General features: G+C 40.7%; 51 protein-coding genes (1 of these 51 running past the window's edge). 19 read left to right on the top strand and 32 right to left on the bottom strand.

The features are described 5' to 3' along the window. The 6 genes from R2S57_RS20935 to R2S57_RS20910 form a co-directional block, all read left to right on the top strand. On the top strand, window positions 1-1060 hold the 3' portion of the coding sequence (locus tag R2S57_RS20935; protein WP_316846890.1) for a hypothetical protein. 689 nt of this gene lie to the left of the window's left edge; the window shows 1060 of its 1749 coding nt (coding positions 690-1749); the start codon falls outside the window, past its left edge; its stop codon occupies window positions 1058-1060. A gap of 353 nt (window positions 1061-1413) precedes the next feature. After that, a complete protein-coding gene (locus R2S57_RS20930) occupies window positions 1414-2151 on the top strand; it encodes an Error-prone repair protein ImuA (protein ID WP_316846889.1) in 738 nt (245 codons plus the stop codon). Between the two features lie 5 nt (window positions 2152-2156). Beyond that, the gene (locus tag R2S57_RS20925) at window positions 2157-3665 is read left to right on the top strand and encodes a DNA polymerase Y family protein (RefSeq protein ID WP_316846888.1); all 1509 of its coding nucleotides are present in this window, start codon (window positions 2157-2159) and stop codon (window positions 3663-3665) included. 12 nt (window positions 3666-3677) lie between these two features. Next, window positions 3678-6917: an error-prone DNA polymerase gene (locus tag R2S57_RS20920; protein ID WP_316846887.1), complete on the top strand. Its 3240-nt coding sequence runs from the start codon at window positions 3678-3680 to the stop codon at window positions 6915-6917. 72 nt (window positions 6918-6989) lie between these two features. Continuing rightward, window positions 6990-7544, top strand: a complete 555-nt coding sequence (locus R2S57_RS20915; RefSeq protein WP_316846886.1) for a hypothetical protein — start codon at window positions 6990-6992, stop codon at window positions 7542-7544. 37 nt (window positions 7545-7581) lie between these two features. Beyond that, complete coding sequence (locus tag R2S57_RS20910; protein ID WP_316846885.1) at window positions 7582-8136, top strand: hypothetical protein; 555 nt, start codon at window positions 7582-7584, stop codon at window positions 8134-8136. A 144-nt stretch (window positions 8137-8280) separates the two neighbouring features. Here R2S57_RS20910 and R2S57_RS20905 read toward each other — a convergent pair whose 3' ends face one another. After that, on the bottom strand, window positions 8281-8553 hold the full coding sequence (locus tag R2S57_RS20905; RefSeq protein WP_316846884.1) for a hypothetical protein: 273 nt from the start codon (window positions 8551-8553) through the stop codon (window positions 8281-8283). A gap of 525 nt (window positions 8554-9078) precedes the next feature. Here R2S57_RS20905 and R2S57_RS20900 point away from each other — a divergent pair. Then, window positions 9079-9393, top strand: a complete 315-nt coding sequence (locus R2S57_RS20900) for a hypothetical protein (protein WP_316846883.1) — start codon at window positions 9079-9081, stop codon at window positions 9391-9393. A 196-nt stretch (window positions 9394-9589) separates the two neighbouring features. Here R2S57_RS20900 and R2S57_RS20895 read toward each other — a convergent pair whose 3' ends face one another. From R2S57_RS20895 to R2S57_RS20820, 16 genes are all read right to left on the bottom strand, one after another. Continuing rightward, a complete protein-coding gene (locus R2S57_RS20895) occupies window positions 9590-9769 on the bottom strand; it encodes a histone H1 (RefSeq protein ID WP_316846882.1) in 180 nt (59 codons plus the stop codon). Between the two features lie 92 nt (window positions 9770-9861). Further along, window positions 9862-11148 (bottom strand): hypothetical protein, encoded by a 1287-nt coding sequence (locus R2S57_RS20890; RefSeq protein WP_316846881.1) that lies wholly within the window; start codon window positions 11146-11148, stop codon window positions 9862-9864. 9 nt (window positions 11149-11157) lie between these two features. Continuing rightward, window positions 11158-12213: a hypothetical protein gene (locus R2S57_RS20885; protein ID WP_316846880.1), complete on the bottom strand. Its 1056-nt coding sequence runs from the start codon at window positions 12211-12213 to the stop codon at window positions 11158-11160. 13 nt (window positions 12214-12226) lie between these two features. Then, entirely contained in the window at window positions 12227-13276 is a 1050-nt protein-coding gene (gene traM / locus R2S57_RS20880) for a conjugative transposon protein TraM (RefSeq protein WP_316846879.1), read from the bottom strand. 20 nt (window positions 13277-13296) lie between these two features. After that, the gene (locus R2S57_RS20875; RefSeq protein WP_316846878.1) at window positions 13297-13497 is read right to left on the bottom strand and encodes a hypothetical protein; all 201 of its coding nucleotides are present in this window, start codon (window positions 13495-13497) and stop codon (window positions 13297-13299) included. A 4-nt stretch (window positions 13498-13501) separates the two neighbouring features. Continuing rightward, entirely contained in the window at window positions 13502-14116 is a 615-nt protein-coding gene (gene traK, locus R2S57_RS20870; RefSeq protein ID WP_316846877.1) for a conjugative transposon protein TraK, read from the bottom strand. Window positions 14117-14127: 11 nt separating this feature from the next. After that, window positions 14128-15339 carry a conjugative transposon protein TraJ gene (gene traJ / locus R2S57_RS20865; RefSeq protein WP_316846876.1) on the bottom strand — a complete coding sequence of 404 codons (1212 nt, stop codon included), beginning with the start codon at window positions 15337-15339 and terminating at the stop codon, window positions 14128-14130. Between the two features lie 9 nt (window positions 15340-15348). After that, window positions 15349-15990, bottom strand: coding sequence for a TerB family tellurite resistance protein (locus R2S57_RS20860; RefSeq protein ID WP_316846875.1), 642 nt, complete (start codon window positions 15988-15990; stop codon window positions 15349-15351). Beyond that, entirely contained in the window at window positions 15980-16600 is a 621-nt protein-coding gene (locus R2S57_RS20855) for a hypothetical protein (protein WP_316846874.1), read from the bottom strand. The genes R2S57_RS20860 and R2S57_RS20855 overlap by 11 nt, the downstream gene beginning before the upstream one ends. A gap of 10 nt (window positions 16601-16610) precedes the next feature. Next, window positions 16611-17291 carry a conjugal transfer protein TraI gene (locus R2S57_RS20850; protein ID WP_316846922.1) on the bottom strand — a complete coding sequence of 227 codons (681 nt, stop codon included), beginning with the start codon at window positions 17289-17291 and terminating at the stop codon, window positions 16611-16613. A gap of 119 nt (window positions 17292-17410) precedes the next feature. Next, a complete protein-coding gene (locus R2S57_RS20845) occupies window positions 17411-17779 on the bottom strand; it encodes a hypothetical protein (RefSeq protein WP_316846873.1) in 369 nt (122 codons plus the stop codon). A 10-nt stretch (window positions 17780-17789) separates the two neighbouring features. Continuing rightward, window positions 17790-20261, bottom strand: coding sequence for a TraG family conjugative transposon ATPase (locus tag R2S57_RS20840; protein ID WP_316846872.1), 2472 nt, complete (start codon window positions 20259-20261; stop codon window positions 17790-17792). A gap of 15 nt (window positions 20262-20276) precedes the next feature. Then, window positions 20277-20609, bottom strand: coding sequence for a DUF4133 domain-containing protein (locus R2S57_RS20835; RefSeq protein WP_316846871.1), 333 nt, complete (start codon window positions 20607-20609; stop codon window positions 20277-20279). A 2-nt stretch (window positions 20610-20611) separates the two neighbouring features. Then, the gene (locus tag R2S57_RS20830; protein ID WP_410479094.1) at window positions 20612-20959 is read right to left on the bottom strand and encodes a DUF4134 domain-containing protein; all 348 of its coding nucleotides are present in this window, start codon (window positions 20957-20959) and stop codon (window positions 20612-20614) included. Window positions 20960-20992: 33 nt separating this feature from the next. Then, a complete protein-coding gene (locus R2S57_RS20825) occupies window positions 20993-21526 on the bottom strand; it encodes a hypothetical protein (protein ID WP_316846870.1) in 534 nt (177 codons plus the stop codon). A 122-nt stretch (window positions 21527-21648) separates the two neighbouring features. Beyond that, entirely contained in the window at window positions 21649-22524 is an 876-nt protein-coding gene (locus R2S57_RS20820) for an RteC domain-containing protein (protein ID WP_316846869.1), read from the bottom strand. A gap of 181 nt (window positions 22525-22705) precedes the next feature. Between R2S57_RS20820 and R2S57_RS20815 the strand changes: the two genes are divergently transcribed. The 3 genes from R2S57_RS20815 to R2S57_RS20805 are packed head-to-tail and all read left to right on the top strand — an operon-like array spanning window position 22706 to window position 25082. Continuing rightward, a complete protein-coding gene (locus R2S57_RS20815; RefSeq protein WP_316846868.1) occupies window positions 22706-23347 on the top strand; it encodes a Crp/Fnr family transcriptional regulator in 642 nt (213 codons plus the stop codon). A 12-nt stretch (window positions 23348-23359) separates the two neighbouring features. Then, window positions 23360-24757, top strand: coding sequence for a hypothetical protein (locus tag R2S57_RS20810; RefSeq protein WP_316846867.1), 1398 nt, complete (start codon window positions 23360-23362; stop codon window positions 24755-24757). 1 nt (window position 24758) lies between these two features. Continuing rightward, window positions 24759-25082, top strand: coding sequence for a hypothetical protein (locus R2S57_RS20805; protein ID WP_316846866.1), 324 nt, complete (start codon window positions 24759-24761; stop codon window positions 25080-25082). A gap of 180 nt (window positions 25083-25262) precedes the next feature. On the opposite strand, the gene R2S57_RS20800 is transcribed toward R2S57_RS20805, so the two are convergent. After that, window positions 25263-27689 (bottom strand): carboxypeptidase regulatory-like domain-containing protein, encoded by a 2427-nt coding sequence (locus tag R2S57_RS20800; protein ID WP_316846865.1) that lies wholly within the window; start codon window positions 27687-27689, stop codon window positions 25263-25265. A 534-nt stretch (window positions 27690-28223) separates the two neighbouring features. On the opposite strand from R2S57_RS20800, the gene R2S57_RS20795 reads away from it, so the two are divergent. Continuing rightward, window positions 28224-29366, top strand: coding sequence for a thioredoxin family protein (locus tag R2S57_RS20795; protein WP_316846864.1), 1143 nt, complete (start codon window positions 28224-28226; stop codon window positions 29364-29366). A gap of 1029 nt (window positions 29367-30395) precedes the next feature. Here the strand turns inward: R2S57_RS20795 and R2S57_RS20790 are convergent. The 5 genes from R2S57_RS20790 to R2S57_RS20770 form a co-directional block, all read right to left on the bottom strand. Then, on the bottom strand, window positions 30396-31268 hold the full coding sequence (locus tag R2S57_RS20790) for a hypothetical protein (protein ID WP_316846863.1): 873 nt from the start codon (window positions 31266-31268) through the stop codon (window positions 30396-30398). A 12-nt stretch (window positions 31269-31280) separates the two neighbouring features. Next, window positions 31281-33107 carry a UvrD-helicase domain-containing protein gene (locus tag R2S57_RS20785; RefSeq protein WP_316846862.1) on the bottom strand — a complete coding sequence of 609 codons (1827 nt, stop codon included), beginning with the start codon at window positions 33105-33107 and terminating at the stop codon, window positions 31281-31283. Next, entirely contained in the window at window positions 33107-35035 is a 1929-nt protein-coding gene (locus R2S57_RS20780) for an ATP-dependent nuclease (RefSeq protein ID WP_316846861.1), read from the bottom strand. Before R2S57_RS20780 ends, R2S57_RS20785 begins: the two co-directional genes overlap by 1 nt. A 371-nt stretch (window positions 35036-35406) precedes the next feature. Beyond that, window positions 35407-35649: a hypothetical protein gene (locus R2S57_RS20775; RefSeq protein ID WP_316846860.1), complete on the bottom strand. Its 243-nt coding sequence runs from the start codon at window positions 35647-35649 to the stop codon at window positions 35407-35409. 865 nt (window positions 35650-36514) lie between these two features. Beyond that, a complete protein-coding gene (locus R2S57_RS20770; protein WP_316846859.1) occupies window positions 36515-36892 on the bottom strand; it encodes a hypothetical protein in 378 nt (125 codons plus the stop codon). 490 nt (window positions 36893-37382) lie between these two features. Between R2S57_RS20770 and R2S57_RS20765 the strand changes: the two genes are divergently transcribed. The 5 genes from R2S57_RS20765 (at window position 37383) to R2S57_RS20745 (ending at window position 45765) form a co-directional block, all read left to right on the top strand. Next, window positions 37383-37952, top strand: coding sequence for an RNA polymerase sigma-70 factor (locus R2S57_RS20765; RefSeq protein WP_316846858.1), 570 nt, complete (start codon window positions 37383-37385; stop codon window positions 37950-37952). Between the two features lie 67 nt (window positions 37953-38019). Next, window positions 38020-39117, top strand: a complete 1098-nt coding sequence (locus tag R2S57_RS20760; RefSeq protein ID WP_316846857.1) for a FecR family protein — start codon at window positions 38020-38022, stop codon at window positions 39115-39117. A gap of 294 nt (window positions 39118-39411) precedes the next feature. Beyond that, window positions 39412-42828 carry a SusC/RagA family TonB-linked outer membrane protein gene (locus tag R2S57_RS20755; protein ID WP_316846856.1) on the top strand — a complete coding sequence of 1139 codons (3417 nt, stop codon included), beginning with the start codon at window positions 39412-39414 and terminating at the stop codon, window positions 42826-42828. A gap of 16 nt (window positions 42829-42844) precedes the next feature. Continuing rightward, a complete protein-coding gene (locus tag R2S57_RS20750; RefSeq protein ID WP_316846855.1) occupies window positions 42845-44230 on the top strand; it encodes a RagB/SusD family nutrient uptake outer membrane protein in 1386 nt (461 codons plus the stop codon). 14 nt (window positions 44231-44244) lie between these two features. After that, window positions 44245-45765 (top strand): TlpA disulfide reductase family protein, encoded by a 1521-nt coding sequence (locus R2S57_RS20745; protein ID WP_316846854.1) that lies wholly within the window; start codon window positions 44245-44247, stop codon window positions 45763-45765. A gap of 45 nt (window positions 45766-45810) precedes the next feature. Here R2S57_RS20745 and R2S57_RS20740 read toward each other — a convergent pair whose 3' ends face one another. The 3 genes from R2S57_RS20740 to R2S57_RS20730 all read right to left on the bottom strand — a co-directional run bounded on the left by R2S57_RS20740 (window position 45811) and on the right by R2S57_RS20730 (window position 47697). After that, window positions 45811-46134 carry a hypothetical protein gene (locus R2S57_RS20740; RefSeq protein ID WP_316846853.1) on the bottom strand — a complete coding sequence of 108 codons (324 nt, stop codon included), beginning with the start codon at window positions 46132-46134 and terminating at the stop codon, window positions 45811-45813. Beyond that, on the bottom strand, window positions 46131-46607 hold the full coding sequence (locus R2S57_RS20735; RefSeq protein ID WP_316846852.1) for a MauE/DoxX family redox-associated membrane protein: 477 nt from the start codon (window positions 46605-46607) through the stop codon (window positions 46131-46133). The genes R2S57_RS20740 and R2S57_RS20735 overlap by 4 nt, the downstream gene beginning before the upstream one ends. Before the next feature lie 505 nt (window positions 46608-47112). Then, a complete protein-coding gene (locus R2S57_RS20730; protein WP_316846851.1) occupies window positions 47113-47697 on the bottom strand; it encodes a hypothetical protein in 585 nt (194 codons plus the stop codon). 304 nt (window positions 47698-48001) lie between these two features. On the opposite strand from R2S57_RS20730, the gene R2S57_RS20725 reads away from it, so the two are divergent. From R2S57_RS20725 to R2S57_RS20715, 3 genes are all read left to right on the top strand, one after another. Continuing rightward, on the top strand, window positions 48002-48736 hold the full coding sequence (locus R2S57_RS20725; RefSeq protein ID WP_316846850.1) for a LytTR family DNA-binding domain-containing protein: 735 nt from the start codon (window positions 48002-48004) through the stop codon (window positions 48734-48736). 192 nt (window positions 48737-48928) lie between these two features. After that, window positions 48929-49993 carry a sensor histidine kinase gene (locus R2S57_RS20720; RefSeq protein WP_316846849.1) on the top strand — a complete coding sequence of 355 codons (1065 nt, stop codon included), beginning with the start codon at window positions 48929-48931 and terminating at the stop codon, window positions 49991-49993. Between the two features lie 122 nt (window positions 49994-50115). Next, window positions 50116-50475, top strand: a complete 360-nt coding sequence (locus R2S57_RS20715) for a hypothetical protein (RefSeq protein WP_316846848.1) — start codon at window positions 50116-50118, stop codon at window positions 50473-50475. Between the two features lie 6 nt (window positions 50476-50481). Here R2S57_RS20715 and mobC read toward each other — a convergent pair whose 3' ends face one another. The 6 genes from mobC to R2S57_RS20685 all read right to left on the bottom strand — a co-directional run. Further along, window positions 50482-52542 carry a conjugal transfer protein MobC gene (gene mobC, locus R2S57_RS20710; protein WP_316846847.1) on the bottom strand — a complete coding sequence of 687 codons (2061 nt, stop codon included), beginning with the start codon at window positions 52540-52542 and terminating at the stop codon, window positions 50482-50484. Between the two features lie 9 nt (window positions 52543-52551). Next, on the bottom strand, window positions 52552-53820 hold the full coding sequence (locus R2S57_RS20705; RefSeq protein WP_316846846.1) for a relaxase/mobilization nuclease domain-containing protein: 1269 nt from the start codon (window positions 53818-53820) through the stop codon (window positions 52552-52554). Continuing rightward, window positions 53802-54212, bottom strand: a complete 411-nt coding sequence (locus R2S57_RS20700) for a mobilization protein (RefSeq protein WP_316846845.1) — start codon at window positions 54210-54212, stop codon at window positions 53802-53804. Before R2S57_RS20700 ends, R2S57_RS20705 begins: the two co-directional genes overlap by 19 nt. Window positions 54213-54368: 156 nt before the next feature. Then, entirely contained in the window at window positions 54369-54530 is a 162-nt protein-coding gene (locus R2S57_RS20695) for a hypothetical protein (protein ID WP_316846844.1), read from the bottom strand. A 140-nt stretch (window positions 54531-54670) separates the two neighbouring features. Beyond that, on the bottom strand, window positions 54671-55273 hold the full coding sequence (locus R2S57_RS20690; RefSeq protein WP_316846843.1) for a hypothetical protein: 603 nt from the start codon (window positions 55271-55273) through the stop codon (window positions 54671-54673). An 854-nt stretch (window positions 55274-56127) separates the two neighbouring features. Next, window positions 56128-57671 (bottom strand): hypothetical protein (locus R2S57_RS20685; protein WP_316846842.1); only part of this gene is annotated, 1544 nt, incomplete at its 5' end.

Raw genomic sequence — 57671 nt, 5'->3', positions numbered from 1 at the left:
AGGCCCGTTCTATCAAAAGTTGTCTTTTTTAATTTTCACATTATATTCTTTCTTTTCATTAGCAACTCTTAATTCTGTTTTTACAGCAATAAAAAACAAATACAGGGATGATATCAAACACGTTTATATCCTGGCAATATCTTTATTTCTATTTTGGACGGCAAACTCAATTGTCAGCGTCAGGGTTGGAAATGATATATTGTTAAATTTACTGTACAGCATATCTTTCTTGTTAATATTGAAGTGGTGGAAATCAGCAAGCACATTTTATTTTCTAATGGCAATCCTTTTATGTTCACTTTCTGTGTGGACAAAGACCAATGGATTCATCATCTTCTTCACATTTGGTATTCTGATTTTTATCAGATTCTATCAACTTTTCTCAAAGAGAGCATTAACGGATCTTTATAGACAAATGATATTTACTTTCATCGTTATCGGTTCACTAACTGCTTATCTTTCTTTTTACCAAAAATTATCTCCGGATGTTGCAGGAACAAATACCAGATTGATCGTTGGAAATACCGATGGGCTAGGTGATAGATTTATTGTAGATAACTCTATCAAAAGCTTTCTGGTCCTGAATCCCGTAGAATTTGTTAAAATACCCTTTACAAATCCTGTTGATGACCACAAGGGGCGTAATCACTTTTGGTTTTACCTATTGAAGTCAAGCCTATTTGGTGAATATGGTCATGATCCGTTAATCATTCAGACCGTTTCTAAAGTCTTGAGTTTTCTCTATCTTATATTGATGATGGCATTCCCTGTGGGAGCATTTGCTTTGTTTAAATACTTAAAACACGATGCGGTTCCGATAATAGTAAGTTTTTCGATGCTGATTCTGTTAATGATAATTTTTAGGATATATTATCCCTATTCAACTTCCGGGGATTTCAGATACATCTATCCAGCAACGCTCCCATTTATTGTTTGTGTCAGCTGCACACTACTATGGTTAAAAAAAAGAAAATTTCTGGCTTTTGTTTTTGAAATATCAGCATTCGGTTTTGTATTAACATCAATTTTATTTCAGATGCTGGTAATATTTAACTTATGATCAATTATTTTTAATAATCTAGACATTTTTTCAACTTACGCCAAAATTAGATCTTTAAAACCATTTTCACTATAATCATAAGCTCGAAAGTAGTGATTCTCCTGAAAATCGACATACGCTATCTGATACTATTACAATATAATGCAGAATGCTCTTGCACTCATATTGGAAATGCAGATTATAAATTAGAAAAACCTTAAAATAATCGGCGCGACGTAGTTCTTCTCCAAAATGAGTTCTCCACCAAAAACACAATCTTATCCACAATTCATTTTTTACTAATATTTTTAGTATTATATTTGCTGTTAAATTATAGTGGCTAATTAAAATAGCTAATAATTTTAGCAATCAATATGGGATCAAAAAGTGAATTGGTACACAAACTGCAACAGGATATCCTGATGTGGCAGGGCTTTAAGCCTGCTTCTGCGGCATGCGCGGAGCGGATAGGCCTTGGTGCTATTGAAGATGCTTTTCCCGGCGGCGTGTTTCCAAAACGTGCCATTCATGAGTTTATCACTGTTTTCCCTGAAGATGCTGCTGCCAGTGATGGTTTCATTGCAGGAGTACTTTCCAATTTGATGAAGGACGGAGCTGCCTGCATGTGGATCAGTACAGCAAGGCGTTTGTTCCCAGCATCCCTTAGCGCTTTCAATGTAGAACCTGAACGGATCATTTTCATGGATGTCGCTACAGAGAAAGATGCGCTTTGGATTATGGAGGAGGCCTTACGATGTGAGGGGTTGGCGGCTGTAGTGGCGGAAGTCGATGGTTTGAGTCTGATCGAATCCAGGAGGTTACAGCTTGCTGTGGAAGAAAGCGGGGTTACGGGTTTCATTTTACGCAAAGATGCGAGAAGGATGGCCAGTACGATTGCCACTGCGCGCTGGCAGATCAGCCCATTACCGAGTGTTTTGGAAAATGGTATGCCAGGCCTTGGTTTTCCGCGCTGGCAGGTCGAACTGTTAAAGGTGAGAAACGGAATTCCGGGAAACTGGATAATGGAATGGGCCGGTGAGGGCTTTTTAGAAGTTAAACGGGTATTGCAGCAAGATGGCTGGAGGGAAGATGAGAAGAGGAAGATTGGGTAAAAGATATGCAAAGGCGTTTTGTTTCGATATGGTTCCGCCAGTTGCTGGCGGATTGGCAGCTTATCCGCCGTCCTGAGCTTAGCTCGGTCCCCTTTGTGTTTGCGGCACCGGATCATGGGCGGATGGTGATCACTGCGGTAAGTCCTTTGGCAACCGAAGCCGGAATCGAGAGGGGCATGCGTGCAGCAGACGCAAAAGCAATCTGTTCAGGTCTGGAGGTAATGGACGACAAGCCTGGCAGGCCTGAAAAACTATTACGGGGACTTGGAGAATGGTGTATCCGCTACGCTCCTATTGTTGCTGTTGATGAGTTCGGTAAGGATGGATTATTGCTAGAAGTAAGCGGCTGCCCACATCTCTGGGGCGGTGAGCGCGAATATATAAAAGAAATTGTTTCCAGGTTAAAAAGTAAGGGTTATACGGTCCGTATGGCCATTGCGGATACTCCGGGCGCTGCATGGGCAGTATCGAGGTTCGGGAAGGTTACGCCACTCATTCCTAGTGGTGAACAGGCCGAGACTTTACTTTCTTTGGTTCCAGAGGCATTGCGTTTGGAGGAAATAGTTCTGGCTAAATTGCGCAAGCTTGGGTTTTACCAGATCAAGAGTTTTATTGGAATGCCACGATCCGTTTTGCGCAGGCGTTTCGGTGAAGGTTTTCTATTGCGGTTGGCGCAAGCACTTGGAACGGAAAATGAAGTTTTAGTGCCTATGCAGGTGCCAGTAGCTTTTCAGGAAAGACTGCCCTGTCTAGAGCCGATCAGAACACGGACAGCAATTGAAATTGCGATTTCTAAATTACTGGAAAGTCTTTGTGCTAAACTTCAGGCTGAAGGCAAAGGTCTTCGCAAAGGCATCTTAACAGGTTATAGGTTAGATGGGCAATTGGTACAGGTCGCTGTTGGCACCAATGCAGCAAGCCATAGTGTTAGCCATTTACTGAAGCTTTTTAAGTTAAAGATCGACCATATCCGTCCGGGTTTAGGAATTGAGCTGTTTATCTTGGATGTCCCAAAGGTGGATGATGTGGCAATTGAGCAGGAAGCTATCTGGAACGCAAAGCCAGGATTGGATGAAGGGAGCGTGATCAGGTTACTGGACCGTGTGGCTGGAAAGGTTGGCCCGGAAGTGATTCACCGTTATCTGCCAGCTACGCGTTACTGGCCGGAGCGGTCAATCAAAAACACTTATTCGGTTACTGAAAAGCCATCCGCTGATTGGCGTTTAGATATGCCAAGGCCAACCGAACTGCTCCCAACTCCTGTCGCAATTGAAGTAATGGCACTTATCCCCGATCATCCGCCAAGGTTCTTTATTTACAAGGGTGTTCAGCATCAGGTTGTAAAAGCAGATGGACCTGAGCGGATCGAGCGTGAGTGGTGGTTGGATCAGGGCGAACACCGGGATTATTACCAGGTGGAAGATGATAAGGGGCGCAGGTATTGGCTGTTCCGGTCCGGACACTATGGGAGCGAAAAGCAGTTTAAATGGTTCTTGCACGGATTTTTTGCATAAAAGAAAAGAGTTATGGGATATAGTGAATTACAGGTAACTTCTAATTTTAGCTTTTTGCGTGGGGCTTCGCATCCCCATGAGCTGGTGGATCAGGCCGCAGCATTTGGTTATAAAAAAATTGCCATTACAGATAGAAATACGCTCGCCGGGATTGTACGGGCGCACGCCGCAGCCCGTGAAAAAGACATATCAATCATTCCGGCATGTAGATTGGATCTATTGGACGGGCCAAGTTTGCTTGCATACCCAACCGATCGGGATGCTTACGGACGGTTATCTGCCCTACTCACTTTAGGCAATATGCGCGCAGAAAAAGGTTCTTGCCACCTCTCCCGTGCCGATATCTATGCACATTCTACCGGAATGATTTTTACGGCAGTAATGCCGGGCGTTTTGAACAGGCATTTTTCTTTTGAAGATAGTTTTATTGCAGCAATAGCAGAATATCGCGAGGCGCTGGGTAAAGGGCTTTATTTAGGTGCCACAAGAAGTTATTTAGGAAATGATGATAAGCTGATCTTTAGAATTTCCCAGCTTTCTGAATTTTATAGTATCCCTGTAGTGGCAACTGGCGATGTGCATTACCATGACCCTTCGCGCAGGGAACTGCAGGATGTACTGACCTGCGTGCGTGAGAAATGCACAATTGAAGAAGCTGGATTTCGATTGCACCAGAATGCAGAGCGGTACATGAAACCGGTGGATGAAATGAAAAGGCTTTTTAGAAGATATCCTGAGGCGATCAAAAACACCTTGGTCATTTCCGAAGCGTGCACTTTTTCTCTGGACGAACTGAAATATGTCTATCCTGAGGAAATTAATAAGAGCGGAAGACCACCATTGGAGGAACTGGAATACCTGACCTGGAAAGGAGCTCACGCGTTCTATGGCGAGATAATTCCTGAAAAAGTGGTGAATATGGTGCGCTATGAAATGGAATTCGTCAAAAAAATGGATTATGCAAACTATTTTCTTTTTGTGGAGGATATTGTGCGTGAGGCACGTAGCCGGGGTATTTTATGCCAGGGACGTGGCTCTGCGGCCAATTCCGCGATATGCTTCTGTTTGGGCGTTACCTCAGTGAACCCTATGAAATTTGATCTGCTTTTTGAACGCTTTATTTCCCCTGCCCGAAATGAGCCGCCGGATATTGATGTGGATTTTGAACACGAACGCAGAGAAGAAATCATCCAGTATATATACGATAAATATGGGCGTTACCGTGCCGCTATTGTGGCAACAGTTACTCAACAGCATCAAAAGGGCGCCATCCGGGATGTGGGTAAAGCGATGGGATTATCGGTAGATACGATTAACAGGCTTTCCGGCTCGTTATGGGAATATACCGATGAATGGTTTGAGGGTAAGCGGGTTACTAAACAGGGATTAAATCCTAAAGATCCCCACCTAAAAAAAACATTGGAACTTACTGCGCAGATGATGGGATTTCCAAGACAGTTGGGACAACATACCGGGGGATTTGTGGTTACTCAAGGAAAATTAACCGACCTCTGCCCAATTTTAAATGCAAGGATGGAAGACCGCACTAATATCGAATGGAATAAGGATGATATTGACGCACTTGGATTTTTAAAAGTGGATGTACTGGCATTGGGTATGCTGACCTGTATCCGTAAGGCATTTGATCTATGTAGGGATCATTATGGCAGGGAACTTACTTTAGCCAACATCCCTCAGGATGATCCGGATGTTTACAATATGATCAGTGCTGCTGATACTTTAGGGGTATTCCAGATTGAGAGCCGGGCGCAGATGTCGATGCTACCAAGATTGCGCCCGAAATGCTTTTATGATCTGGTGATTGAAGTTGCGATCGTACGCCCAGGCCCGATACAGGGAGATATGGTACATCCATATTTACGCAGGCGTAACGGAGAAGAACCTGTCTCCTACCCTTCACCAGAACTGGAAGAAATTTTAGGCCGGACTTTAGGCGTTCCGTTATTTCAGGAACAGGCGATGAAAATTGCCATTGTTGCTGCTGGCTTTACCCCTGCTGAAGCGGATGGACTTAGACGGAGTATGGCGACATTTAAGTTTAAAGGACTGGTTAATCAATATGAAGAGAAACTCATTAATGGAATGTTGGCCAAGGGCTACTCTTTGGAATTTGCCAAAAGGATCTTCAAACAACTGGAGGGATTTGGAAGCTATGGTTTTCCCGAAAGCCATGCGGCCAGTTTCGCTTTATTGGTTTATGTATCCTGCTGGCTAAAACATTATTATCCTGATGCCTTTGCGGCAGCTTTACTAAACAGTATGCCTATGGGCTTTTACCAGCCTGCTCAGATTGTGATCGATGCGCAAAAACATACTGTTGAAGTTCGGGAGGTGGATGTAAATTATTCTTCCTGGAATAACCTATTGGAAGAAAAATCAGGGAAGTATTTTGCAATCAGGTTGGGTTTCCGGCAGATTAAGGGAATCCGTGAAGAAGAAATGGAAGTATTGGTTTCTTGCCGGGCAAATGGTTACCGCAGTATTACTGCACTTCGGGATGTAGGCGTTTCGCTTGCTACCTTGGAACGTCTGGCCGATGCAGATGCGTTCCGTTCGATGGGGCTTGACCGCAGAAAAGCACTTTGGGAAGTTTCTGCTTTACAGGATATGCCAGTAGAATTGTTTAAAGGCCAGCCATCAGAAACTGTATTGGAAACTCAGGTAGAGCTTCCCTTGATGGGAAAGGGTGAGCATGTTGTGCAAGATTATGCAACGGTAGGATTATCATTAAAAGCGCACCCGGTGAGTTTTGTTAGGGACCAATTGGAGATGTTACGCATCCGCTCATGTCATCAGATCAACAATGGGGCTACCGATGGACAACTGGTAAAAGTAGCAGGATTGGTATTGGTGCGGCAAAGGCCCGGTACAGCAGGCGGGGTATGTTTTATTACGATCGAAGATGAAACAGGTTATTCGAACCTTGTGGTATTTGAAAAACTATTTGAAACTTATAGAAAAGAGATTCTGCATTCCAGACTGCTGATGGTAGAGGGACGTTTGCAGCGTGAAGGACAGGTGGTACATGTGATTGTGAGTAAGTGTTTTGATTTTACCAAGATGCTGGGCAAATTACTGCAAAGACAGGCGGATAATCTGCCGATACTTACGCTATCACGGGCAGATGAAAAATCAGCACCCTATCCTACCCAGGACAAACGTTCACAGGTGCGGGAAGATGTAAACAGAGAAACAAAGCATGCTTTCCATAGCGGAAGAAATTTCAAATAGCTGTAAAGCAATTTGGCCTAAACCACATCACTACAATTTTTATTATATTTGGTAAAAACAACACGTTATTAAATGAGGAAATACATCCGTTTTGCTTTAATCGTATTACTATCTACACTGTTTATTTCTCAGGCCCGGGCTCAAAAAAAAGATAATTGTGATTTTTTTGATACGGTTGTAAACAACCATAACCAAATCTTTCCGTATTCTGGTATTCCATCAGCTATTGAACTGGCGCTAAAGCAATGTAAAGCAGTGGATCTTAATTTTTATAAATTACAAAATGACTGGCAAAACAAAACTGATGGTTCCTTCAGTGACTTTGACAAAAAGAAATTATACGGAGTTACATTTTACCAAAAATTTAAATTGCCCCGGAATGGAAATTTCCCATTGGATAGTCTTTTTCAATCTATAGATAATGAATTGAAGTTGGGTAGAAAAGTAATTATCGCATTGCGCGTGGAAAATGGCTGGCCGATTTTTGTTGTACATAAACGAGCTCCCAATGGAGAATTTGTTTCATACAGTAAATTTGGAAGTAATACATTGATAATCAGAAATACAAAAGAAATCGTGAAAAAGTCTAACGGTACGGAAATCATGACTTATAGCACTGGTCTGTAATTGGAGATAAGCATATCTAACTGTAATAATTTAAATGATGAAAAAGATACTCTTGAGTTTAGTCGTGTTATTATCCACATCCGTTATTTTTCATTCGCGTGCTCAAGCACAAAAAACCGATAGTTGTTTTTTTAATACTGTCGTAAATAACCATGATCAAATCTTTGAACTTTCTTGCATTCCATCAGCTGTTGAAATAATACTAAAGTATTATAAAGTTGTAGATTTTGATTTTTACCAGCTGCAAAATAAATGGAAAAACAAAACCGATGGGTCTTTCCATGATTTTGACAAGAAAAAATTGTACGGCATTACGTTTTTTCAAAAATTTGTTTTGCCGCGGGACGCGAAATTTCCGATAGATAGCCTTTTCAGAACAATAGAAAACGAATTGAAGGCTGAGAAAAAAATAATTATCTCACTTCCGTCAAACGCGGGCTGGCATATGTTTATTATCAGTGAACAAACTCCAGATGGAGAATTTGTTTCATATAGCAAACTCGGAAGCCATACATTAATACTCAGAAACACTAAAGAAATTGTGAGAAATTCTAATGGCACGGAAATTATGACTTACAGCATTCGTTTGTAGCGAAGACCTTTACAAGCTGGTTTTTTGTACTTAATGATATTTTGCCGTGCCGAATAGATTTTTTCCTCTCATAACGGAAGGATCAGATCTGTCATCACTAAGAAAGGAAATATAAGAGCAGTAGAAACAATGACCCTAAAACAATCAAGGATCATCCTGGCCTGAATCGGCCTCAAGAATACACTGGATATTGTATTTCATGTCCTCACTGGCCCAGAGCCACTCGTTTTTAAGGATCACCTCAATCAGTAGTTCTTCAGCTCCATAACCTTCAAGTGGCCTTCTCTCAAGGTCATTAACATAAAACATCATTATACCGTCGCTGTCATCAGTATAGAAGATAAATTGATCTGTAATTAATGATTGATGGAAGATTTCTCCATATTCATTTACGATTGTCTGATCTAAAGTAGCCATATTTTTTTTTGCCGGACGAAGACAGGATCAGTGTAAAATGTACAAGGAACCGTGGAATAAATAGCACAGCGGTTATGCCGCGAAAGTCCTTTTACAGATTAACGGTCCTGTAGATTTGCAATTAAAAAATAAGGCGATCGGCAATCGAAAAATCCGGCAAGAAATCAGGACAGATATTCCGTAACCTGACATCCTCAACTTTATGTACCTGAAGAAAACCGGATAATAGATTTTAACATATAATTGTATTGTAGGGGGTGAGAGCCCTACATCCGGCGAAAGCCAGAGAGCGTTAATTTAGATGGGGGTAATCATGAATTTGATTATCCCTTTTTTATAGTCTTAATACATAAAAGAACCGTTGCCCTATTAAAGATTGTATTGTACATCTAACGCGGCCAGAGAGATATAGATTTGCTCGCTTCAGAATCCATGTTTATAAATTTATTTCAAATAATTTATTTAATATTATACAAAATAGTATAAGCTACATTAAGCTATCAATTAGTAACAAAAGTCACCGATATGATTGAGAATTTAAAACAGATCAAAGCCAAAGATTTAAAGGTTGGAAATTATTTAGCGAATTTGGGAGTGGTGCAGGAAATCGAAATAAAAAATGATAACCATGCTGTTGTACTGAGAATAAATAATGAAAAGCACATTTTTAACTTTTTGCCAGGTCGCGACCTGATAATTATCGAGAATGTTATAGTCGATGAGCCAATGGAACACTTGCTATCTCCCGGAATACGAAGTTCATTGAAAAATCTCTTCGAAACAAAAAGAGTTGAAGTAAAAAAGCCAGAAAAAATAAAAGATCAGAGGGAAGAGGAATGATATTATGAGCGCATGACCTATTGGAGATATGTTCTTATGCTTTGATATTTCTAAATACACATATAAAGCGTTCCTTTCAAAAGATTTTATATCGGTAGTGATATTTCTGGAGCAACAGTTACTGAAAGGATTATATGATAAATAAAAAGTCCCGGCCAACGGCCAGGACTTTTATAATTCCCAAAACAGCTACAAGTTATTTAGCGCTATTTTTCTTTTCTGTTACTTCTTTTCTGATATCAGATGCCAAAACTTTCAGGTCCTGCATTGCTTTTCGCACCCGGGTTCCTGCTGCAGCGTTGTTGCCATCATAAAACTTGGTTACATCCGCTTCAACCGAAGTGATTAATTCTTTAACTTTTTGAAATTTGTCCATAATTGTTGTGTATTGCCGGCCGATAAGGACCGGCTGTTTAAATTAATTGATTTAGTTTTACAAAAAATGAGCCGCTAAATTAGCAAAAGCATCTAAACGCCCAAACCCTGGGTAGCAGAAACCTCTTTTCCCTTTGATTTTGTTACCTCTTTATTAACCGATGGCTCTTTCAGAAACTGCTCTCTTTTTTCTGGCCTGCCGCCCAAAGCAAACATATTAAGCTGTGAATAGCGTGGCACAGCCTCTACATGGAGCTTCACCTGTTCGCCATTTTTCTCCACAGTTATTGTAGGACGGTCTCCATTTTTAAGCTGGGCTTCCAGTTTTTCCCTTTCTTTGGGCGTTTCCAACTCCTTGATGTTAAATTTATCAAGCACTTCTTTCAGATTAAATCCATAAGAAGGGTCGTGATACTGGCTCATGTTATAATTTAAATGCCTGTCACGGGGACCGTCAAGATCGAGCTTCATCCACGCTTTGTACGGCAGGCCGCCCTGGGTAAGCATATCCTCACGGTATACCGCACGTCCTTCAATCAGGTTAACCGACTGGGATGCGGTAAAACCTTTACCGCGTTCGACCCAAATGGTCTGTGGCAGCGGAGGGTTACGGAATATCCTGCTAAAATCTTTTTCGATGTAATTAATTTTGCCCTCTTCCATTGAGGCTAGCTTTTCTTTATGTGCAGCATCCTTACCAACTGCGAGCTCGGCATTTCCGGGCTGTTTTTTGAATATCTCGATCGCCTCGGCCACACTTTCTCTTTTCCAGACGTTATTCTTACCAGCGGTTTCACTTGGGGAGATCACCAGGTATTTCTGACCGGGTTCCAGGGGCTTGCCTTCATTCAGGGCAAGATCATATTTGTTGAGGTAATAGTTTTCACTCTGGCCGGACTGCTTAAAGTAGATGTTAATGTCCACCTGGCCCTTGTGCCCGGCAATCTGGTCCTTTAAGATAAACTCGGGAAGATTGTTTTTCATATTTTCTTCCATCTTTTCCTGTAGCTCCTTACTGAAGCCCAGGTTTTTCATCTCTTTTTTGAGATTTTCTAAATTGTTCAAATTCATACTGTTGTTTTTTATGGTTAATGGATTCGCTTGTTTTAAAGCTTTTAAAAATTCATCAGCGTGCTGATAATAAATGGGACGGTCCGGACCTCTACCTGGCAGATCACGATACCCCACCTTTGCATCCAGATAATCAAAGGCATCATCAATGATGGCAAAAGAATTCACCTGGTCAGGATGGAGACACATTTCTGTAGGTAGCAGTTCTACTATCAGGTGCGGCCGTCCAATGTCCAGGGCGTTTTTCACCAGGGCCATAATCGTTTCTGCGTCCCTGGTTTCCAGCAGCATATTACTGTTTTCCATCATTCCTGTTATCTATAGTTCAATACCCTTGTTCCTATTCTTTTCATTCACAATTTTAAGTTTCTTAATAACCTGGGGCTTTTGAGCAGAAAGGGATCTGCCCAGTGACAACTGCTGTCTTAACTTTTCAAGTGGAATAACCTGTTGGTGCTCATCTCGGTACTGCAATGTCTTTAACCTCGGATCTGCCTGCACATAGAAGCGGCCCGTTGTTTCCAGATTGAAGGCCGCCTGCGCTCCTGTCTTCAGTATCTCTACGACCCCCGGAGTGTTGATCCCGTGATAGCCGATTTCGCTGGCTGCCCGTACGATGATCTTTTCGATTGAATCACGGTCGTCGAGTATCAGCTCACACACTGAAAAGTTGCCTGTCGAATCCATCCGCTCAAAATCTAGCTGCAGCCATTTCTCCCCGCTCTCCACGCTGTTGAATGCTCTTGTATCTACTTTTACGGCTGCACCTTTTAACAGATTGATGATCTGGTCTATCTGCAGCTTATATTCGCCAGCTATGGAGCACTTACGGTCGTTATCTTCTGCGCCCATAAGGGTGGCATCGATCCTGGCAAGTTCATAACCAAAGAAGCCATCCTTTTCAAGTTGCAGCGTTGCTGCCAATACATGCTCCTGCTCAAATCTGGCTGAAAGGGGCAGCTCAATTTTTTCGCGTTCAAAGTCAAGCTGGGATTTCAAATAGCCGGAAAGCCCCTTAATACCCATTTCGTGCATTCTTTTATCGAGCATAGATAAATTCTCCTCTCTTTGGGCGCTGAACATTTTGGTCAACCCGGGCATGATCAGGTAGCGCAATTTCCATTCATTGATTTTTCTCAGGATCAGGTTTGGAAAGAACTCCTTAAGCATTTTTTTCAGCATTGCCCGGATGATAGCCGCATAGATCCGTTCATCTAGGGTAGGTGATATATTGAGTCTGGCCAGCCCTGCCCGCAGGTAAACATATTTTTGCAGCGTTATGCTCCTACCCAGACCGGCATCCGGGCCTGAAAGGTTTTCCAGTTCTTTATGGTGTTCATCCCAGTTTTGAAGGATCACCTTTCCACGGTTCAAAGGGAAAGCCATATTATTTCCTGATCTGGTTAATACGGAGCAGGACAACTGAACCAGCCTTCACTTTCATTTTTATCCGCTTTACCTTTTTGGAAAAAAGTCCTTTTGCGGCATCGATCCCGGCACCTGCCACCTGCACCCCCACCGACTGATCCATGCTCAGCAACTGCAGGCTTCTTACCGCGTCATCGGCTCCACCTGAAAGGGCACTATTGACTATTGCATCGGGTGCCTCAATACCCTTGATACCATCCAGGCTGTAAAGGGACAGGTCGACAGGAATAATATTATTGCCGATACGGATGGTTTTGATATCAACGAGCAATCTTTGGTTGGTAAGATTGCAGAGCCCAAAAACTTCCTGGCCTTTTGAAAAACGGACCCCACTGATAGAGACCGTATCGGTGAGTACCAGTTTAAGTACTGCGCCCTGTAACAATGTCTGCTTTTCAGCTATAACAGCAGGTATTGCGGCAAAACGTTCTCCGGGCGCTGCATTCACTTGATCAAGGTAAGCATCACGGACACGCTGGGGATGCTGGATATCCAGCACTTTTTCCAGCATTCCGCTAAGCTGTTTCATTTCAGGATCTTCACCGGCAGACCCCTGCATGCTGGACATCAGCTGTTCCAGTCTATCTACGTCAGACTTCATTCCGGGTACCTGGATGGATCTATTTTGTTTATCCCTGGTAAACTGGCTTTCTACAGGCGAATTGATCTGTTCATTAAGCTGTTTTAACTTCAGATCGATTTCGGCAGTAGGATCTTTTGAAGGTTCCGCTTTAAAGCCCAGGCGGTCAGCGATCTGATCAAGACCGGAATTTTCAGCATTGACTGAGTCCCGGTCCCCCAGATTATAAATACCCATTTTATCGGTTGGCTTATCTTTTGAAAAAGTGGCATCGGGCAACGTTGTATTGATGCCTGCTTGCCTTTGTAAAACTGGGGTGTCCCCCTTTCCCCCGCCCATGGCATAGAATGCCAGTGCAGCGAAGGGCAGGATGAGTAGTGGCAGAACTAAAAGAACTTTTCTTTTGTCCCTGATTTTTTGTTTTTCCATATTATTTATTTAAAGACTATTTAAATTTTGCCCATGATGAGCATGACGAGCAGACTGGCGCAGCTAGAGCAGAAAATGATCAGGATAACCATTAACGCACTGGCTGGCAGGTTACGGCATTTATTGTTCAACCAGTCAGCCACCTTTTTTTGTACCTGTAATAGCTGAAATTCCAAGGCGGCAAGCGCTTTATTTTTAGTACCCTTTTCTTTGTGTTCCATCTGCTTAGGGTTTTAACGGTTCATCTTTGTTTTCCAGGGTTTCCCAGCGCTGGATGAGAAAGCCATGCGGATTGTTGTCGGATCTGGATACATTTCTCAGATTTCCGGAGGTAATCAGTTTGCGTGTAACCGTAGATGTGGCCCTGATCAGGCGCTGGGTGGCATAACATCTAAATGGATAAGGATATAAATTGAGATCAAGCTGGATGCTATCAACCGAGATCTCCTGAGAGATATTGGCCGATATCAGGTTATTGAAATATCCTTTTTCCTTCAGGTTATCATAGGCCTTTTTGGCGCTCTGATCAGCAAGATTGAGTGCCGATGAAATATTTCCCTGGATGACCTTTTCATCTGGGTCAAGGGTAAAAAAGTAATGATGGAACATTTTGATGTGGTCCCTGATCTCTACGGCAATGTTATCCTTCCGGTCTGCCGAGACTGCTTCAAGGACTTTTCCATTGGCCAGGATATAAACCTGTTTTTGCGCGCGCGCAGCGAGGTCAAATCCCTTATAGATTGCAAAAGCAGCTATGCCAGCACATGCGAGGATGAGAAAAATGCTAAAGCGTTTGATATGGCTGAATGCGGTATCGATATTTTTGAACTGTGTAAACATGATATAAATTTTTAAGTGTTTTTACCGGATATCTTGTCCTTTTGATGGGTGCTCTGATCAGGAAAATAATCCCCCTGGGCAGCACCTGCGTAACTTTGGGTCTGGAGCCTGGCCTTATCGCCGAGGGCATCAGCAACCATTCCGCCAGCCCCCATGCCAGCGCTCATTCCGGCGCGGGGTGCGGCTACAGTCAAAGAATTGATCTTGGTCAGGATGGAATTACCTCCCCCGGCGTTCACTACAAAACTGGCTACATTGGGTACCGAAAAATAGCCGACTATTCCAATGATCAAAAAGACGAGATAGGCGGTATCGGTAGAGGAAAAAAAAGTATCCCCCTGAGCTTCAATCTGCGAGAGGTCCACCTTGATCATATTCTCCTGGATCTTTCCGAGTATACTTCCAAAGATATTGGCAATGGGCAGCCAGAGAAAGATGTTCACGTAACGGGCAAGCCAAACGGTGAGCGTCTGCTGAAAGCCGTCAAATACCGCAAAACCGAATACCAGGGGTCCAAGGATAGCGAGCACGATCAGAAAAAAGGTACGTATGGTATTGATGCAGAGCGATGCCGCAGCATAGAGCACTTCCAAGACCTCTTTTAGCCAGCTTTTTATCGAATTGCGCAGGTTGTAACTCTGTTTTTCCATCCAGAACTGCATGCTGTTACTTAGGCCGTCAAGAAAAGTCTCATATTCCCTATCAGGATCCTTGGGATGAGTATATTTGTACCACTTATCACTATCCCCATTGCCGGAATCCCCGACATACATCTGCCAGTTTTTAGAGCGTTTAATGGCCTCTTCTTTGATCTTGAGCAGCCTTTCAATCGCCCTGTTGCTATCGGATACCATCGCCCCTGTGGCAGAAACCGTGGGTTTCAGCACGCCGTTCATGATCCCGAGCACCGCTGGAAACATCATGATGCACAGTCCAAGGGCGAAGGGCCGCAAAAGCGGATAAAAATCTATGGGCTCTGCTGCCGCAATCTGCTTCCAGACGCGGCTGGCGATATACCATAGAGCTCCGAACCCCGCAATTCCCCTGGCCACATCGATCAGCCTTGAACATAAGGGAAGCATATCATCATAAACTTTATCCAGGACCGGCTGCATACCGGTCAGCTCTCCTGCTAACCCTTGCGCAAAGAGCAGGCTGGGCAGCAGAAAAAAAGCAAGGGCGAGCCCTGTTCCCTTGAAAAAGGGAGTTGATAAATATTTCATAAAAAAAAATTAATTGTTGATCAGTAAACCTTTTATGCCTTTCACATCAGTCTTGGCGGCCCTGCGCTGCTGCATCAGCAGCCTAGCTTCCCTGTTGAAACTTCGAAGAAAAGTCAGTTTGTCCGATGTATCCCCGAAAATACGGTCGATGGCCTTCAACCTTTCCTCATCATTCATGCGGAGATTGTTGGCTGTGATCACCATGGTCAGCTCATCCAGGTTATCCAGGCTCTGGGAAAAGAGCGATGCGTAAACACTGGACACATAATTGAGTTCAGTAGTATTGAAGACATCTGCTGAACGGAACTGCTTCAAAGCACGTTTATATTCGGAAAGAATATCCTTTTGATAGGTAATGATATCTGCAACCCGGCGGTATTTACGCACTTCGGGACTGACGAGCATCAGGCCATCAATAAAGACCTCATGGATGGAAAAATTTCCCTTAGAAATATTTTTGACTGCATTATAGCCGGTTGAAATCACAGTATATCCCTTTTTCATATCTTTAAGAATGTTCTTCAGCTGGCTCAGCTTTTCCACATTTAGCAAAAGCTGCTGCGCCTCGGTTGACTGTGCGAAACCCTTGACCTGAACTATAAAGATCAATAACAATGCAACCAGATAACTCCTGATATCTCTAGTTCCCATATCTTACCTCCATTTCCTTAATATTTTTGATTTCCAGGGCCCTGTCCCTTGCCAGTGATTGGATAAGCGCCGAAAAATCGGATGTAAAAATTTTCTTTTGCTGCATACCCAGGTACAGCTGATCAATACGCACCATCCGCTCATCATCGGTGAGTTCTAACCGTCCCGAAGTAATGACCAAAAGCAAAGCTTCCAGATCCTTTATACAGTCATCCATTAGGTTTGAGGAAACCAGATCTATGTAGCGATGGTTGGCATCACTTAGATTTTGAAGCCCCCGAAAACTTGAAAAGGTTTTACTGATGGCGATCTGCATTTCCAGTATTTCCGCTATCCTCACATTCTTTTTTACCAGTGGGCTCACCGTTTTAAGTGAGCTGAAAAATGCGCTGTGGAGATCGAATTCTCCCTTACCCGCATTCTTGATAAAGTTCAGTCCGGAGCTTCCGATCTCATAGCCCTTTTTGAGATAAGTAGCATATAACTTCAGTGCGGCCAATTGCTCAATAAGGTATTTTTTTTGGGTCTTTTTTTGGGAGAACCATTCAGACCAGGTCTGGGCATGCAGCTGGCTTGCCGATAAACATATCAGCAAACAAATACCAAGCATGATTTTTCTGTTATTGCACATCATAAAGTTCCTTTAATTTAGCGATCTCATCCAGTGAAGAGGAGCGCTGGATCGATAGCGATATATTACCTGCATTGAACTGTTTAAGATCCGTGTAATTTTCCTCCATTTTCAGTGCAGCGGCATTGATGATCTCCAGCCGCTTCCCGTCACTCATCTGGGTTTTAAAGGAATTGACCACCAATAAAACCTGGTCGAGGTTCTTGACACTTTCCTCTAAAATGCCGAGGTATACCTTTTGCATTTCATCCAGTTCAGGGGCAGAGAAGTGCCGGTCCTTTTGAAAAAGGCCATAGGCCCATTTGTACTCATCAACAATGGCAATCTGTTTCGCCGTGAGCTCCTTTACACGTTTGTAATAGGTGATGGCAGACTTCACTTTCCAAAGGGAGTTATAATATTCAGCATAAAGCTCCTTTTGTTTTTCTGTCCAGTCTGCAATTTCGGTGAGCTTTAATTTCGACAACTGGTTCTCGAGTACTTTCTGGGCATTCTGCAACCAGATGGTTTCATTCTGCAGACGCTGTACTTTGAGATCGACCGCGCGGATGACTTTTTTCACGCCGGCTTTGATTACCTCCAGAACCGCAATCTGGGCAGAAGCCCCTTTCGGAAGGCTTACACAGATGGTCATGGCGCTGACCGGTAGGATTACCATATAACTTTTCATAACATTCTTTAATTTTGTGAGCAGTAGCCCTGCTTTTCGGCAGGGGTCTGCCAGTGGGTTTCTGAATTTTGTGGTACCTGGCCGGATACCTTTGCTAAGAGATCTCATATTTTGTGTTGTTATTTTTTGATGAACTTGCCTTTTCCCAGTTTCAGGTATCCAGAATCCGGATGAATGGTAATCAGCCTTCCTTTACGGGTTTCAGTGAGGGTTTTAGTGGACTCATTATAAATGGCGTCCCACTCTTCCTTTTCATACTCCCGTTTACCCAGCTGTCCATCATTGATCCGGTTAAAGCCTGTACGGCGGTGAATGAGAAAGTTGTTGCCTTCTGCCGGTTCAACGATCAGCGTGTCGTCTGCGATGCTAAACTCACCTTTGGTAGATTTGGTGTAAGTACCTTTTAAAAAGGCTTTTTCTTTATCACGCTGGCAGGCTGAGAAGTGCAGCAGCACGATCAATGCTAAAAGATTCAGATAAATTTTCATGTTTAAATATTTAGTTTACAATTGATTGATTCCTGATATCACTGGCAAGCGCGGCGATCCCTTTTTTAATGCTGCCGTACCTCTGCGCATATCCGCTCACCTGCAGCTTTTCTTTTTCTTCGGTGGTATAGGCGAGATATTCCTCTAAAGAAACTTCTGTACGGTACACCTGGCTGTGCTGACCGCCAAGGGAGATAAAAACCTCCTTATATTTTTTTGTGGGGTCATTGGCGCGGTTCATGGAAAGGATCTGGGCACGCTCTTTTTCGGTCAGGCCCAGCAGTTCCTGTATGGCATCGAACTTATTCTGGTATTTGCTCTGGTCAAGGAGGATCTTACAGTCTGAATTATTGATGATGGCCTGTTTGACCACAGGTGAGGAGATAATGTCCTCCACCTCCTGGGTGACTACCACCGCCTCGCCAAAAAATTTGCGGACGGTCTTGAAAAGATATTTAATGTATTCCGCCATCCCCTCTTTGGCTATCGCTTTCCAGCATTCCTCGATCAGGATCATTTTGCGCACACCTTTGAGCTTTCTCATCTTGGAAATAAATACCTCCATGATGATGAGCGTCACCGCGGGAAAAAGAATGGGATGGTCTTTTATGGCATCAAGTTCAAAAACAATAAAGCGCTCAGAGAGCAGATCGAGTTGTGAAGTTGCATTGAGCAGGTAGTCGAATTCCCCTCCCCGGTAATAGGGCTTGAGTACATATAAAAAATTGTTGATATCGAAATATTTGTCGCGCACCTTATTTTCTTCCAGGACAGTGATGTACTCTCCGGATAGAAACTCATAAAATGAATTAAAGCATGGAAAGATATCCGGGTGATCTTCAAGATGTTTAAAATAAAGCGTCAGTCCATTGGAAAAGCCTACATATTCCGAGCGGCTAAAGGTTTCGCCCTCTTTTTTGGACAGGGCAAGCAGCAATGTTTTGATTGATTCTTTCTTTTCGGTATCCAGGATATCCCCATCTGCCAGAAAAAAGGGATTGAAAGCAATCGGACTGGTTTCGCTATAGGTAAAATAATAGCCCCCTACCAGATCGCACAGGCCTTTATAGCTATGGCCGACATCTACCAGCAGTACATGTGTTCCCTGCTCATAATAGCTTCTGACCATGTGGTTGGTGAAAAACGACTTGCCTGAGCCCGAGGGGCCTAGTATAAACTTATTGCGGTTGGTGGTGAATCCCCTGGACATGGGCTCATCAGATATATCGACATGGATAGGCCTTCCGGAAAGGCGGTCACCCAGGCGCATACCAAATCCGGAGCGGGAATCCCTGTAATGGCTTTCCATATTAAACAGGCAGGTTGCCTGTTCCAAAAAAGTATCAAAGGTATCGTTCATGGGAAAGTCTGCCTGGTTACCCGGTAGTCCTGCAAACCAGATCTGTGCCTGGCCATCTGTCTCGCGTTTGGCCACAGCATCAATGGCCGCCATGGCAGAGCTCACCTTATTCTTGATATCCAACTGCTCCCGGGGATCTTCTGACCAGGCCATAATGTTGAGGTGCGATTTTACCGGCATCCTCCCTAAAGCCACGGCTTCGTTGAGAAAATCATTTACCGCATCCCGGGAAATGGCATTTTCGCGGGAATAGGTAGAAAGGGATTGCAGGCGCAGTTTTTTGGCTTCCAGTCTTTTAATGGTTTTCTGGCTGTCCCCTATGAAAACATATTGGTTTAAAATGTGGTTGCAGTTCAATAGCTGACCAAGGGGGCTGGCAAATCCCACGCTGAATTTGGAGCGGTCCGTAGAATAATGCTCATAATTGATACGGCTTCCACAGAAAGCAGGAAGATCACTAACATCTGAAAGGGTATAGATTTCCAACTGTTTTTCCCCAATGCGTATTTCATCTTTCAAATGGACATCCCGGATGATGGGCATATTGTTTTCGCCCAGCAAAAAGCAATAACGTTCCAAAATCCCGGCCTTGTTGGCTGTTCCGGCAAGGGCATCATCATCCAACCGTTCCAGACCGACAAACCTGGAATCTTCAAGGATCCGCTGAAACTGTCCGGCCTTATCCAAAAAATCCGATAAAATAGCGGGACTCAAGGTCTGCGGCGGAACAAGGCCTTTACGGAGCAGTCCCGAATTGGCAGAGGTAGAAATCTTACTTCCTTTAGCAGTAAGGGTCAGGAATATAAAACAGCTATGTTCGGCGCTCGGCCTTTGGTTAAAAAACCGCTCACTGGCACGGGAAAGAAAATCATCTCCTGCCCTTTCAAAATCTGCACGGAACGGTTGCGATAAAAACCAGTCCTGTTTATGGAAGATACTACCTGGGGGCAATACCTTTATGGCTTTTACCCAGGCCTGGTGATAAGCATCGTAATCACGGTCAGCGAGGGAAAATATTTCGGGCAATTGTGCCCTGAATGCAATGGTAATATCCCCTTGAAAGGATAATATACATCCATGTTCTATTTTATAGATGGGAAGAATATTGATGGCATCTGTCATGATCGTTCCTTTGTTTTATAGATTGGTCTTAGGATATTTCAATGCGGTAAAAATCCGCCTGGAAGCAAAGCGCAGGTATTTTGGCAATGCCTTTCTGGCAATAAATTTCATCAGTCCATGCTCACCAAACCTGTGGCTTAATCTGAAAGTGACCATAAACAGTGCGCTTCCGAGTATCAGGATAACCGGCAATACCGCAAATAGGCTAAGCCCTGAGATATAGAGTATGGCAAATGAGAGTAAGAGCAATACCAGCCCGATGGCCAGGTAGGCAATGTACTGGGCCTTGAGCCCTTTAAAGACGATCGGTTTGGAAACGCCCTTGTTGATCTGATAAACCGTTGCCATAGTTATATCCCGAAAAATGATTTAAGAACAGTGGCTACCACGACCAGAAAAATACAGCTGCCGAACCAGGCCGCAGCGACTTTGTTGGTATCGGAGTCCCCCGCATTCCATTTATTGAATACCTTGATGGCGCCGATGATCCCGACTACTGCGCCGATGGCATACATCAGATCGCAGCCGGTATCAAAATAACCCTTGACTTTATTTGTGGCTTCCTGGATACCAGCATTACCATCCTGCGCAAAGCCATAAATGGGAAAAATATAATTGAGTGTCAGCCATGCACAGCAGAACATCAAGGACTTTAGCAAGGCATGCCTTCTGGCTTCTTTGATTGGAGTATTCTTCATGATATATCTTCTTTATGATTAAAAACCGAATTATTAATCCCACAGGTGTTCCAGTTCCTCAAGTGTAACCGCAAAAGGCGCGTGGTCACGGATGAAGGCATTGATCTGTCCGATATTGGGATTGGAACCGATCCGGCCATACTTTTCACTGATCAAGGCAGCCAATGAGAAGAAATCCTGCTTGGTTCCATCCTCTTTGGCCAGCACCGCGAAGATTTCCCTAATTTCCTGAATCACGTCCGGCACCAGACCAAGCTGATCGGATTTGGCATCATCCGGGCTGTAAGCTGCATCTTCGGCAACTGAAAAGTTCAGGGCACCCATACTGACCACCTCCAGTCCTTCAGGCATTTTGGACTTACCCATAATCTGATCAGCTATTTGATCTTCCTCTTCCTCCTCCCTTTGTGGATTAGTTGCAAGTACATTTGACACATGGAGCCTTGAACCAGCGATTAGACCAAAGGTTTCTTTCCTGTAAACCGTGATTGCAAGCATGAGGTACCAGAGTGCGCTGAGGATGGCAAAAAAGATCAGGAAAGTCATCCAGGAAAATTGTTGTAACATAATGTGGTAATTTTTCGGCCTGCACCATTACAGGCGTTTGTTAGGACAAAGGTTGAAAAGCAGGGAATTTTTAGCTCAGTAGCACGTGCGTACTACCGTACGATTAATACCCAAAGCCCGGCTCAATAACCATATCGGCTCTTTTGATCATCCGGAATCCAGGCATCACTGTCCTCTATCCGTTTGGAAACAAGCCTTTGCATCTCATCGAGGTAGCGGGTCTTCGACATCGATTTACGCCTTTTGATATCAGCGAAACGTTTAAAATAACCGGAAATATTTACCTGGAAGACCTGACCAAAAAAATCCATGAGCTCTGATAAACTGATCTTGCCACCATTTACCTGGGCGGTTTCGTAAACGCCATATACCAGCTCCACCATATTGACCGCCTCTCCCGTCCACTTCAGTTCTTTGAAGGCATTTTTATGCACGTCCGCATCCCCGCCTCTCCTCATTTCGATATCCTTCCTGATGAAATCCCGGAGTTTTTCGTAGGCCATGAACTTGGAAAAAAGATAATCGGCCACTGTTGAAAAAGACGGGTCCACATCTGGCACTTCGGCAAAGCCGACCAGCTGGTTTCCCCCCGCCCTCGTAAAATACCGGTCATCCAGATCTGTCGCGCCAAGCCTGTAATATTGATAGAGGAACTCATTCTGACGGAAAAACCTGTCAATAAAAAAAAGTTGTGACTCCAGATGGGCGAGCTGTTTCTCCTTGCCCAGAATGGGCATACTGTTTTCTATCGCGTACCGTTCGGTGACCAGGATCAGAAGGGAATAAATCTGCGGCTTACCTTTTTTAAAAAAATAAATTTCTTCCTCACAGTTGGTAAAACCGTTTTTAGTCAGCTCGATCCTTAATGTCGCCAGGGCTTTCTGAACAAGGGATAAGCCACTCTTCAATTGCTCCAGGGCATTTTCAATAGACAAAGCTTCCTCCATCTGGAGTGAAACCTGTGCATACAGTTTTTCTGATAGTTTCTCTAGGTTCATGACAATACGTTTTAGGTTAACGATGTGAGGAGCAGCCAATCAGATACCGGAAAAGAAAAATCAAAAAGCCCCCGAACAACAAAAGCGGGAAATTTCCGTTAAAAGAGTATATCCTTCCGACAGGACAATATTAGCCAGGTAAATGCACTGAAACGTTGATTTGAGACACAATCGACATCGCATGCAAAAGAATGCTATCAAAGAAGCCGATCTACTAGAGACTTTGAGCTTCATTTTACCACTGCCTGCCCCATTCCAAATGAGGGTAAATGAGGAGGTAATCACCGAAAATTTTGGCCGAAAACACCTTTTGCTCATTCCGGGCGAAATTTCCAGAAGACTGTACTTTATCCGTAGCGGATTTGTACGTGCTTTTTTCCTTGATGAGCATGGGAAACAGTGTACCACATGGTTTATGGGAAAAGGAGACCTGATGATCTCCGTATACAGCTTTTTCACCCAAAAACCTGCTCATGAGTACATTGAGGTACTTCAGGACTGTAAACTTCAGTCCATCAGCTGGCAACAGTTAAATGCCTATTATGCGGATTTTCCACAGGGGAATTTATTGGGCAGGATTGTTACCCAGAAGTATTATATCATGAGTGAAGAAAGGGCAATTTTCCTGCGTACACAGACGCCCAACCTGCGCTACGAACTCTTGCTTGAACAGCATCCCGATATCGAGCAACAGACCAGCCAGAACAACATCGCCTCTTACCTTGGAATAAGCCGCGAAACTTTGAGCAGGATCAGGAGGAAAAAAAGGGATATGTGTCACCAGACACAAAACGTCCAAAATACAGCACCCATTTTTCACTAAAAAACTGATATCATGAACACAAAGTTTAAAATTATCACGCTATTTATTTTCCTACTATCAGCCTGTCAGAAAGATCAATTGGAACCAACCCATAAAGAGGCAGATGAACCGATAGCTATAGGCCTAAGCAAAAAGGAAGCTATGGATTTTATAGCCCATATCGATCCGGACAGCAGTAAAGTATTGTCTAAAATTCAGGTAAACTGGGACCTTGCAAAAAACGGAGCAACCAGGGAGGGAAACAAATGGACAGTTCCCTTAAGCGGTCAACCCACCTACCAAAATTACAAACAGGGATACCGGCAACTTGTAATCTTAAGAGATAAAAGAAGCCAAAAGATCGGCGCTAAGATATTGGAGATTATCCCCGACGCTATTTATCTGCAAAAAAACAGGATCTCAAAGGCAGCGGACTTTACAGGAAGGGTATTTGAATATGATCTAAACTACCAGTTAAGGGGAGGCCGGCTCTACCGAGATGGCAGACCGGTCGGAAAAATCCGGCAGTCCTCAGAAGCAGAAAAGACAGACCGGGCAAACAAGATGCTGAAAGAAGTCAACCCATTTTATGGTGCACAGGGAAAGCTCATGAAGATGATGCCTATCGAAACCTGCATCTGGGTACAGGACAGTTATGTTGATGCATGGGGTGACCTCACCATACATTCCACAGAAATATGCTCAACAACCTATGTTGATGGCGGAGGAGGAGGTGATGGCGGTTATTATGATGGCGTCGGCGGCGGTGATTCATCCGGATCAACATCCGGAGGGGGCGGAGGTGGAAGCACCGGACCACCTCCTCCCCCTGCCCCATCCAATCTCCCCGGAGAAGACAACAATGTGGTCAACCCAAAAGAGATGATGGAATGTTTCTCAAAAATCACCAGCGCCAATGCAGCGTTTGTTGTCAGGGTATATGTAGTCGAACCACAGCCTGGAACCGCGTTCAACGTTGGCGTCAATAGTTTTGGTCATGTAGCCATATCTTTAAGCAAAAGCGGGAGCACAACAATCACACAAACGGTAGGCTTCTATCCTACCGGAAGCGGCCTGGATAAATTATCCTCGAAATCACAGATCCTTGATAATGGATTTGATAACTACAATATATCCTCAACGTATTATGTGTCAGCGGAAAGTTTCCAAAAAGTGATAAATTATATTGCCAACCCACCAACGAACTACCATTTTACAGATTTCAATTGTTCAGCTTTTGTATATGGGGCTGGGCAGGCTGGCGGTCTTCCGATCCCGGATCCTACAGGAGTGATCGGAATGGGCTTCGGTAAAACGCCTGCGGGAATGGCAAGGGCTTTGAGGGAACAAAAAGCAAATAATCCAAATTTAGACATTAATGAGGCGGGAGGAAAAATTCCAGAGAGCAATGGACCTTGTAAAATAAATTAAGATGAAAAGAAGAAAAAGAACCCTGATCATTTCAATTGTGAGTGTAATCATCATAAGCAATCTACCACCTATATCATATTTATTCCAAGAAAAATATCATTATCAAAACAAAGATAGAAGCTTTGAATTCACTGAAATGGGTGGGCCAACTCAGAATTTCGAGTCTGCTCTCGCTCGATTTGAAAGTTACAAACGCAAAAATCCTGAAAATCCGAACAGAACCTTATATCGAACATTCACGCTAAAACCATGGAAATTTTGGGAATGGTGGGAAATGATTGCCCATTCCAAAAGATTTAGATTACCATTTCATCCATCACCATAAACTGGAAAAAATGTTTAGAATAAGAATTGTGGTCATATGGAAAAAGGCGAATGAAGCGCATGAGATAGTTCAGTAGATTTCATTTGAAACTAAGTTGTTAGAGAGAATAAGTTATTGAGAAACGCGGAAATTGAGATAATTCGATCTGGGTATCGGTAGCCTTAGTAAGCTGAATATAAATCATTTAACTATAAAAAAAGCTACTTCCCGAGTGATCTGACCATTAATTCCTATCCCTTCTAAAGTAACTTGAAATTTTCCTTTTTCATCCGACGTGTAGAAGTTTATTTTTGCGAGGCCATTGATATCTGTAATGATGTTCGGTTTCCAAAATAAAGGGCTGCGAAAATCTTTAATGATGTTATCAGTTTTCTTACTGTAGTCGGGAGAATAGAAGGCTTTAGAAGCAGAAAAGCCCAATATATTCACTTTAACAATACCTGTTGTTTGTTTAATTGAGGATATTAAACTCGGATTGTGGTGATTAGATGTTAAAAAAATTATACCATAGCATGTGCCCTGTCCATACATACTTTCGCCAAGCTGGTTTGCCATTGTCGCTGATGTGATGCCTCCTTTCATAATTTGCACCCCGATTAAAGATCTTGGATCTATTGAGGATAAATCCTCGATATTCTGTCCGTTTAGCAAAATATACATTGGGCCTTCCCCCCCTTGACATGTGCCAATAACACGATTATTTATTATTTTAACACCTATAAACCGGCTTCGCAGGTAATCAGTTAGGCTTGTTATCTTTTGAAGTTCCTCCGCTTCTATGGTATAATCTGGTGGCGCAGCTGCGACTGGATAAACGGATCCCGGAATTACTGGTCTGCGTTTTGCTGCAATCTCTACTGTTTTTAACTGATTGATTTTTCCCTTTTTAGAATTTAGGCCATGCTGAGGATTTTGAATGGATGCAGTACCTCTATCATTCGAAACTACTTTCCCAGTGCGGCTGTCGGGGATAAATGATAAAATGTTGCTCATTTGATCATCCAGTATAATCTGTACGTTTTTTTCATTACCAAGATTCTTTACTCTCACGACTACCTCAGAACTATCTAAAATTGTAAAGTTTTCAAACAAAAACCTCCCCTGATCATTCGCGACTGTATCGATAAGAATCATATCCTTGGCAGAGAACAGATTTAGTTTGGCGCCCGCCATTGGTTTGCCATTTGTCTTTAGCACCTTCCCAACAATGGACAGACTGCGTTCTGGCTTCATTCCTTGTGATTGCTTTTCAGCAAATATTTCATTCCAGGCATAACTATCTGACCGACGGGTAAGCAACTGCATGTCCAGCTCAGCCTTTCCAGCCTCACTTTTATCATCAAAACTAACATATTGATGATCATTCATAGCCCTTGTATCCGAACTGAAAATTAAGCTCGATAAAATCGATTGGCGACTATCATTTCCATCTAATTCTTCATCGACTTTCGTTACCGAGATGGAATAGCCACCAGTAATCCCACTACCAGAAACATCTGTTATTTTTAAATTTAAACTGACATACTCACGACTGCCATATTCATTTTTAGGAAGCGTGAGTTGTTTATTTGATGATTTCTTCTCTGGCAAGAATATAAACCGGTTTGCAAGTAACACTTTATCTTTTGAAAAAAGAACAACCTCATTCATACCTGCGGGCAACGATGCTATTGGTACCTTTAGCAATAACGAACCGGATAAGAGTGTTACGGGAATGGAGTTCACAATGCTTCCATTGGCTTGAAATGCAAGTAGCACTGCAGGATTGCTTACAAGAGATTTTGAGATTCTTACCGTCAAGGTATCTTCCAGGATCCTATTGACGGCAAGCACATATCCACTATCAATAACTTGGGTCAAGTTAAAATGCTTATTCGAAGCATCTGTCTCTAATATTGCCGCATATTTCACCTCTCGTTTCGGTGATAGTGCAAACAAGCCCATTCCAGATTTTCCCGTCTTAAATTCTGCAACTTTATTATTTTCTTCATCTACCACGTATCCATTTGTTGATACAGGATTGCCGTGAGCATCTTGGCTTCTAATAACGGCTTTCGACCTCAGGTCAGCCACAAATCTTCCGCCCTCAGGGTAAAATTCCAATAATTTCACCACTTTTACAGTGTCAGGTGCTTCACTGTCGCTTTTTGTTCCAACCTTCAAATCGAAGGAATAATATTTTCTGCTACCATTCCCCGTCAACCGGGTGAAAACATTGAATTTGTAAGGTCCTAAATTAAACTTATCCCCTGATAAGACTACGTGTCCATTTGACATTCCAGCCTCTACGGGAAGAAGCATTTTTTGCAGATGTCCGTTTGTATCTGCGATTTCAACATGCACTAACTTACTTAAGGCAGACAATTGATAGGTGAAGCTATTTATCAAATACACCTTATACCAAACCGTATCTCCAATATGGTATGAACTTTTATCAAAGTGAACAAATACTTTTTCTTTTGGATGCTCCTGAACATATTCTTCGAGGAGTGATTTTAAATCCCAGGAGGGTCTAATTTTAGACGAATCTGAAATCAACTTATCCTGAGCCCATAAAGCTTGGGCAAATAAGAATAAAATACCTAGCAAGTAATAACCTTTATTCATTAATTATAACTTTAGCTTTGTTTCAGATCAAGTAATGTAAGTTAATAAAAGTCAACGAAATTGTCTGGAGACTTAAAAATAGTTAGACTTTAAGAGCGATCAACCAGTTTTAATTTGAAAGTATAAAAGGCTGAAGACCTTAAATCCTCAGCCTTGGGAGTTTTTAACTCATTGATTCCATAGAGCAGTAAATACCCGGCAAATATATTTGCCCTTCCCAATTTCTTTGACAGCCGCACCCTCCTGGCCCAATCTCGACACATACCCTAGTGCCGAAGAAGCGGGGTAGCGTGGTATGGCGGGGCCAGCACATAAATTTTGAGTGTTGCAAACAGGTGGAATCCCAATATTGATTCTTCGCATCTCTTCATTTGTTAATTTACTAAAATTTTCCATAATTGTTTTGAAAGGGATTTAAATAATAACTGACAGATACCCCAATTGGTAGCCATATGTAATTAAGCCGTTACTATGCTTAAACAATCCATCACGCAACTATCTTAGTGACAGTTATATCAACTTTCAGTTTTTTTCATGAAGACGCTCCTTTTTTTAATTTCTGTTTTTTTATATTTCCTTTTCGCAGGCTATGCTGTTTGTTATTCGCAAGGGAAAGCTCAATCCTCTGACAAAAAAATAAAGCTATATAGCTTTTATTTTGATGGTTGTGGCGCATGCAAATATATGGACAAGCAGGTATTATCGGATGAAAAGGTTAAAAGCTATCTTGCTTCGAATTTTAAAACGGAGCATGTAAATGGTCTGGTCTCTCCGGGAAGTCTACTATCGAAACAGTACAATATAGCTGTGTATCCTAGTTTCATCTTCACCGATAGTCTAGGAACCGCATTCTACAGATTGGAAGGTGCGTCGGAGAACCCTACAGAGTTTATGGAAGAATTAATGGTGGCTAAAAAACGTTCACTTAAAAAGCAGGCTGCTGTTGCGGATTTTTCCAAGACCTACCAGCTTAAAAAGTACGATCAGCTCTTTGTTTCAGGCTATATCGAAACATTGAAAGCTATGGGTGGCCAACAGAAAACCATCGACAGCGTATTCGGTAACTGGTTTACGAACTCCGACAAAACTGCTATTCTTAAAGATACCACTTCACTTGTGTTTGTACTGAATAACTTGAGCAATCTTCTTACCGACCAGCACAGGTTTTTTAAAGCAAATCGCAGGGTGTTCGACCAACGTTTGGAAGGTCGGCAAGTTGAAAAGCATATAGCCTCCATGATCGAAAATAGTCTGGAGAATTACCTGAATATCTTGGACGAAGGCAACATCGAGGATATTAGGAATTATCTCACTCAAATGAATTCGGTGGGCGACAAGGACAGGCGCAAAATCATTAATAATATAGAAGTAACATTTTATATGTTGAGAAAGGACTATTCCAAGGCTGTCACTTTAATGGAGGGAGGACTAGTTTTCGATTTCGAGCAGATCCTAAGATGCGATGATGGGCAGTGCAGGGAAGCCATTATCCAGGACATTGTATTGAGAATCAACAATAATGTCATTGCTTACATCAAGAAGGATATTTCACCATTTGGTGCTTCAGTTCTTAAAAAACACCTGGCTAAATGGAGCAACAAATTGAAATCGTTGAACAACAATCAGGCGAATAATATGATCAATCATATTGATCAGGCAATTAAATCAAGATTTTGATATTAGAAAAGAGAGTGATTGATTAAAACAATAAGCTTACACCACAGCGAAATAGCTTTGATGATCTTCTTTTGCGAGCGATAGAAGAATTGAAGAAGGAAATTAGGCAATTGAACACTGAGCCAAATATATCTAATCTCCCCATATTCCTTCCCTCCATTTCCAATCTCACCTTCCAGCACTTGACAAGTCAATCCTCTACAAAAATGGTTATGCCAAAAAAACGGCCTTAAAGCACACGTTTTACAGCAAATCAGTTCACTTTTAGAACATATTCAAATAGGAAATTTAATTTTTGGTTTTTAAAGCTATCAAAACATCTCCCATTTAGGTTTTTCAGGCAAATTGAATTTGCCCTTTCCGAATTGAACATCCATTTTCGATAAAGATCTAACATTAGATTTTCCAGATTTCTTTGAGTCTAATAGCTTGTTCTTGTGCTGTCACTTTAATTATTTTAAAAATATTGTTTTTGATTTATGAGAAGTTATCATCATTATTAAATGAATGGGCAGGACTCATAGATACTGATTTGTAACGAAACTCCTTCTTAAAGTATGTGAACTAATTAAATCAAATTTCTTGATCTTTTGAGAAACGACTTATTGTCTATTGTAAAATGATAAGAATCAGATGTGGTGAGGTGGCCAATGTTTAGGCATTTTGAGAGATTTACTCTACCATTTACTGTAAAAACGCAATCAAAATAGTTAAATGGACCTTTCTACAAAAATGGCAAAAAACCAATGTTCTTCCTAGTTTTCCTAACAGCATTATCAAGGTTCTGACCCCGCTGGGATTTGCACCTAGTGCTAAAATCAGAGTTTAAATAGTATTTATAGCTGTTTTGTAATTCTACTCATTGAATTACTCACGTTTTTTTCGATACGTTTTAGTTGCAATCGCTATATGTAAATATAGCCATTTTGTTTGTAAATAATCATATAATTGCTAACCCAGTATCACCGATACGACTGGCCCATCTTCAAGCGATACGCTTGGCCCGGAATCACCGATATATACAAAGTATTAAAAAGTCAGCCAGTTTAATTTCCAAAGGTAGTTGAAAAGCTCAATCTGCATGTAATCTTTTACACCAACATAATTGTTCAATTCATAGTCGAGAATCATATCATCTATAAGTTCTCTTTCGTATGCAAATCGTGTAGCCTGAAAACTATTCGATTGTTTCTCCACTACATTTCTTATAGCTTGAGATAGCTTTTGTAAATTTTGAACACGGCTATTTAAACGATAGTCTCCAGTCTGATTTCGTAAAGTCTCTATTTGTGACAGCAGGTTGACTTCGTCAAAATCTTCAAAATCTGGATTTGCAACTCCAGTCAGTCCTCCTTTGTTATAGTACCATTTTGAGTGTCCGGTAAGCATTGAAACTTTTGGAAATGTAGAATTGGAGACAATGGTTTGATTTGAGGTATGGTTGTACAGCTGCTGTTGCTCGTGAAATACTGGAGCTGCATACACCACCAACGCATCTGCTGCCAATTCTTTTTCCAGTAATTCTAGTGATACCTGCTGATGTGGGGTCACTTCAAAATACCAGTGAGCACCATTTATTTGGGGACTAAGCTTTACTTTCGATCTTGAAGAATACTCTGAACGCTTTGCTTGTATAAAAAGATTCAGATTAAAGTCAGGCAATACTTTCTTTGGCTTCGTATTGGTCCAAATGTAATGGAAATGATGTGACCTTAATACAGAGCCACCAAGTGGAGCACTAAAACCATATAGCTTCCATAAATAGTCGTGTACGCACAATGATGCCCTATCTACACCTATTGTTTTCTCGAAAACCTGTCCCGGTTCCCATAAAAGATGGCTTCCTCGTTCTAGCTGATTGAACAATGGCCCCCTAAATTCACTTTCTTCAAATTCTGTCATTAATGATTGAGATTACAACGGTTTCAACTCATCTTCTTTTACTATTTTAACCTTTTCACCGAACTTGCTCTTGATTTCTTCATCCGTTATTGAATCCGGAAATGCCATTGCTAAAAGATGTCTTGGCCTAGATAGAGCGACATAAATCAATCTTTTGGTCTCGTCGGGAAAACCGTTGCTATTATTAGAGATATTGTCAAATATGATATTATCCTTATGCTTCCTTTCATTGAAAAAAACGAGGATTGAATCCAAAGTCTGTCCTTTCACTTGGTGTATTGTTGTTATAGGGATATTTAATGCAGAAAAAGACTTCTTAAAATGTTGGCTTACACTTTCGGAGAGTGTAGATTTTTCTAGATATTTTGATTTTCTATTTCTTAAATCAAAATCAACATCGTGACCAAGTTCTAATTTATTCTTTAAAAATGTCTGAGTTTCATTTGTCCAATCTTGAATCGTTTTACTAAATATAGGTAGTTCATCTAGGATAGTTATCATTAGCGAATTGAAGTACGGATCTAAGCTCTTCTCTCTCTCAATCTCTTTCAATGCATGGTATTCAGTTTTATCGGAATGGATGAGTGGAATACAGATTGCTCTAATTTCTTTTATTGCATTTTTAATATCACCACTTATATAAAGATTTTTGGCATAAATAATTCGTTTGGGAAGATCAATTCCCCAAGGTCTTTGTTCTGTATTTTTTCCCAACAATGAATCCTTTAATGAATTTCCTCGAACAACGATACAGCTACTGATGTGTTTTTTTATTGCACAACAATCGTCGTAATGCTTGATAATTAATTGATGATTGACACTAGAGTATTTGTAAATTAAAATTGAATCTTCAAAATCCCCACAATCTACACTGTTAATTTTTGAATCTTCAGATCGTCTTACTTTTGAAAATATATCAATTATACTTTGAGGTGATCGTCGGTTATCTGTTAAATCATATGATTGCCAAGTCTGGTCCGTTTCATATTTCCTTAAAAATTCTGATGGTTTTGCATCTCTCCATTCGTATAAACTTTGATAGGGATCTCCGATAAGTTCAATGTTTTTTAAACCCTGTTTTACCAATTCTTCGAATATGGCATGTTGCATTGCCGAATTGTCTTGTGCTTCATCAATTATAATAAAGGGGAACCTCAAGCTAAGCCATTCGCAAATTTTAGGATTGCTTTTTAGCAAATGAAGGGCGATAAACGCAGAATCTCCAGTTGATATTAAGCCTTTTTTAAATTGAGTGTTCTTTATCAGTTTACAATAATTTTCAAAATTAGTTTTGTCCACTTTTTCAGGTGATGGTTGATTTCCACTTATAGAGAAAGCCCCATTTGGTTCAATTCTTATCTCGCTTGGAGGATATAGATGAAAAACACTTCGATTATTTTTCGCCTTATATTCTGCGTTATTCAATGGTCTTAATAATCCCTCAAGTGTTTTACCATTCTTTATATATGTAGTCTTCCACATATCATCCAATATGGTCGTATGGTCAAGTATTTTTGGTCTATTAAAATCACGATTAAGCAGGTTATAAAAAGGGAGCGTGATATACTTATTTATGAAACTGTCAATTGTCGATACATGATTAGGAAATTGGAGGGACCTACCGCTCAACCTTATGTATGCTTCATTAATTTCGTCTTTTGCTGCATTGGTAAATGATAAACAAGCCACCCCAGCATGACCACCGATTTCTTTTGAAATCTCCAGGTTCAATATCTTTTTTGCGATAGTTGTTGTTTTTCCACTACCAGGGCACGCATTTAAAATGACTTTCCCTCTAGCGCTTAAGTAGGCCAGTCTTTCTTCATTTTCAAAATACATTACAATCCATTTTTTAAATGAGTCAAGGCATTCAATATATATGTTGGAACAAGAAATGATGATTTTGCATCTTCCAGATTGTCAATTAAATGAATAGAAAAGTCTTGTGCGAATTCAGCTTTTGCAGGTAATGTCTTCCATAAAAGAATCGCAACTTTTCTCTTTTGCCCATCTGACATTTGATCATCTGTAAACGTTGACATATAATCCACAATTTTATTGACTTTATCATGTTCTACTGTATCAAGATATTTTACTAAGAAATTGTCCCTGAAAGTCCTTTTATCATTACTCACGTTGTGCAATGCTATTTCATATTCCAGAGTTTTGAAAGACTCAAAAATCTTTATGTTATCGGCATTGTTCTTAACAGAATTCAAATTCCTAATTCTTGATACGGCATTACCTTTTTGGATGCAATCATCTAGAGCATCCAGCACTGCTGTGTTGTTAACTAAATTATTAAAGCTATACTCACTCTGTTTAGATTCTGCAAATCTGTCATCATCGGTAAGGATTGAAATAGGCTTGCCTATTCTTTTTGATGTATTGGCATGATTGAAAAGATACAAAAATGGATAAAATGATGTTCCTTTTACGTTTACAATTTCTGTTCTATAATCTTCAAGTTTGTAGTCATCCAAAAGAGTAAATGCTGAAATCAAGAGTTCTTCAGATATTCCTTCGATAAATAAAATTGATTTTGCGAACAGAAGCTGTGATTTGGTTACATCAATATACCTCTGAAGCTTTTTCATGCTATTGACGAAATCTGCATCTAACAATTCCCTATTTTTGGTCGTGTCTTCGATTATTTTTTCAGATTCCCTATTTTGAAATTGTTCATCAAGTTTTGTTGCTTTTCCGCAATCAAGTAATATGAGATTTTTTAATGGAACTTTAGAGGTCAGCGTTGGCGAGTGGGTGGTAATGAACAACTGACTGTTTTCGGTGGCGTTCGCATTATTAAGAAAGTTGTAGAGACTCAATTGCAATTGGGGATGAAGGTGGGATTCTGGTTCTTCGATCAATAGTGCAAAATGAGGTAGGCCATTATCCCTAATCTGTTCCTTTATATCTCCTAGAACAACCGCAATATAGATTAGATTGTTCAATCCCAAACTGTTTTGCCACAGGTGGAAACCTTCATCGACCAAAGTGGTTCTATCGTGTGGGAGATAAGGTTTGATGGCATTGACTATATATTCCGTTTTGGCTTCCTCTATCCTGACACCAATTTTATTGTCAATCACCTTTTTAAAAATACTCTTCAGATTAGTATTAACGCCGTCCCTTGTATTTTTGACTTCGGTACGGTCTAATAATTGTGAATTTGCATCTTTCATTATTTGTTCGATCTGTGATTCGGATTTCTCCCGTTTTACGAATCGTCTGATTACTTTTCCCAAAATGTTGTTCCGCGTACTCAGTAAATCTTTGGTACTATCTCTTAAGGCACCCAAATAATAGTGCTGAAATAGTTCAAATGTTTTATAATCGGCTTTTTGGCCGTCGATATTTCCCGTATTGTAACTGAAATGTGGATATTTTCCATCCTTATCTTCATAACAGATCATGATTTTGGCATAATCTTCCTCAATTTTATTAGGATCTATTACCATGTATTCATAAAAGGCGCCTTTTTGTGCGGTTGACAATCCTTTGAAAATATAAGTGATGGTTATCAGGGCAGACTTTTGGATGATTTTGTTGTCACCATTATCCACGAACTTTTGATGGAAATCATCAAACGAAACAGAAAGTTCCCTAATGGGTTCGCCAATATTATATAGTAAACGTATGGCGTCGATTACAGCTGATTTTCCGCATCCATTTTCACCTATAATTATGTTCAGCTTTGGGTCGAATGAAGTTTCTATCAATTCGATACCTTTATAATTTTCAATTTTTATTTTTGCTAAATGCATTTGCGTTAATTTTGTCTTAGATCGAGAGTGTGGTTGGAGCCTAAAATATTCAACTTAAATGGGGTCACTATCCCATTCAAATTAAAAAATAGATGGCAATCAAACTACTAGGCTAATTTAAATAAAAACTTTAAGGAATTCTACATCAGGGAAATTTGGATGTGATCAGGAACTTAACGATTGTATCCAATGGCAATTTCGTGGCGTTCTTTCGCCTCTTTTCTTTGACCGCAGTCTGGAAATAAAAGTAACCATCTAAAACAACAAAAGGGATAATGCCTATCCCCTTAGAAAGTACCGCAACCTGTTTGGAAAAATACGGAAGTGGCAGAATGTGTCTTGTCCTGATATAGCTTGTCATTTTGGCCTCTCTATTTATTTGCTTTCGTAAACACATTATACGCATTAATCAAATATTGCATCGGTTCAGGCATCGGCTGCTTTTTACCTGGATTTAAATTTTTAGTATGTTTAAGAAAAGAATTCTGGATTTTCAACCAATCAATCGGGTATTCTTCTATAAATTTAGATATAAATTGGTCAATCGTTGAACCTTCAGGTAAATCACTAATGATTTTACCTACCTTTTCATTTTTTTTTAATATTACTGTCATGATATATCTCTTAGTAGTTAGCTTAAAGCTAGTAAAGAATCCTGAATAATCTCTGTAAAAGAATATCAGGATTAGGAAAGTCAAAATTGCTAACTAAGATCTAGGAAAGAACCCATAAGTTTCGTTGAAAAGGCAATTATAGATGTATATTAATATTTATTTAAATTGGTATTTTAGGTAATGATAAGGTCTTTACCTTATACGCCTTTTCAATTTGAATCGGCATTTCATCACCATTGAGCTGAGTTTCATGTTTGATAACTATGTGTTTGTAAATCTTCATCTAATTCATCATCCATTTCAGCCATATCGTTAACTAAAGCATCAATATTTTTTTTTTGTAGACTCACACCCGGACGAGACCAATCGTGTATATATTCAAGCACAAGACACTTATGACAATCCTTTTTTCTATTATATTAGCGTCAAACAAAATTAAAAGATGACAAAGTGTAGAATGTGCCCGAAAAAGAAACCCATCCTTGAAAGTCACATAATTCCAAAATTTGTTTTTAAATGGTTGAAAGAAACAGGCTCTTCATACTTGCGAAATCCTTCTAAGCCGAATATCAGATTACAGGATGGTATAAAGCTGAGCAAGCGGAAGTTTTGGGCAGTGGCCCTACTTGTTTTCCCTGGGCTACCGCTACAAGGTTTTCAAGTGTCATCGGGGATACTTGTCACCTTTTTAAGCAGCTGAAAGCAGTAAATAGTATACTTGGAGGTATACCAAACATTCATGCTCCCTAATAATTAATCACTTATTTTCAATAGCTGTATTTCACTTTTGAGAGATTCAATCTCAACCTGCTTTTCTTTTCTTTATAATAACCTTTTAACTGATTAAAAATTCAATCTGCTTAGATTAATGATTTTTGTCTTTTAAAGCACGGTTTTGCTCTTTTAAAGAGTAGAGCTCTTCAATCACCGAATTATGTTTTTCCAGAAGCGCCGAATACTTCGCTTGCAACTCCTGTAAATCCAACCTTATTTGGTCTATAGAACCTAAATTGTCTGAATGCTTAGTTATTTGAGGAAGAACTAAATTAGACATTTCTGGAAACTCAGTTGAAAAATCTTTTCTCATTGCCCGACCGTATTTCGCAATGATAGCATATGATAAATCTTTTATCTGGATATGCTTAAAGAAGGTACCATACTTATAGCCCGCAGCTTCAACTATCTCTTTAATTGAACTAGGATAAACCTTCGTTGCTTCATGTAAAATCTTGCCTCTATGCATCTCTCCAAAAACCGACTGCTACTGAATTATAGTTTAATGCAATATAAATCGACATTTAGCAGAATAAAAAGTCGATTAATATTTGATTTTGCTATATTTTAACTGTATTTTAGTGTAATTCGAATCTGGCTTGTGCGATATCGCCTTCGTAATTGAAGGGTATTGTGAAGATCTAAAAATAAAAAAACAATTAAAGCCGGTCGAAAAAATTATTGATACTTTTGCAGTTGATATATTAAAAAACAAAGACTGCTAAACGAGCTTCGCAGCTAAATCTGGTAAATTTAATCAAGCGAGGTAAGTAATGCATCGAATCCTATAATAAAATATGGGGTACGGTGCTTGCTTATACTTTACTTGATGCCACTTTAAAAAGAGTGGTTGGCCCACCAGAGCCATGCTGTAAAGGATTGCAAGTTGCCGTGCCCCATTTTTGTCGCACTTAGTTTCAATCCGTTTGAAGCTCACTATTATTATGATAATACTGAGCATGTCGAATTACAAATCTCTTTCTGATATTGATTTACTAATCCAACTAAAAAACGGAAACCATTCAGCATATACTGAAATTTATGATCGCTATTATTATTTAATGTTCCTATTCGCATATAAAAAACTAAGGGATGAAGACTTAACCAAAGACTTTGTCCAAGAACTATTTATAAACTTATGGAGCAAAAGGAATAACTTATCGGAAAACGGAAAACTTTCTTCCTACCTATATATATCTATTAGAAGTAGAATTTTAGACTACTTTACACACCAAAAAGTTGAGCATAAGTATTTGGACTTTTTAAGAAACTATCAGATTTCAAGTTCTGAGACAGCAGATTACTTAATAAGGGAGAAACAGCTAAGCAATTACATCGAAAAAGAAATTCAGGCACTCCCCAGAAAAATGAGACAAATTTTTGAGCTCAGTAGAAAAGATCATCTCAGCCATAGGGAAATTGCTGAGCGTCTTAAGACATCTGAGCATAACATCTCTAAACAGATCGTCAATGCGCTGAAGATTTTCCGGACAAAGCTTACCAGTTTCCTGCCATTCATAACCCTTTAGTTTTTTTAATAAAAATCTTCCTACCTCGCATTCCCTTCCCGTACCAGTCCCAAATCAATTCACCGAAATGGATAACGAACAAGCTAGGGCGCTTTTAAAAAAATACAATTCCGGCCAATGCACGGAAGATGAGCAGGCCTTAATTGAACAGTCCTTCTTCGCATTTAACGAACAGGATATCGAGGTATCATTTGAAAAACTAAAATCGATAAAGAAACAGATTGCAACAGAGCTGCCTAAACCTGAGGCGAAAATGAGTTTTTTAAAAATATCGGTTGCCATATCCACCGCCGCCGCGATCGTTGCTTTCGCGATTTATCTTTTTACGCCCAGATATGAAAACAACATTGATAAAAGCCTGGAGATAGCCGGCAAAATCTTTTCAAAGGGGAACGTAGCGGTTATTACATTGTCTGATGGAAAAACCATTGAGTTGGATAAAACCAAAGTAGGTATTATGGTAGACGGTTCTAATATAATATATAATGATGGCTCAAAAATTACGGCAGCAAATCCAACAGCATACCAGAGCATCTCCACTCCTAAGGGTGGAGAATATAAGATAGTGTTGTCCGACGGCACCAAAGTATGGCTAAACGCCGCTACAGTTTTACAATATCCTACCAGTTTTAGAGATCGGACTGAACGTAGAGTGAAGCTGGTCAGCGGCGAGGCCTACTTTGAAGTTGCAAAAGACAAGGACCATCCGTTTATTGTAGCATCAAGAAACCAGGATCTCACGGTACTAGGAACGCACTTCGATGTCAACACTTACGAAAGCACGGTTAAGACCACGTTGTTAGAGGGATCCGTAAAACTAAACTTGAATGGAAAAAATGATTCTTTAAAATTGGCACCTGGAGAACAATCTGCTACCAGCGGAACTAGCTTTGAAAAGAGTGAAGCAGATCTAGGCATAAATCTGGCCTGGCGGAACGGGAAAATAAAATTTAGGAATAAAGATATAAAATCGATTTTACAAGAAGCCGAGAGATGGTACAACATCAAGGTTGAATACGAAAACGGAATGCCGAACATTCATTTAACAGGTGGCATTTCAAGAAAGTCCAGTCTTGCTACGCTATTGAAATTACTACAAATGAGTGGCATCGATTTCACAATGAAAGAAGAACAAGATATTAAGGTTCTAATTATTAGATCTTAATAAACAACCAATATCCACTAAAAACCGAGAAAGCCTATGTAGAAAATTTGAAATTTAAATTAGTTAATGATTCCAGATAAAAAAGCCGGAGGTGTTTTCGAAGAACACCACCGGCAAAGTCTGGTACATTATATCAAGCACTAACCTAACATTTTATCCACCAAACCAAACAAAAGTATGATTTTTAATCAACTGACAAGAAAACACGTCCAAAAATTTCCATACCCACCACCGGAAAAAGTTGGGAAAAGTATTTGCTTACGTTATTTAAACCACATTTTTAACAATAGATTTATGCTTGCGGGCACGCTATTGTTGTTCATTTCTACAACTGCGCAGGCACAGAATATCACCTTAAAAATTAACCAGTCAACATTTCGCTCGGTAATGGATAAAATTGAGCAGCAGAGCGGCTACGATTTCTGGTACAATAAAACCACCCTTAACGAAAACGAGAAAATAAGCATTGAAGTTAAAGACAGGCCAATTAAAGAAGTGCTCAAGCAACTCTTCAATCCACGAAGGCTGAACTTTGAGCTTATAGACAAGACCATTTTCATCAGAACTGCGCCGACTTCAAAAACCTCAAATCCTAACGATAAAACAACAATCTCCGGAACAGTGGAGGATGAAAAGGGAATCCCCATTGCAGGAGCTACAGTGCGGATCAAAGACAGCAAGCTCACCTATATAACCACTGAAGCAGGAAGTTTTAAATTTAGCAACCTGTATGAGGGCGGAATACTCGCGGCGAGTTCAATTGGTTTTGCCGACGTTGAATATCCCTATACCGGGCAGACCTTATCCCCAATTCTGATCCGTTTGAAACCAAAGGAAAATATTCTAAATGAAGTTCAGATAGTCAGTACAGGTTATCAGAATATCCCGAGGGAAAGGGCGACTGGAAGTTTTACACTTGTGGATAATGAAATGTTGAACCGGCAGGTTGGCCCAGGTATCCTGGACCGGCTCGATGGTATCACAAGTGGAGTATTATTTAATAAAAATAAGCAGAATGGCTATACCCCAGACATCAGCATAAGGGGCAGAAGCACACTTTTTGCCAATGCGGAACCACTGGTGGTGCTGGATAACTTTCCTTATCAGGGAGATATCAACAACATCAACCCCAATGATATCGAGAATATCACCATCCTAAAAGATGCGGCAGCTGCATCTATCTGGGGTGTAAAGGCAGGAAACGGGGTGATCGTGATCACTACCAAAAACGGCCGTAAAAATGCTCCCCCAACGGTAAATATAAATTCCAACATTACCATTGGAAGCAGACCCGACATTTATTACCCACCACAGCTTAACAGCAGCGACTATATTTCCCTTGAACAGTTTCTGTTCAATAAAGGTGCTTACAATTCGGCTATTGCCACAGGTTATTCGGTAATCTCCCCCGCAGTTGAAATTTTTCTAAAAAAACGGAACAATACGATTTCCAGCGCGGATTCCTTAAGGATGATCAATGAGCTGAAAGGAAATGATGTGCGAGAGGATATTGATCAATATCTACGTAGAAAGTCCATCAATCAGCAATATTCAATCAATATCAACGGTGGTGGTGAAAGAAACACCTATTACATTTCTGGAGGTTATGACCATAATAAAGAAAATTCTGTGGCCAACAGTTCCAACAGGCTTACCCTTAATGCCAAAAACACGAATATATTTTTTAAAAACAGACTAGAATGGACATCGGCCATCCAATTAACGAACAGCAAAAACATGGTTAATTATGAGGCTTTTGCGCCATTGACACCTTATGAAAGGATCACAGATCAGAACGGCAATGCGGTACCAACCGTAAAAACCATTAGCATGCGGTATGCCGACACAGCTGGGAACGGGCGGTTGCAGGACTGGCATTACTATCCATTAAATGAGGCTGTTCCAAGGACAATAAGCAACACCCTTGATTACCGCTTAAGTACAGATCTCAATTACAAAATTATTGATGGCCTTAAAATTTCTGTTTATTATCTTTTTCAAAAAGGAACCACCGAAACCACCACCAATCAGCCGCTTGAATCATTCTACACCAGGAACTTAATCAATTCCTTTTCTCAGATCAATCAAAGTACAGGCATTGTTACTTATGCTATCCCATTGGGAGATATAGTTGACCGGGGAACCAGTGTTTATCAAAGCAATACCGGGCGTGCACTGTTAAGCTATAGCAAAAACATTGGAATAAAACACCAGATCAATGCCTTAGCAGGTTTTGAAGCTCAGGAATTTACCAGCTCGGGCAATGGCTACCGCCTGTATGGCTATGACGCTTCAACTGCAGCCAATGCTAATCAGGGGATAGATTATAAAAGAGATAATCCACAATATTACGGTGGTACAACAGCACGGATTACCAACGGAAGTATAAGTGCCAATACGATCGACAGGAGCAGATCTTATTACCTCAATGCGTCTTATTCTTACCTTAAAAGATATATTTTGTCCGGAAGCGCCCGTTGGGACGAGTCGAACATCTTTGGGGTAGCGGCAAAACAGAAGGGTGTTCCCCTTTGGTCAACTGGATTGAGCTGGAACATCAGCGATGAGCCATTTTTCAATATGGAGTGGTTAACCTATCTGAGGCTAAGGGCAACCTATGGTTATAATGGAAATACCGATAAAACTACATCTGCCTACCTGACCACTACGGCTTCAGCAATAAACAACTTCACCAACCCTACATTGATTGTGATAAATCCACCGAACCCTTCTCTAAGATGGGAAAAAGTGGCTATCAGCAATATCGGTATCGACTTTTCGACTGCTAAGGGATGGTTGAGCGGATCCATAGAGTATTATCAGAAGAATAGCAAAGATCTCATTGGTACAAGCCCGATCGCACCCCAAACGGGTATTACCCAGTTTAAGGGCAATTCAGCTACGATGCTTACCAAAGGCATGGAAATTTCACTGAATACGAAACTGCTCGATAAGGATCTCAGATGGAACGCCACATTGTTGTTCAACTATGCCACAGATAAGGTTACCAAATATGAGGCACGTGCAGGATCGAACCAGAGTGTGGTAAACGGGAATTATATCAACCCATTGGTAGGGTACCCCTTTAGTGCCATTTTCCGCTTTCCATATGCGGGATTAGATAACCAGGGAAATCCGATAGGATATCTGAATGGCCAGCAGAACAATAATTACAGCGGGATCCTCAATTCTGTAGACCGTAGTAATTTAAAATACATGGGTTCGCAGACTCCTTTGTACTTCGGCTCCCTGATCAATAATTTTAGCTATAAAAACTTTGACCTCTCTGTCAATATCACCTACAAGCTTAGCTATAGCCTGGTGCGCAAATCTATTGACTACACCTTATTATTTAGAGGAGCTTACCAACAGGCAGACTACGAAATAAGGTGGCAAAAACCTGGAGACGAGCTCGGCACAAATGTTCCCTCGCTCATCTATCCCTCGAACAATAACAGGAACGACTTTTATCAGGGCGCTGAGGTACTGGTAGAGCATGGCGATCATATCCGGCTGAGGGACATTAGGTTTGCCTACAACTTAAATAATGCCGTTACAAAAAGATTGCCTTTTCAGAAACTCCAACTCTTTGTCTATGCATCTAACCTGGGCATTCTGTGGCGGGCCAACCACCTTAATCTGGATCCGGATTTCCCGAACACCAGTCCCGTGAGAGCCTCTATTGCCTTTGGTCTGAGAGCTACGCTTTAATTTAAATTCAAACGACATGACAAAACAAAACCTTAACAATACTTTAATAATGGTACTCACAGTACTGACATTATTCTGCGGCTGTAGAAAGGATTTTCTTGATGCCAAACCGAGCAGTGATATTGTGATCCCATCCAGCCTCGGAGATTTCCAGCAATTAATGGATAACAGCTTAGTCTGCAAAGTCCCTGCACTACCGATCCTTTCATGCGACGATTACTATATCCTGAGCGAAGCTGACTGGAGTTCCCTATTTACCAGTACAGAAAGAGAAAGTTACATCTGGAGCAAGGACGTATATGGAGGAGAAGTTGCCCGGCAGGACTGGATACTACCATATACTGGTATTTTTTATACCAATAGTGTAATAAATGGACTGGCTAACATTCCCATCACCGAAAAAAACAGGGCAGCATATAATTACATCAAAGGACAGGCCTATTTTGCCCGGGCATTCACGTATTTTGAACTGGCCAAAAGCTTTGCCCATCCCTACGATATAGGAACCGCAAGTACCGAACTGGGTGTTCCGTTAAAATTATCTCCGGATATTGATGAAATCAAACAAAGGGCAACACTTTCAGAAACCTACCAACAGATCCTTGAAGACCTGAACAAGGCAACTGTCCTGCTCCCTTCCGTAATAACAGCTAGTAGGAACAGGGGCAACAAACCGGCTGCTTATGCCCTGTTTGCCCGGATTTACCTCAGTATGCGGCAATATGAAAAGGCTGAGGTTTATGCAGATAGTTGCCTGGGGATTTACAACAAACTGATTGATTACAATTCAGTGAGTAAAACAGCTACCAATCCTTTCACCAACACCAATGATGAAACCATGTTCTGGGCGACGCACGTTAGCTTTTATGGTCTGGCAAGCTATAACTCAACCGCGAATACAAACGTGGATAGCACCCTGATAAGAAGCTACGCGGCCGATGACCTGCGGCGCAGCCTATACTTTATTGCAAATGGGAGTAACCTTAAGTTCAAGCGGGGCTATTCAGCAAATGCAAACTCTTTTGCCGGCCTGGCGACTGATGAGATGTACCTGATCAAAGCAGAGTGCTTAGCAAGAAGGAATGAGTATCAGGCGGCTATGGTTTCCCTGAACAATCTACTGATCAAAAGATTTACTACAGGTAAATTTATTCCTTATACCGCTAGCTCACAAGCAGAAGCACTAAACAAAATATTAACAGAGCGAAGAAAAGAGCTGGTATGGCGGGGCAGTATGCGCTGGGACGACCTCCGCCGACTCAACCAGGAAGGTGCGAGTATTAATCTTACCCGTAGACTCGGAAACAATACCTACACACTTTCACCCAATAGCTTAAGATACACCTTCCCAATTCCCAGTGATGAAATTGCGCTGAGCGGAATCGAACAGAACATCAGATAATTAAATAAAAAGACATGAAGAAAAATCAGCTTAAAAAAGCAATAACATTACTTTGCCTGACATGCTCAATGATCAGGCCAGCCGCTGCAGTGGAAAAAGAGAATACTGACGTCACTATTAGTGTGGTGATGGGATCCAAAAGCAACGTACCGGATGGAAGTACGTTTGAAGTCCATCTGGTTAAAAACAACACCTACTACAAGTGGAACGGCACAACAAAAACTTATGTCGATACCATACTGAATGGAAAGTGCAAAATCATCGTGCCTGCTTCGGACAAAATTGCATATGCGTGTTTTGAATTGCAGTTTCCGGATGGAAGCCGTAAAATTCTGGATGAAAACAATTATCTCAATCTCCCCTACTTATTGGAAACGGGCGATCAGATCCAGATCAATATTTTCCAGATCAACAAGATCAGAGATTTCATCCAGTTTAGTGGTAAGGGCGCCGAGAAAATCAGTTGCCAACAGCAAATCTATCAACTTCGAAATGCGCTACCATTGGGTGCCCAGATGAGGGCAAACCAGCTATTGAACACGGTCACCTCGACGAGCCTAAAAGCGACAGAAAAATTATATGATATCAATCTTAGCATGAAACTCGCACTATTGGCTACCTATCGCGATAGGATCTCGGATAAAGCATACCAGTTAATTTATTACGATTGCGTAGGTGCTCGGCTATACTCAAGAGCTACAGATTTCATCGCCGCCAATGCCAGAAAAGATTTTATTACGATCAGACCGGCTATAAAGAAATATTTCGAAGAAAACCTGTTAGAATACACGAAGGAAGATCCCAATAACCAGGATCTGATCGGATCGGCATTATACTCCATGTCTATAACACAAAAGATCCTGGTGATGCAAATTCTGACGGATGATAAATTCTCGAAAGACTTCAGTCCGATCTATGCAATGATCAAAAAAAACTTTGATGGTGCACTGAGAGACCGGTTATGGCTTAATGCGATTATGGAACACGGGAAGTATAAAAATGCAAATAATTATGTCGATAGCATATTTATCCAGATGGGCAACAATTCAAGTAAAGCGATATTGAATGAGTGGAGACAAAAAAATGATTTAGGGCGCGAAGCCTATCCTTTTGTAATAGAAGATGAGAAAGGAAAAAAGTATACACTTGCGGATTTTAAAGGCAAAATAATTGTTGCCGATTTCTGGTTCAGGGGCTGTACAGGCTGTAAAAGTATTGTCAAATCCCTTTCACCGGTATCCGCCTCCTTTTCGGGAAACGATAATATTGTGTTTTTGAGCATCAGCGTAGATAAGACGCGTGACAGCTGGATTGGCGGTCTAAAAGATCGTGAATATACGATTCCAAACTCTTTGCACCTATGGACTGGCGGAGGCATGATTTCCAACACTAGCTTTCTAAAATATTATAATTACTTCAGTTTCCCCCAATTACTTTTAATTGATAAAAAGGGAAAACTAATCGCTTCACGTCCTACCGACCCGAGAAACGACAAGGCAGAGGCATTGATCCGGCTGATCAAAGAGAATATGTAAAAAAGATTGGGGATCCAGACATTGATCCCCAATCACTATTTATGGTTACGGAGTATATGTACCATCAATTGATCCGGAAACGCGGGTAGCGCCAAGGTCATCCCACTGGTCTTTTGGAAAAGGTGCAGTCAATGAAGTTGTTGATTGAACCGCACATGGATTTGCATCCCCCCCAGAACAATCATCGCCCACATTAGGCGTAGTGCCGTCTGAAAAGAGAACATAATTGGTACCATTGTTCACGTAATAGAATGGTGCCAGTTTTGCATGTTTCTTTTCATATGCTTTAAATGACTGAACACCAATAGCCAAGCCAACTATCAGAAGGCTCAAAGCTAAATGTTTGATATTTGAAACGATATTTTTCATCGTAGTTTAAATTTAAGGATTTTTGAATTGTTGGTTTTCAACCAGAGTTCCAAGAAAGCGAGCAAAATAAATGCTATATTGAAAATAAGGTGTTGACCAAAGCTTAATTTTTCGATGATCAGATTACAGTGACAGGGCAGTTTTTCGGCCCATAACAACATGACCGCGATATGTAAAGTAAAGATTCCCATCAGCCCGATGAAACCATAAAGTCCTAGCCGAACAGTTTTAGAGATGGAAAGCAAAAGGCATACAGCGATTTCACCTATCGGAACGAGATACGAGACCGCAGGTGCAAAATTCCCAACATACTTTACTTTAGCCAATCCTTTTAAAAAACGTTCATGATCAGTGATCTTATCATAAGCAGAAATTGCAAATAAGAATAAGCATGACATCCAGATCAATGTTCCAAATATCTTTCTTAATCTTTCCCAATAAAATGCTGAAGTATTCACAGAGATCGTTTCCATGATGTAGGGTATTTAATTGTAACTGATCATCTTTGCTTTGAGGTAAACATTTCCCGATTATAGCCAGCTTGCACACAAGCCGGGATAATCCAGTTGGGTCTCGGGAAGAGTGCATGTTTACAATTGTGTACGGCCCTATTATGCTTTGCCATTTCAGCATTGAGACTGAAAATGGCAGAATGCTTTTTTAAAATGATAATAATGCAAGTAAAACTTGAGTCAAAGAAAATTGTATAAGGCAAAAGGATTGCAGTTCCAAAAAACCTATCGATTCTAGCTAACATCTTAATCCCCTTAAACCTTGCCATTTCGTTAATTTTTATTTTTCTTCATGAAGAAATATCATACTCATTTATGTTGATCTGTCAAGGATTTTATAAAAACCCATGCTAGCCCCTGACAGATGCATATCCAAAATTAGGCAGGAACATTCCTAAAAACGCTATAATTCTGTGGAGATCGGTCACCACAATTGTGGCAAAATGGTTCCACAACAAGGCGTCCCTCATAACCCTTTTAGATACCTATATATACTCTTATCCCTGATCCCGAAAAATGAAGCGAGATCCTTATGGCGCACGAAATTGAAAAGCATCTGATGACTATCATAAAACTTTTTTACATGCTGTAGCCTTGTTAATTTGGAGAGATCACGGAGATGTTCGTGCCGGAGACTCATATTGAAATCAGTTAACGCACCTTTGATCAGGGTAAACTCTTCCAAAATCTTTGTGTTCTCCGAAAGCGCGATAAGGTCAATTTCCAATAAGGCTGATCCTGAATAGAAATCAATAGAAACCTCCGAACGTTCCCCGTTGACAAAGTGATTATGAAAAACGAAATCCCCTGACTGCCAGAACCAGTTTGTAGCCTCATTACCATCATTGGGATCATTTTGATATTCCCTGGCAAATCCATGAACAAGATACCAAAGGGAATGCTGGATACTTCCCTCACTGAGAAGTGTTACCTTTCTATGTATTGAACGGATGTTGGCAGACTCTTCCATAGCCTTTAAAAGCGGCAGGGATACCATATGGACTGACTCCAGATCGGAGAGCATTCTGATAATATTTTCTTCTCTTGTCATTGGGATAAATTTCGTTCACCCCAACTTTTGATCTATAAAAAAAGAGGGGTCCATAACCCCTCTCCTGTTCCAAGCTTCCGACGGCCAGTAATGAACAAAGTTGAAATGAAACGGTTAATATTTAACAATTTCGAATGGCAAGTTGATAAGAAAATTTTGTCAAGATCATTTTACTGTGCGGATCACCATATTCTTATGTAAACAGCCGGCCCCACCATCTAAACGACATACATATAGCCAAGTATTGCTAATTAAAAATACATTAGTTAATTTAGCATACATACAAGCCGCGAAAAGATTTATTATGATGGAGCTAAAATGCATTGTTATCGACGATGAACCGTATTCACTTGAACAGATTGAAGGCCTGATTTCCGCAACTCCAGGGGTAACCCATGTGCAAAGTTTTGAAAATGCCTACGATGCAATGAACTTCCTGCATATCCATAAGCACATCGATCTGATAATTTCTGATATTGGCATGCCATTCATTAATGGGATCCAGGCTGCTGAACTATTAAAACCATATTGTGATTATCTTATATTTATCACTGGACACCGCGACTATGCGGAGGAAAGTTTCGAGATAGGTGTTGATGGTTACTTACTAAAACCGCTGACAAAACTTAAGTTCGTTCGTCAAATACAGCGGTTACTGGCTATTAGGTTTGTTAAACCTGGGACAAAAAAAGACGATAGCTTTGTGCTGGTCAAAGGAGGGCTTAAAAGCAACTACCTGTCAGTACAATATGAAAGTATCATGTATATTAAGGCTATGTCAAATTATATTCAAGTGTTCCTGACGGATAGGATCCTGACAAGTTACCATACACTTACGGATATGGAAAAGGCTATAAGCGAGAGGACTGAATTTCTTAGGATCAACAGATCAGAGATTATATCCTTTAACTATGTCAAGCAGATTGATGGGAATCTCATCAGCCAGAACAACGGGAGCAAATTTACCGTCTCTCGAAGTTATAAGAAGAAGTTCGATGAGTTTATCCGGAACAGGTTACCCGGTAGTGGGACAGGTTGAACTATCTGTAGTGGTTATGGTATCTGTTAATGAAGTTGTTGGGTCGGTTGCATTTCTCCTGACCGTACGGATTGACTTAAAAATAAATATAGTTCTTTTACACAACTTAGTAGTATTTACAGCTTTCATAACCATTGTTTTAATGGTCGATTTTAGCAAGAGCAGAATCCGGAAGCATTTTAATTATCTGAAATGATGGGTAAATTATCCGAAGTGCGTATATCACTTGATAAAGGGCAGATTGTCCATTTAGCATGCTGGGCGAGTCTTATTTTCCTTGAAGTTGTCGTTGCAGGACTGGTCAGACAACAGTTTAGCAGCCTGCCTTACTACATCCTATTTTACATCCTGAATATCCTACTGTTTTATTTTCATGCAGGCGCAGTAATGCCTCATGCGAACAATTTAAAACTGACCAGATTAATTAAATTTCTATTGTTGCTCTTCTTTGAGTTACTTGTATACCTAATCGGCGCCATTATCGCAGGGTTGATACTAAAAGTGGTCTTTCATGAAAAGACAACAAACCCTTTCCCGCTCAATATGCGGTACATTGCAGTTGTGGGTTACAGAGCGCTTTTCTTTATGGTATTTGGTACCGGATACTATTTTTTAAAGCAGCATATTGATCGCAGGGAAGCAGAAATGCAACATGCCCTTGAGCTGGAGAAACTTGAAAACAAACTCTTGACGGCGCAAAAGGATTATTTAAGGGCACAGATAAATCCCCATTTATTGTTTAACACCCTTGATTTCATCAAAGCTGTTTCAAAGAAAAACCCAGATCAATCGGACGAGGCCATCGATTGCCTGACAGAGATCATGGACTATGCTCTGGAAACCAGCAAAGAGGATTTTGTTGATGTTGAGCGTGAAATTGAACAGATAGACCATATGATCCGTTTGAACTTATTAAGAAGCGGTAACCGTTTAAATTTAAAATTCAACAAAGAAATACTTGTCGGTTCCGCACCGATCATTCCAATTGTATTATTGACATTGGTGGAAAATATTTTTAAGCACGGCAACCTTTTAGATAAAAACAATCCGGCTATAATTGAACTCATAATAACCGGCAAGGAATTGTCATTTAAATCCATAAACCTTATTGCAAACACGCCTCCGTCCAAGGGAGAACACACTGGGCTGAAAAACATTAAGGCGAGACTTGTTTTATCGTATCCTGAAAATCATTTTTTTCAGGCGGTAGTTAAAGAAAATATTTTCCACACCGAGCTTAAAGTCAATTATATATAATTCATTTAGCAAATTGATAAGGAGAAGGCTATTTCTGTTCAACATAACCTAATAGCAGTTTAAATAAACTACATAACTTTATAATTAATTCAATAGACGGTTAACACATATTAAATAATTTCATGAAAATCCACAAAAGACTAATCACTTTCTATAAAAAATCAAAAGAGCTTGAAGCAGCCAGATTAAAATTAAAGGAGCTGAAAAAAACGGCCATTAAAATAAACAAGAACAAAACGCCGGATCTGTCAGAGATCCAGGATGCGATCGATCATTACATGGAAACAAAGGCGTTATCAGATATCATGCATAAAATACCCAGTGACCTTTTGGGGATCCAGACAAAAACCTTGACTGTTCTAAGAGATATAGGCTTGCCAGCCAAAACTGTTATTCGAGTTAATGACGAGCATTATGGCAACATTGTTTTTTGGTATGAAGGAAGCAATCTTCGTTTTAAAGAAGAGAACAAAGACCTTTAGTATGGTTTATAACGAAAGTGTGTTGGTAGGCTTTTGCTTATTTCGCCTACCGCTTCTGCTCTTCGTTTTTTTCTCCTTATCTTTTCTACTGTTGATATCGCCCGCCACAGCGGTATCCTGACCTGTTTCCATGATTATCGATTCAGCCTTCAGCAAAGCCGCAACCTGGACTTTTATACACTCATAATTTTCTCTTATCTCTTCAGCAGATACTGTTTTAACTATCGGAATCGGTTTATATTGCTGCTCCTCTCCGGCAATGGCATCATGATCATTCTGGATTTCACCATGAAACATCTTCAGTGCAATCTTTTCTTCAGGATTATCTGCAACCATGCCGACAAATTCACCAGATGAAAGCGAGGCGATCTTGGAGGCTGGGATTGCATAATCCAGCTGTGTACTTTGGGAAAGGGAGATATCGCTACTGTTGATGCTCTTTGACTGCCGGTCCTGCATAATTTTACCGAAAGTCTCGCTAAGGGTTTTTGCTGTACTACCGGTTACCTGCCCCGAGATAATATTCCCTACGATCCCGGTAATCACTTCTGACTGCTCTGCACCATAATCTTTTTTGAGCTGGCTAAAATCCTGTACCGCTAAAGCTGTGGCGACCTTATTGCTCCTGGCAGTTGCAATAAGACTATCCATATTGTTAAAAAATATAGTCGGAAATTCATCGAAGATCAAGGCGCTTTTCAATTTCCCCTTTTGATTGACCAGCTTGATCATCCTGGAAATATACAGGGAAAGAACGGCTCCATAAACCTGCAGTTTTTGAGGATTATTGCCCACGCAGATAATTTTCGGCTCCTCCGGATTATTGACATCCAGGGAAAAATCATTGCCGCTCAACACGTAATATAACTGTGGCGAAGACAGTCTTGCCAGTCCGATCTTTGCCGAGGCTATCTGCCCCTCTAATTGGGCCATTGCTTCGTTCCGATAAGCACTGATGAAAGGATTGATCAGCACCTTTATTTCTTCCTCTTTTTGCAGGACATTAAAAAGCTGCTCATAATCCGCCTGCATAAGTTCGATCACATGCGGAAGGGTGCAGTACTTTCCATCCTTATATTTCTTGAGGTACCAGATGATGGCAGTCAGGAAATTTATCGGGCTCTCCACAAAGAAATCCCCTTGTTTTTTGATCCAGTCGCGGTTCAAACCCATCATTATGGTTCTGCTCGCCTCGGTCGCATCGGTGATATCTGTCATGGCGGCCGGGTCTAGCGGGTTACATCGGTGCGTGCGGTTCAGGTCATCAAAGTTTATCACATAAAACATTGGTTTAACCTTATATCTTCCAATATATTTCAGCAGACAGTTATATGCGATGACCGAAAGATCATCATATTTAAAGTCATAAATAAACATACTGAACCCCTTGCCCATCAGCTGGTCAATCAGGTGGCGGATCACAAAGTAAGACTTTCCCGCTCCCGGAGTTCCAGCAACAAGTAAACCCCTGAACAGATTGATCAGGTTAATCCAGCTATCGCGCACTTCCCCTTTGTACCTGTATTTAGCAGGAAGGTTCACAGAGTATTCATTTTCAAGTAACCTTTCCTCCTGGGGAAAGGTTTCATTTTCTGAATTGAATATATCCTTGACCAAACTCTGCTTGATCCTTCTGGATATCCATGTACCCGAGGCCAGTGCCAACAGAAAGCCAATGACAGTAACCAGGCAATATAGACCGACCAACAGATTAGTTTGCCAGTGAAAATAAAACAATAGAATGGCACCGAAATAGAGAAGCAGTCCTACACCCATATAAATACAGATACGTTTAAGCGTGATATCCTCATCCTTCTTTCCTTTAACCCCCAAAAGTGAAATCACCAGAAAAACGAGTGCCGCAACCTTTGCAATCCACCAGCCATCAAAAACATCAAGTTTTGCAAGCTGCGCCACTATTTTATCCGTTATTTCCGAATGCCATCCCCAGCCAGAAAAAACCAGAAAAAACCGGATGTAAAAATGCATAGCCAAAAGAAAAACACTGATCATCCTGCTTAAATCCAATATCTTTCTAAGTCCCTGGGTATCTTCACCTGTATTCATAATTTAAATTTAGTTTGTTAAACCCCTGTTTTGTGCGCGCCCTTTTTTCTTCTTTTTCTTCTTAAATGATACGGTTGACAAAGGTTCTAACACCGGTTTTTCGAACAAAAACTGTAAAAGGCTATCACCTGCAGAACTGCGGGCATCATTTTCAACAGCAAAAGAAACCTCCGATTTTCCTTTGTTTAGAACTGGAACACCAGCCTTCAGCTCCGCTACGCCAGATTTGCCATGATGGAAACTTTCCAGAATGGCCTTCGCGCTGAAAGGTTTACCCAGATCGCTTCCGTTAAATACACAGCGGCTATTATGGTCAATGTATGTTATGCCATAAATCCTCTTTTCACTGTTTTCCCGGAACAGTATGGAGATGCCCTGTTTTCCCAGAACATTAACGAAGCCATCTTTTGTTATCAGATGATCCTTTTTTAGTGCTTTTGAAACTGCCAGCCTTAACTGTTCAGCATAACCCTTCCTTTTTTCAAGGTTACGGGCAAATTTGCTCTCCACTTTATTCAAAATTGGTCTTCCGGCAAACGAGCTGGCTTTAAAAGGTATCCCTATGCGGTTACCATCAGCATCGAGTACCGAATAAACCAGTCCCCTTTTCTGAAACATCACAGAATCTTCAGGTCCACGGTCTGCAACAATATTAAAAGTTTTAAGTACCGCATTGTACTCAGCAAAAGAGGTAAACTTATAGCTTCTCAAAACTGCCGTTACCACATTGTAAATAGATCTTTTGGTCTGTTTCTCACCATAAGCAGCAATTTCGATATTGGCCGGTAAAATGAGTTGCTCCATACCCCGCCCTTCTGCTTTGAGCAATCGGTATTCAATTTCAATCTCCTTTCTTGCCTTTTCCGATAGGGTCTTGCCGATGTTATGCATATCTATTCTGGTCGAATCAGCTTTCATGTTGGTAGTGACAATATGGATGTGGGGATGGCTCGCATCCTCGTGCTTGTAGGCCAAGAAAGGCTGGTCACCAAAGCCAATTTTATCCATATAGTCTACTGCTATTTTTTGAAGCGTCTCAACTGGCAAAACCTCAGACTGATGAAAGTTGAGCATAATATGGACAGCATTAGTCTTTACCCGGCTATTGAGCTTGGTCAAGTGTTCAAACCTTGCTACCTTATGCCGTAGTTCGAGCTGCTCAATGTCCAGCCCAAAGCGGCTGGCCAAAATTGGGGTCACCGTCCCTGAAGCCACCCGTGATTCATTGTAGTTAATGAGCCCCCTTATACTTTCCCCGGTCAATATCCTCGCAACCATCTCATTGACATTTGGGTAATTATTTCCAACAACCTATCTACCTTTACTCCGACGTTTTTATAAAGATCACTGGTCTTCATAAAATAGAAAGACCGCTGTACCTCATTTTCGGAGGTATGAAAATGGTGAGTCTGCTGATTAATATTTACACCAATTGCTTTTAATTCCTTACGGATAGAGGCAAGTTCTTCCATCGGCGCATTCATCGTTACATCCCGGGTGAGCATGAGTATCTTTTCTTTTGAAAGTATATTTCTGGCGACCTCTCCTATCGACTGACAATTGCTATGGGTTTGAATTTTTTCCAAACGTTTAAAGGTGTGTTCATTCACCCTCACTATTATCGGATGGGTCAAGAGCTGATCTGGATTTTTAGATTTTTTCCTTGGCATAATCTTGCTTTTAAACTGGCTTCAGCATTTTCGAGTTCCGAGAAAAATGCCCGACCTCAAGGGCGCAAGATTCTTTTGTGTATACAAAAGTACATCTTGCAAAACACCCGGGTGGTTAAAGTATTCCTGTAGGTAGCTCGAATTTGTGGGTATTTACTATTTTTGGTGCCCTGAGAAACCAGGCTTTTCAATTGCACTTTCCGGGATTGGAATATTGGCAATTGTTCTCCGCAGGTTCAGTCTTAATTCCCGGTAATAGCCAGATGAGCCAGGCTTGGTTCTTGGTCTGGGGGGAAATGCTTTTTTCGGTCTGATCATAATCAAAGATTTAAAAAGCAAAAGTGATGAGTTAAGAAACAGGAGAATGGTACTCCCTTACGTACTATCGTTATTTATAACGATACCCGATGGCATGGATCAGTCCATCACTTATTGTAGATTAGAAAAATACAGCCAGCCTAAAACAGGGTCAACTGTACTGAGGATATTTCCAGTTTGTCAATATCCCTAAGCGTTGCAGCAATTACTTTTTGGTTATAGTTTGTAGCGTCTTTATCACCAACCTTGGCTAGCATCATCTTTTTGAGCTTGGCTCTTGCATCTTTAAGTGCTTCCTCCCTATTGGCAAAGGTTTGATCGTATACGCAAATTCCAGAAGAAGATCCCGCAGTACCATACGCACAGGATAATCCATAAGTCCAGATTTGATTCGGTCCATGCCCTAATGTGATTGTGCTGTAATTGCCATATCTACTTTTGTCTGGCAGTCCAAACCGTAATTCTTCAATATCCTGAAATGGTGGTCGCCTTAACCAGTCATACTCATCAAATTCAATATTTTCAAAACCAAGCCTCAAACCCATGCGGTAAGCGTGGACATTGAACAGGATTTTTCTAAAGGTATTGCCGAACTGGGCAAACCAACTGATTAAAGTATCATTTTCATTTTCCACTGCTGATAAGATTTCCTCTATGAGCAGTCTTTCATATCCAATTAGATTGTAATTCTCAACATGGTAGGTTAGTGTTTTTTTTGTGAGCAAACTGACATTTGTTTCCATAACAATAAAAATTAGTTTTTTAATGCAGGAAATCATAGCTGGCAATTACCTGTCAAGGGCAACCGACCAGGTTGTTTATATACCCTTGCGGGTAAAAAATTGCCAGGTATATTTTAGCATTGGAAAAACTGATTGTTTTTAAAGAATTAAACTTCTGCGGATACTTATTCATGAAATACATTCATATTTTTTTTCAAATATGCAGCTGGTTGACTACTATAAGATACTAGATGAATGGATCGAAATATGGGAAGTCGAGACCTTTACGTTTTACCCATCAATTTTAGCTTCACAGGAAATTACACTTAGTTGGAAAAACCAATTAATTTGACCCCATAACAACATTTTTTAATTATCTTTAAGTTTATTGATAAGATGTTATGAGAAATATATTTTTGAAAAAAAAGGGTCAATTGACATAGGTTTATCCAGTTAAAAGAAGTAATTACTTAATAGTTGTCATCTTTCCTGATCTCCGTGGGACACAATACACGGTATACAATACTGATGATGGTCAACACTTTTCGAAATAACTATTGCAAGAAATGAACGAGTATATTCTAATTATCTATCCGTATACGTCATGATAGATAATTAGAATATCCTTTTCTCCCAGCATGTCCACAGCATTTGATAGGTAAATAAGTATGCTCTCATTGCTAGCCTGCTCATCACAAAAGGGTTCTTTAATCAATTCAAAAGAATACCTGCCTGTCAGTATTTCAACCGCAGCTTTGGAATCACTTACTGCGTTATTGAGCATATCCTAATTGCCCTGATAATTGTCGATATCTATTTCTTGAATATAATTGATGATTTTATTATTTTTTGCTTGATTGCGTTATTAACTTTTGTTAGAGTTCCAAAGGTTCGATGTGATCTTCATCACTTGAGATATCAAGTTTAATGTTAGGCTTGAGAATAAAGTTCCCTTCCTTCTCTGAAAACCGTTCAACGATATACTTTTCGAATTCCTGAGGAAATTTCCCGTAACCAGTCGTCAAGATTACTTGGTAATCTTTTAAATTACCTTGCTCATCAGCGCCTAACGCGATAGCATCTTCTAAAAGTGAAAGATTTAGGTTAAGGTGGTCAGTATCAATTCCCGAGTCTTCTGGAGTATCGATAAGCAAAAATCTGGGATGCTTAACAGACCCCATTTTTAAGGCTAAACTTAGTATCGTAAAATAGTACATCAAGCGCTTAGGAACTTCGCTACTGTTGGCCTTGTATTCACGGTTGTCAATAAATGGCATATAGTTATCATCGATATAAGCTTCTTGGCTCTTATAGGATGATTTTGCTAAAAGCGTACTGTACACTTCATTGAAAGCAGAAATAGTTTCGGCATTGTTTTTCTCATGGGCTTCAATCGCTTTATTTAGACTTCCTTGAGCAATCCCAAATAACCTGTTTTTCTCAATGAAATCTGCCTCCAAACGTGCATATTGCTCACTGTTCTTCATTCCAAAGTTGATCTGCAGCAATTCTTCCTTAAGCTTAAAAATGCGGTCGTTGAGATCATCGATCACCGTGCTGTTCCCGGCATATTCTGCTGTATTTATGATGTTTCTCAGTTTAATGGTATATTCATCGATGCCCTCATTCGTAGCGTTCAGTCTACTGGAAATTTCCTTTACATCATCCCGAAAGGCGGTCTCGGCAACGGTGATGGCCTCAATGCCTTTCTGTTTCCTAGTAAGGATATCTTTATATTCATTTGAGTTATAAACAAATTTTTCATAGTCTTCATTATTGAACGGCGAACCGCATATGCAAAACCCTTGCTTAACATCCTTTTTAGCCATACAAAAGGGACATACCTCCATCGCAAAAAGATCCAATTTATCATGGGTAAATATAATTTTCTCGATTTGTGTGATTTCATCGAGCAATCCTTGGTGTAGCGAGGATACCCTTTGCTGCTCATTGGAAATATTTGCTAGCAGAACTCTATCCTGGGAAGCCTTTACTTGAAGATCAACAAGCCTGGCCTGGACATCCGCCAGCTCTTCCACCTTATTGTCAACAGTTGTATTCTGTTTAAGTTCGCTGTTTCTCTCTTCTTCTAATTCAGACAAGATTGCTGAAATTTCAACTTTTCTGGAGCTTAGTGTTTCGTAATCACCAGAAATTTCATGATTATCTTTAAAGCCTTCAAAAAGTCCCTTCGCCACATCCCGAGCTCTCATTGCTGCCCTGGCTGCATCTTGCATTTTAAAAAAGTCTACAGAAGAAATTCCCAACAAAATTTCGAAAATAGATTTTCTTATTACAACAGAATCTGCAACAAAATTTTCTGCAACAGGCTCTTTGTATATTCTCCTGGGTTCTGTATTCTGGTCGTAATTTAGCAGGCGAAAAAGATCGCTAAAATTAAAAAACCAATGTGTTGCAC

Origin of the sequence: Pedobacter psychrodurus, from assembly GCF_032678585.1 — a bacterium.
Taxonomy (GTDB): domain Bacteria; phylum Bacteroidota; class Bacteroidia; order Sphingobacteriales; family Sphingobacteriaceae; genus Pedobacter; species Pedobacter psychrodurus_A.
Note: the sequence above shows the minus strand (reverse complement) of the source record. Positions and strands in the feature narration are given on the sequence as shown.

What these genes read in the sequence shown, in the direction of transcription:
- R2S57_RS20780 (WP_316846861.1), bottom strand. Translation starts at nt 35,035, where the DNA reads ATGCATTTAGCAAAAATAAAAATTGAAAATTATAAAGGTATCGAATTG.
- R2S57_RS20700 (WP_316846845.1), bottom strand. Translation starts at nt 54,212, where the DNA reads ATGCCAAGGAAAAAATCTAAAAATCCAGATCAGCTCTTGACCCATCCG.
- R2S57_RS20840 (WP_316846872.1), bottom strand. Translation starts at nt 20,261, where the DNA reads ATGACAGATGCCATCAATATTCTTCCCATCTATAAAATAGAACATGGA.
- R2S57_RS20895 (WP_316846882.1), bottom strand. Translation starts at nt 9,769, where the DNA reads ATGGACAAATTTCAAAAAGTTAAAGAATTAATCACTTCGGTTGAAGCG.
- traK (WP_316846877.1), bottom strand. Translation starts at nt 14,116, where the DNA reads ATGTTTACACAGTTCAAAAATATCGATACCGCATTCAGCCATATCAAA.
- R2S57_RS20720 (WP_316846849.1), top strand. Translation starts at nt 48,929, where the DNA reads ATGATGGGTAAATTATCCGAAGTGCGTATATCACTTGATAAAGGGCAG.
- R2S57_RS20830 (WP_410479094.1), bottom strand. Translation starts at nt 20,959, where the DNA reads ATGAAGAATACTCCAATCAAAGAAGCCAGAAGGCATGCCTTGCTAAAG.
- R2S57_RS20755 (WP_316846856.1), top strand. Translation starts at nt 39,412, where the DNA reads ATGCTTGCGGGCACGCTATTGTTGTTCATTTCTACAACTGCGCAGGCA.
- traJ (WP_316846876.1), bottom strand. Translation starts at nt 15,339, where the DNA reads ATGAAATATTTATCAACTCCCTTTTTCAAGGGAACAGGGCTCGCCCTT.
- R2S57_RS20875 (WP_316846878.1), bottom strand. Translation starts at nt 13,497, where the DNA reads ATGGAACACAAAGAAAAGGGTACTAAAAATAAAGCGCTTGCCGCCTTG.
- R2S57_RS20825 (WP_316846870.1), bottom strand. Translation starts at nt 21,526, where the DNA reads ATGTTACAACAATTTTCCTGGATGACTTTCCTGATCTTTTTTGCCATC.
- R2S57_RS20810 (WP_316846867.1), top strand. Translation starts at nt 23,360, where the DNA reads ATGAACACAAAGTTTAAAATTATCACGCTATTTATTTTCCTACTATCA.
- R2S57_RS20785 (WP_316846862.1), bottom strand. Translation starts at nt 33,107, where the DNA reads ATGTATTTTGAAAATGAAGAAAGACTGGCCTACTTAAGCGCTAGAGGG.
- R2S57_RS20855 (WP_316846874.1), bottom strand. Translation starts at nt 16,600, where the DNA reads ATGCTTGGTATTTGTTTGCTGATATGTTTATCGGCAAGCCAGCTGCAT.
- R2S57_RS20815 (WP_316846868.1), top strand. Translation starts at nt 22,706, where the DNA reads ATGCAAAAGAATGCTATCAAAGAAGCCGATCTACTAGAGACTTTGAGC.
- R2S57_RS20765 (WP_316846858.1), top strand. Translation starts at nt 37,383, where the DNA reads ATGTCGAATTACAAATCTCTTTCTGATATTGATTTACTAATCCAACTA.
- R2S57_RS20805 (WP_316846866.1), top strand. Translation starts at nt 24,759, where the DNA reads ATGAAAAGAAGAAAAAGAACCCTGATCATTTCAATTGTGAGTGTAATC.
- R2S57_RS20860 (WP_316846875.1), bottom strand. Translation starts at nt 15,990, where the DNA reads ATGGGAACTAGAGATATCAGGAGTTATCTGGTTGCATTGTTATTGATC.
- R2S57_RS20770 (WP_316846859.1), bottom strand. Translation starts at nt 36,892, where the DNA reads ATGCATAGAGGCAAGATTTTACATGAAGCAACGAAGGTTTATCCTAGT.
- R2S57_RS20910 (WP_316846885.1), top strand. Translation starts at nt 7,582, where the DNA reads ATGAAAAAGATACTCTTGAGTTTAGTCGTGTTATTATCCACATCCGTT.
- R2S57_RS20845 (WP_316846873.1), bottom strand. Translation starts at nt 17,779, where the DNA reads ATGAAAATTTATCTGAATCTTTTAGCATTGATCGTGCTGCTGCACTTC.
- R2S57_RS20800 (WP_316846865.1), bottom strand. Translation starts at nt 27,689, where the DNA reads ATGAATAAAGGTTATTACTTGCTAGGTATTTTATTCTTATTTGCCCAA.
- R2S57_RS20850 (WP_316846922.1), bottom strand. Translation starts at nt 17,291, where the DNA reads ATGAAAAGTTATATGGTAATCCTACCGGTCAGCGCCATGACCATCTGT.
- R2S57_RS20740 (WP_316846853.1), bottom strand. Translation starts at nt 46,134, where the DNA reads ATGAAAAATATCGTTTCAAATATCAAACATTTAGCTTTGAGCCTTCTG.
- R2S57_RS20900 (WP_316846883.1), top strand. Translation starts at nt 9,079, where the DNA reads ATGATTGAGAATTTAAAACAGATCAAAGCCAAAGATTTAAAGGTTGGA.
- R2S57_RS20835 (WP_316846871.1), bottom strand. Translation starts at nt 20,609, where the DNA reads ATGGCAACGGTTTATCAGATCAACAAGGGCGTTTCCAAACCGATCGTC.
- R2S57_RS20920 (WP_316846887.1), top strand. Translation starts at nt 3,678, where the DNA reads ATGGGATATAGTGAATTACAGGTAACTTCTAATTTTAGCTTTTTGCGT.
- R2S57_RS20790 (WP_316846863.1), bottom strand. Translation starts at nt 31,268, where the DNA reads ATGACAGAATTTGAAGAAAGTGAATTTAGGGGGCCATTGTTCAATCAG.
- R2S57_RS20820 (WP_316846869.1), bottom strand. Translation starts at nt 22,524, where the DNA reads ATGAACCTAGAGAAACTATCAGAAAAACTGTATGCACAGGTTTCACTC.
- R2S57_RS20745 (WP_316846854.1), top strand. Translation starts at nt 44,245, where the DNA reads ATGAAGAAAAATCAGCTTAAAAAAGCAATAACATTACTTTGCCTGACA.
- R2S57_RS20730 (WP_316846851.1), bottom strand. Translation starts at nt 47,697, where the DNA reads ATGACAAGAGAAGAAAATATTATCAGAATGCTCTCCGATCTGGAGTCA.
- traM (WP_316846879.1), bottom strand. Translation starts at nt 13,276, where the DNA reads ATGGAAAAACAAAAAATCAGGGACAAAAGAAAAGTTCTTTTAGTTCTG.
- R2S57_RS20905 (WP_316846884.1), bottom strand. Translation starts at nt 8,553, where the DNA reads ATGGCTACTTTAGATCAGACAATCGTAAATGAATATGGAGAAATCTTC.
- R2S57_RS20925 (WP_316846888.1), top strand. Translation starts at nt 2,157, where the DNA reads ATGCAAAGGCGTTTTGTTTCGATATGGTTCCGCCAGTTGCTGGCGGAT.
- R2S57_RS20715 (WP_316846848.1), top strand. Translation starts at nt 50,116, where the DNA reads ATGAAAATCCACAAAAGACTAATCACTTTCTATAAAAAATCAAAAGAG.
- R2S57_RS20890 (WP_316846881.1), bottom strand. Translation starts at nt 11,148, where the DNA reads ATGATGGAAAACAGTAATATGCTGCTGGAAACCAGGGACGCAGAAACG.
- R2S57_RS20930 (WP_316846889.1), top strand. Translation starts at nt 1,414, where the DNA reads ATGGGATCAAAAAGTGAATTGGTACACAAACTGCAACAGGATATCCTG.
- R2S57_RS20775 (WP_316846860.1), bottom strand. Translation starts at nt 35,649, where the DNA reads ATGACAGTAATATTAAAAAAAAATGAAAAGGTAGGTAAAATCATTAGT.
- R2S57_RS20690 (WP_316846843.1), bottom strand. Translation starts at nt 55,273, where the DNA reads ATGGAAACAAATGTCAGTTTGCTCACAAAAAAAACACTAACCTACCAT.
- mobC (WP_316846847.1), bottom strand. Translation starts at nt 52,542, where the DNA reads ATGAATACAGGTGAAGATACCCAGGGACTTAGAAAGATATTGGATTTA.
- R2S57_RS20735 (WP_316846852.1), bottom strand. Translation starts at nt 46,607, where the DNA reads ATGGAAACGATCTCTGTGAATACTTCAGCATTTTATTGGGAAAGATTA.
- R2S57_RS20725 (WP_316846850.1), top strand. Translation starts at nt 48,002, where the DNA reads ATGATGGAGCTAAAATGCATTGTTATCGACGATGAACCGTATTCACTT.
- R2S57_RS20795 (WP_316846864.1), top strand. Translation starts at nt 28,224, where the DNA reads ATGAAGACGCTCCTTTTTTTAATTTCTGTTTTTTTATATTTCCTTTTC.
- R2S57_RS20760 (WP_316846857.1), top strand. Translation starts at nt 38,020, where the DNA reads ATGGATAACGAACAAGCTAGGGCGCTTTTAAAAAAATACAATTCCGGC.
- R2S57_RS20695 (WP_316846844.1), bottom strand. Translation starts at nt 54,530, where the DNA reads ATGATCAGACCGAAAAAAGCATTTCCCCCCAGACCAAGAACCAAGCCT.
- R2S57_RS20750 (WP_316846855.1), top strand. Translation starts at nt 42,845, where the DNA reads ATGACAAAACAAAACCTTAACAATACTTTAATAATGGTACTCACAGTA.
- R2S57_RS20915 (WP_316846886.1), top strand. Translation starts at nt 6,990, where the DNA reads ATGAGGAAATACATCCGTTTTGCTTTAATCGTATTACTATCTACACTG.
- R2S57_RS20705 (WP_316846846.1), bottom strand. Translation starts at nt 53,820, where the DNA reads ATGGTTGCGAGGATATTGACCGGGGAAAGTATAAGGGGGCTCATTAAC.